The following is a 55,035-nucleotide window of genomic DNA, read 5'->3' as shown; positions in this document are numbered from 1 at the left end:
GGTGGCGGCGCCAATCAATACGGCCGCAAGGAAGGGTGAGAGTCGGTTCTTCATCGTGTTTGTTGTTTTTCCTGGTCCGGCACGCGGTCTTGCGTGCGTTGCTGCGTGCCCCCGGGCGCTCGGAATCGCCCGTTGCAACGGGGCACGGCCGGATTTTGGCCGATTTCCGGCGCGGCGGGCACCCGGATGTGGATTCCCTTTGACCGCGCCTCGGCATTTCCTTTATAATTCAGGGCTTTTCCGCATTCATGCCCACGGAAAAAGAACAGGGAGAGCCTGCACTGCGCCTCGAAGCGCACCTAGACAAGCAGGAAAGAACACATCGGGCAAAGCATTTTTTTTGGATCGATCATGAAGACGTTTTCCGCAAAAGCCCATGAGGTGACGCGCGAATGGTACGTGATTGACGCGACGGATAAGGTTCTCGGCCGTGTTGCCAGCGAAGTGGCACGCCGTCTGCGCGGCAAGCACAAGCCTGAGTTCACCCCGCACGTCGACACTGGTGATTTCATCATCATCATCAACGCGAGCAAGCTGAAGGTCACGGGCAACAAGACGCTGGACAAGAAGTACTACCGTCACTCGGGCTACCCGGGCGGCATCTATGAAACGACGTTCGGCAAGATGCAAGAACGCTTCCCGGGCCGTGCGCTCGAGAAGGCGGTCAAGGGCATGCTGCCGAAGGGCCCGCTCGGCTACGCGATGATCAAGAAGCTGAAGGTCTACGCTGAAGCGACGCATCCGCACTCGGCTCAACAGCCGAAAGCGCTCGAGATCTAACGGGAGCCCACATGATCGGTAACTGGAACTACGGTACGGGCCGCCGCAAGAGCGCAGTCGCTCGTGTCTTCATCAAGGCTGGCAAGGGCGACATCATCGTCAACGGCAAGCCTATCGCTGACTACTTCTCGCGCGAAACGTCGCTGATGATCGTGCGTCAGCCGCTGGAACTCACGAACCACGCTCAAACGTTCGACATCAAGGTCAACGTGACGGGCGGCGGCGAAACGGGTCAGGCAGGCGCAGTGCGCCACGGCATCACCCGCGCGCTGATCGACTACGACGCGACGCTGAAGCCGTCGCTGTCGACCGCAGGCTTCGTTACGCGCGATGCGCGTGAAGTCGAGCGTAAGAAGGTCGGTCTGCGCAAGGCACGCCGCGCGAAGCAGTTCTCGAAGCGTTAAGCGCTTCACGGTTGGCCGCCGCGCCTGCGCGGTGTCCGCCCGAAAAAACCGCCAGCTTTCATGCTGGCGGTTTTTTTATGCGCGCGCGATTCCGCGCCGCGCGGGCGTGCGCGCCGCCCGGTTTGACGAAATCGACAAGAACCTGTTGATTTCATGGACATCAGCACGATCTTGAGATCGGCCCTACAATAGCGGCTAAAGCTTTTTGGAGAGTTCGCATGAACGCTGTTACCGAATCCGCAGCCACGACTGAAGAAATGCCGGCACCGTTCGTCTTCACCGACGCGGCGGCCGAGAAGGTCAAGCAACTGATCGACGAAGAGGGCAACCCCGACCTGAAGCTGCGCGTGTTCGTGCAGGGCGGCGGCTGCTCGGGCTTCCAGTATGGCTTCACGTTCGACGAGGAAGTCAACGAGGACGATACCGTGATGAACAAGAACGGTGTCCAGCTGCTGATCGACTCGATGAGCTATCAGTATCTGGTCGGCGCCGAGATCGACTACAAGGACGATCTGAACGGCGCGCAGTTCGTGATCAAGAACCCGAACGCCACGACCACCTGCGGTTGCGGCTCGTCGTTCTCGGTCTGACGAACGGCCGTACCGGTCCGAATAAAAAACGGGGCTTCATGCCCCGTTTTTTGTGCCCGCCTGCCGCTCGCGCGGCGCGTCAGCGCGGATAGAGTGCGCCGAGCACGCGGTCGCCGGCCGCACCGGTGACCGTGGCCAGGTTGCCCGGCTCGCGTGCGGTGAAGCGATACGCGAGCCACGCGAACGCGAGCGCCTCGACCTGCTGCGGCGGCACGCCGAGCGCGGAGGTGGTGTCGACGGTCGCACTGACGCCGCAGTCGTGCAGCGCGGTTGCGAGCGCATCGAGCAGCACCGGGTTACGGGCGCCGCCGCCGCATACGTACACGGCCTTGCAACCCGGCGCGTGCCGTGCGATCTCGCGGGCGACCGTGACCGCGGTGAGCGCCGTGAGCGTCGCCTGCACGTCTTCCGCCGCGACCTGCGCGAACGCGGCGAGCTTTGCGTCGAGCCAGGCCGGATTGAACAGGTCGCGCCCCGTGCTCTTCGGCGGCGGCGCGGAGAAATACGCTTCGTCGAGCAGCGCGTCGAGCAGCGGCGCATGCACGGCGCCGCGCGCGGCAAAGCGGCCGCCGTCGTCGTAGGGTTTGCCGAGGTGGCGGCCCGCCCACGCGTCGATCAGCGCGTTGGCCGGGCCGCAGTCGAAGCCGCGCACCCGGTCGCTGCCGTCGCCGGGCAGGATCGTGATGTTGCTGATACCGCCAAGATTGCAGACGACCCGCATCTCGCCCGGCGCGCCGAACACGGTTGCGTGGAACGCCGGCACGAGCGGCGCGCCCTGGCCGCCCGCGGCAACGTCGCGGCTGCGGAAATCCGCGATCACGTCGATGTGCGTCAGCTCGGCGAGCAGTGCCGGATTGTTGATCTGCCGCGTGTAGCCGCGTTCGGGACGATGGCGCACCGTCTGGCCGTGCACCCCGATCGCGCGCACCTGGTCGGGCGGGAGGCCCGCCGAGCGCTGCAGTTCGTGGCAGCACACCGCGTAGCGGGCCGCGAGCGCGTTGGCGGCCAGCGATTCACGCTCGATCTCGTTGTCGCCCGGTTGCTGCAGCGAGAACAGCGCGTCGCGCAGCGTCTGCGCGAACCCGACGCAGGCTTCGGCGAGCACGGCCGGCGCCTTGCCTGCCTCGAAGCGCACGGCGACGCCGTCGACGCCGTCCATGCTCGTTCCCGACATCAACCCGAAATAGATACCGTCGGCCGGATGGCCGGATGGCGGACGTCTTAGCGGCACGTGAGCCCTCCCGAATCGTGCGGCGGCGGCCGGTGCCGCGCGCTTCGCGACCGATTATCCGCGCAAGCGGCGCCGCCGTTAAGCGATGCGCGCGCAAGTTATGGGAAAATCCCTGTTTTTGCGACATTCTTCCTGGCACCGATGAGCACCGAACCCAGTTCCAAGCCCGTTTTCCCGATCACCGACGAAGTCCGGCATGCGCTTGCTGTCACGAAGCGCGGCGTCGACGAGCTGCTGATCGAGGAGGAGTTCGCGCAGAAGCTCGCGCGCAGCGCCGCCACCGGCACGCCGCTTCGCATCAAGCTCGGCCTCGACCCGACCGCGCCCGACATCCACATCGGCCACACGGTCGTGCTGAACAAGATGCGCCAGCTGCAGGACCTCGGCCACACGGTGATCTTCCTGATCGGCGATTTCACGTCGCTGATCGGCGACCCGTCCGGCCGCAATGCGACGCGCCCGCCGCTCACGCGCGAGCAGATCGAGGCGAACGCGAAGACCTATTTCGAGCAGGCCGCGCTGGTGCTCGACCGCGACAAGACCGAGATCCGCTACAACAGCGAATGGTCGATGCCGCTCGGCGCCGACGGGATGATCAAGCTCGCGTCGCGCTACACGGTCGCGCGCATTCTCGAGCGCGAGGATTTCACGAAGCGCTTCCAGGGCGGCGTGCCGATCTCGATCCACGAATTCCTCTACCCGCTGATGCAGGGCTACGACTCGGTCGCGCTGAACGCCGACCTCGAGCTCGGCGGCACCGACCAGAAGTTCAACCTGCTGGTCGGCCGCGAACTGCAGAAGCAGTACGGGCAGGAACAGCAGTGCATCTTGACGATGCCGCTGCTCGAGGGCCTCGACGGCGTCGAGAAGATGTCGAAGTCGAAGGGCAACTACGTCGGCATCAGCGAGAAGCCGACCGACATGTTCGGCAAGCTGATGAGCATCTCGGACACGCTGATGTGGCGTTACTTCGAGCTGCTGTCGTTCCGCAGCATGGACGAGATCGTCGGCTTCCGCCGCGAGGCCGAAGCGGGCCGCAACCCGCGCGATTTCAAGGTGCTGCTCGCGCAGGAAATCGTCGCGCGCTTCCATTCGCAGGCCGACGCCGAGCGCGCGCTCGAGGATTTCAACCATCGCGCGAAGGGCGGCGTGCCGGACGACATCCCGTCGGTGACGCTCGCGGGCGCGCCGCTCGCGATCGGCCAGTTGCTGAAGCAGGCCGGGCTCGTGCCGTCGACGAGCGAAGCGCTGCGCAACATCGAGCAGGGCGGCGTGAAGATCGACGGCGCCACGGTGTCGGACAAGGGCCTCAAGATCGAGGCCGGCGAATTCGTCGTGCAGGTCGGCAAGCGCCGCTTCGCGCGCGTGACGCTCACCGCATGATCGCGCTGATCCAGCGCGTGAAGCGCGCCGACGTGCGCGTCGGCGACCGTGTGACGGGCGAGATCGGCGCGGGCCTGCTCGCGCTCGTCTGCGCGGAGCGCGGCGACACCGAGGCGGCGGCCGACAAGCTGCTCGCGAAGGTGCTCGGCTATCGCGTGTTCAGCGACGCGGCCGGCAAGATGAACCTGCCCGTGTCGAATATCGACGGCGAAGGGCGTGCGGGCGGCTTGCTGCTCGTGTCGCAGTTCACGCTCGCCGCCGACACCAACAGCGGCCTGCGCCCGAGCTTCACGCCCGCGGCGCCGCCCGACGAGGGCGCGCGCCTGTTCGACTATTTCGTCGACGCGGCGCGGGGGCGCCATCCGCACGTCGCGACGGGCGAATTCGGCGCCGACATGCAGGTCTCGCTCGTCAACGACGGGCCGGTGACGTTCTGGCTGCAAGTGCGGCCCTGATTCTTTCCCCTGAGGCGCCGCCGCAATGGCCACCACGCAGATCCTCTTCATTCGCCACGGCGAGACCGCCTGGAACCGCATCAAGCGCATCCAGGGCCATATCGACATTCCGCTGGCCGACACGGGCCTCGCGCAGGCGCAGCGGCTCGCCGCGCGTCTGGCGCGCGAGGCGCGCGACGGCGCAGGGATCGACGCGATCTATTCGAGCGACCTGATGCGCGCGCAGCAGACCGCGCAGCCGGCCGCCGACGCGCTGGGCCTGCCGCTCGTGCTGCGCGAAGGCTTGCGCGAGCGGGCGTATGGCGTGTTCCAGGGGCATGACAGCACGGAGATCGAGGCGCGCTTCCCGGACGCCTATGCGGCGTGGCAGACGCGCGACCCGGGCTTCGAGCCGGAAGGCGGCGAGTCGCAGCGCGCGTTCTATCACCGCGTGCTGCATGCGCTCGAGCCGATCGTTGCCGCCCATCCGGGCGGCCGGATCGCATGTGTCGCGCATGGCGGCGTGCTCGATTGCGTGTACCGCTTCGCGAACGGGCTCGAACTCGCCGCGCCGCGCAACTATCAACTGCTCAATACGAGCATCAACGTCGTCGATTACGCAGGCGGCCGCGCGCAAGTCGTGCAGTGGGCCGACATCTCGCACCTGAGCGAGGCAAGCGACGACGAGGACGGTTACAGCAAGGTGCTGTAGGCGCAGGCCGCGAGCCGCAACGGCGTCGTGGATACAGCTCGCGCGCAGCATGCGCGCGAGCTCGCCGGCCGGGCTGCGCGTATGCGAGCCGTCGCTTCACCCAACGGCGACCGCTGCGGGCAGCGCACCGGGCGTCAGCTTCCTTTCGCTTTCGATTGCGTCTCGTTGTGTGCCGTTGCCCGCCGACGCGCGCGCTTCGACGCGCCGTTGACGAGCGCCCAGCGCAGCACTGGCGCGACGGCGCGCACGCCGGGCCGGACGAACGCGCGCCGCAGCGGCGCGAGCGTCGAGACCCCGAGCATGTCCTGCGCCCAGGGCGGCAGCAGGTCGATACCGGCGTGCATGACGAGGGTCGCGGCGGGCCGCATGACCGGTCTCGCGACCGGCGCGTTGAGCAGGATCCGCATCACCTCGAACGTGCGCGGCCCGGCCTCGAGCTCGGGCCGCATGCGCGTCAGATATGCGGCGATCTCGGCGCGCGAGCGGGGCACGCCCTGCGCGCCGAGCATTTCGGCGATGCGTGCCGTTTCCGCGTAATAGCGATCCTGCAGTTCGCCCGGCAGCGCCGGGTTCACGTAGCGCAGATGCGCGGCGAGGAAGCTCGACACCTCCGCGACGTGCACCCAGGTCAGCAGCGCCGGATCGTCGGCGCGGTACGGCCGCCCGTCCGGCGCAACGCCGGACACCTTCGCATGGATCGCCTTCACGCGCTCGATCAGCGCGAGCGCGTCCGCACTGTTGCCGAAGGTGGTGCCGGAAATGAACGTCGCGGTGCGCCGCAGCCGCCCGAGGATGTCGGTGCGAAACGACGAGTGATCCCATACGCCGGCGAGCGCGAGCGGATGCAATGCCTGAAGCAGCAGCGCGGAAATGCCGCCTGTCATCATCGACGCGAAATCCGCGTGTACGCGCCAGCAGACGGCGTCGGGGCCGAACAGGCCCGGATCGCCGGGCGGCGACGAGAAGTCGAGCGACGGGCCGCCGCCGCCCGTCGTCAGGTGCGTGACGCCGGCCACGAGCCGCTTGCGGAACGGTTCGAGCCAGCGCGGGTGCGACGCGGGTGTGCCGGGGTGCGGGTTGGAGGGCGTCGTCATCGCGTGCGTGGCGTCGGGCGGGCGGTCATTGCCCGTCGGACGCCTCCCATGCGCCGCGCGCCGGGTTGGCCGCGTCGGGCGCGGCGAGCCCGAAGTGGCGGTAGGTGAGCAACGTCGCGACGCGCCCGCGCGGCGTGCGTTGCAGGAAGCCTTGCTGGATCAGGTACGGCTCGAGGACGTCCTCGATCGTGTCGCGTTCCTCGCCGATGGCCGCGGCGAGGTTGTCGATGCCGACCGGGCCGCCGTCGAACTTGTGCAGGATTGCTTCGAGCAGCTTGCGGTCCATCAGGTCGAAACCGACCGGATCGACGTCGAGCATCGCGAGCGCCGCATCGGCGACGGCCGCGGTGATGTTGCCGTCGGCTTTCACTTCCGCATAATCGCGCACGCGGCGCAGCAGCCGGTTCGCGATCCGCGGCGTGCCGCGCGAGCGCTTCGCGATTTCGAGCGCGCCGTTCGGATCGATCTGCGCGTTGAGCAGCGACGCCGAGCGGCGCACGATGCGCGACAGTTGCTCGGCGTCGTAGAACTCGAGGCGCGCGACGATCCCGAAGCGGTCGCGCAGCGGGTTGGTCAGCATCCCGGCGCGGGTGGTCGCGCCGACGAGGGTGAATGGCTGCAGGTCGAGCTTCACGCTGCGCGCGGCCGGGCCTTCGCCGATCATGATGTCGATCTGGTAATCCTCGAGCGCCGGATACAGGATTTCCTCGACGACCGGCGACAGCCGGTGGATCTCGTCGATGAACAGCACGTCGTTCGCCTCGAGATTCGTCAGCAGCGCCGCGAGGTCGCCCGCGCGTTCGAGCACCGGGCCCGACGTCTGGCGCAGGTTGACGCCCATTTCGCGCGCGATGATGTGCGCGAGCGTCGTCTTGCCGAGGCCGGGCGGCCCGAACAGCAGCACGTGGTCGAGCGGCTCGGCGCGGCGCTTCGCGGCCTCGATGAAGATCTCGAGCTGGCCGCGCACCTTTTCCTGGCCGACGTATTCGTCGAGCTGGCGCGGCCGCAGCGCGCGTTCGAACACCTCCTCGTGCGACGAGGCGGGCGTGGCGGCGATGATCCGCTCGGTGGCGAGTTTGTCGGTTTCAATCATGCGGCCATTGTACCGCGCACCGGTGCACGGCAAACCTGGCCGAACGGCCGACTGGCGCGCCGCGCGCGGCGGCGCGACACTGCGTCGGACGCGTGGCCGTTACGCCTTCGACAGCGCCTTCAGCGCGAGCTTGATGCCTTCGGACACGCCGGTGCCGGCCGGCACGTTCTTGATCGCGGCGAGGCCTTCCTTTTCCGAGTAGCCGAGCGCGAGCAGTGCGTTGAGGATGTCGGTCGCATGGTCGGACGGCGATGCGGCGCCGGCGAGCGCGCCGAGGTCGGCGCCGAGCTTGCCTTTCAGTTCCAGCAGCAGGCGCTCGGCCGTCTTCTTGCCGATGCCGGGCAGGCGGGTCAGGCGGGCGGCGTCCTGCATCGTCACGGCCTGCGCGAGCTCCTGCACGCTCATGCCGGACAGCACGGCAAGCGCCATGCGCGCGCCGATGCCGCTGATCTTCAGCAGTTCGCGGAAGGTCGTGCGTTCCTGCTGGGTCAGGAAGCCGTACAGCAGGTGCGCGTCCTCGCGCACGATCTGCTGCGTGAGCAGCACGACCCGTTCGCCGGTTTGCGGCAGGTTGTAGAACGTGCTCATCGGCACGTCGATTTCGTAGCCGACGCCGTTGCAGTCGACGAGCAGGTGAGGCGGGTTCTTTTCGAGGAGGATGCCGGCGATGCGACCGATCATGGAGTGAGCGAGGCGAGGAAGAAAGCGCGAGTGTAGCGTACGCACGGCGGAATGCCGATGGGTCGGCCGTCAGGCCGAACCGACGCGCGGCGCGCCGGGCGATTGCGCGCCCGTGCGCCCGGCGTCAGCCGACGAGCCGGCCGCGCCGCACGCGCAGCCCCTTCTTCGCGAGCGCCGGCGCGAGGCCGCCGAGCGTGCTGAGCGTGTTGCCGCCGTGCGCGTGGCAGATCGCCATGCCGAGCGCGTCGGCGGCGTCGCTGCCGGGCTGTCCGGACAGGTTCAGCAGGCGCGTGACCATTTCCTGCATCTGCGCCTTGGTCGCGCGGCCGTAGCCGACCACGGCCTGCTTGAGCTGCAGCGCCGTGTACTCGGCCACCGGCAGCCCGCCCGCGACGAGGCCGCAGATCGCGGCGCCGCGCGCCTGGCCGAGCAGCAGCGTCGACTGCGGGTTGACGTTGACGAACACCTTCTCGATCGCGGCCTGGTCGGGCGCGTGTTCGCGCACGAGCGTCGAGACGCCCTGGAAGATCGTGCCGAGCCGGGTGGCGAGGTCGGCAGTGGGCGTGCGGATCACGCCGCTCGCCACGTACGCGAGGTGGTGGCCGCTGACGTCGATGACGCCGAAGCCGGTGACGCGCAGGCCAGGGTCGATGCCGAGAATTCGCATGTCGGGAGGAGTTGCGTGATGCAGCAGCGATACTACAACGAAAGACGCGGCACGCCGTCGTGTCGCGCCGGCCCGCGCCGTGCAATAAAAAACCCGGCGGGTGCGATGCCGCCGGGCCCGGGTGTCGCGGCCGTGGCGGCCGCGCGCGGTCGATCAGTGACGGAAGTGGCGCACGCCCGTCAGGATCATCGCGATGTTGTGCTCGTCGGCGGCCGCGATCACTTCGTCGTCGCGCACCGAACCGCCCGGCTGGATCACGCAGGTCGCGCCGGCCGCCACGACGACGTCGAGGCCGTCACGGAACGGGAAGAACGCATCCGACGCGACGGCCGAACCCGCGAGCGTCAGGCCCGCGTTCTGCGCCTTGATGCTGGCGATGCGAGCCGAATCGACGCGGCTCATCTGGCCCGCGCCGACGCCGAGCGTCATGCCGTTGCCGCAGAACACGATCGCGTTCGACTTCACGTATTTCGCGACGCGCCACGCGAACAGCAGGTCGTCCATTTCCTTCGGCGTCGGGTGGCGCTTCGTGACGACGCGCAGCTCGTGCGGCTGCACGTTCTTCGCATCGAGCGACTGCACCAGCAGGCCGCCGCCCACGCGCTTCAGGTCGAACGCGTTGTGGCCTTCGCCCAGCGCGATCTCGAGCAGGCGCACGTTCTGCTTCGCGGCGAATACCTGCTTCGCGGCATCGGTGAACGACGGCGCGATCAGCACTTCGACGAACTGCTTCGCGACCGCTTGCGCGGCGGCTTCGTCGACTTCGCGGTTGAACGCGATGATGCCGCCGAATGCCGACGTCGGATCGGTCTGGAACGCCTTCGCATACGCGTCGGCCGAATCGTTGCCGACCGCGACGCCGCACGGGTTCGCATGCTTGATGATCACGCAGGCGGGCGCGTCGAACGTCTTCACGCATTCCCATGCCGCGTCCGAATCGGCGATGTTGTTGTACGACAGTTCCTTGCCCTGCAGCTGGCGGTAGTTCGCGAGCGCGCCGGCCGGCGTCGCGATGTCGCGGTAGAACGCGGCGCTCTGGTGCGGGTTTTCGCCGTAGCGCAGGTCCTGCACCTTGTCGAACGCCATGTTCAGCGTCGCCGGGTAGGCGTTGCGCGACGCGTGCTTCAGTTCGTCGGTGAGGCTCGTCAGGTAGTTCGTGATCGCGCCGTCGTACTGCGCGGTGTGCGCGAACACCTTCGTCGCGAGGCGGAAGTTGGTCGGGTAGCCGACCGTGTTGCCGTTCGCCTTCATTTCATCGAGCACGACCGCGTAGTCGGCCGGATCGACGATGACCGTCACGTCGCGGTGGTTCTTCGCGGCCGAGCGCAGCATCGTCGGGCCGCCGATGTCGATGTTCTCGATCGCGTCGGCCAGCGTGCAGTCGTCCTTCGCGATCGTCGCGACGAACGGGTACAGGTTCACGACGAGCAGGTCGATCGTCGGGATGTCGTGCGCTTCGAGCGCCTGCATGTGTTCCGGCAGGTCGCGGCGCGCCAGGATGCCGCCGTGAACCTTCGGATGCAGCGTCTTCACGCGCCCATCGAGCATTTCCGGGAAGCCGGTGTAGTCGGCCACTTCGGTGACGGGCAGGCCCGCGTCGGCGAGCAGTTTCGCGGTGCCGCCCGTCGACAGCAGCTTGACGCCGAGGTCGGACAGCGACTTCGCGAAGTCGACGATGCCGGTCTTGTCGGAAACGGAAATGAGCGCTTGCTTGATCATGATGGAACCACCAATAGCCAGGAAAACGGGGACGGGGCGGCCGGCTACAGCAGGCCGTGCTGCTGCAGCTTCTTGCGCAGCGTGTTGCGGTTGATGCCGAGGTACTCCGCGGCGAGCGACTGATTGCCGCCGGCCTGGTCGAGCACGACCTCGAGCATCGGCTTTTCGACGCAGGACATCACCATTTCATAGACGTCGTGCGGATTGGAGCCGTCTAGATCCCGGAAATACACGTCCAGGCTCTCGCGGACACATTGTTCGATGTTGTGCTTGCTCATGCTGCTAACTGGTTATGGTCGTCCGACTCGCCGTGGCCGCGCTCGTCCTCATCCTCGTCGACGTAGACGAGATGGTCGGACAGCGCCTTCTGTGCCTCGAAGAATGCATTGACGGCGGCGAGCTGCTCGCGGGTGGAATCGAGCGTGTTCATCCGGTGCCGGAACCCGTTGGCGCCGGAAAGGCCGCGAGTGTACCAGCCGATGTGCTTGCGCGCAGTACGGACTCCCGTGAATTCCCCGTAGAACGCGTAGTGATCTTCCAGATGCTCGTTCATCACCTGCTGGATCTCGTCGATCAGCGGCGGCGGCAGCAGCTCGCCGGTTTGCAGGAAATGATCGATTTCGCGGAACAGCCACGGCCGGCCTTGCGCGGCGCGACCGATCATCAGCGCGTCGGCGCCCGTCGCGTCGAGCACGGCCTTCGCCTTCTGCGGCGACGTGATGTCGCCGTTCGCGACGACCGGAATGCCGACGGCGGCCTTCACGGCCGCGATGGTCTCGTATTCGGCGTCGCCGCGGTACAGGTCGGCGCGCGTGCGGCCGTGCACGGTGAGCATCGAGATGCCGGCGGCCTCGGCGAGGCGCGCGACGGTGATCGCGTTCTTGTGCTCGCGATCCCAGCCGGTGCGGATCTTCAGCGTGACGGGCACGGCGTCCGGCCCGATGCCGACCGCGCCGACCACCGCCTCGACGATCTGCTTCACGAGCGGCTCGTTCTGCAGCAGCGCGGACCCGGCCGCGACGTTGCAGACCTTTTTCGCCGGGCAGCCCATGTTGATGTCGATGATCTGCGCGCCGTTGTCGACGTTGTAGCGGGCCGCTTCGGCCATCATCGCCGGATCGGCGCCGGCGATCTGCACGGCGATCGGCTCGACTTCGCCCTCGTGGTTCGCACGCCGCATCGTCTTCGCGCTTTTCCACAGCTGGGCATTGGACGCGACCATCTCGGACACGGCGTAGCCGGCCCCCAGCCGCTTGCACAGCTGGCGGAACGGCCGGTCCGTCACGCCGGCCATCGGGGCGACGAACAGGTTGTTACGCAATACGTGAGAGCCGATAACGGGCATCGCAATGGCACCGCCCGCGGCGGGCGCGGGCATCAAAAGGGCGGAGGGAAAACGCGCATTTTACCGTATTCCCCCGCCTCGCCGATTTGACCCGGTTTGTCGGGCGTGCGTCAGCCGCGCTGGCCGAACATCATCTGGCGGGCGATCGCGGTCTTGAGCGGCGGCACGAACTCGAGCGCGGTGAGCGCCGCGCCGCGCAGCAGCGCGAGCGGGCCCGATTCGATCGTGAACAGCCGCGCGAGCGTGTCGGTCGCGCCGATCGTGAAGCGCCGGTCGAGCGCGCGCCGCGCGTTGAAGGCCGCGAGCGCGGCCGGCACGGCGCCGTGCGTGGACAGCGCATCGACGAGCGTATGCACGTCGCGCAGGCCGAGGTTCAGCCCCTGGCCCGCGACCGGGTGCAGCGTCTGCGCGGCATTGCCGACGATCGCGATGCGGCGGTCGACGAGGGTGGGCGCAGCGTTCAGGCCGAGCGAGAACGACGCGCGCCCGGCGATCGCGACGAAGCGGCCCATGCGCTCGCCGAAGGCGGTGCCGAGCTCGCGCAGGAACGCGTCGTCCGGCAGTGCGGCGCGGCGCGCGGCTTCGCCCGGTTCGCAGCACCACACGAGCGCGTAGTCGGCCTGTTGCGGGCCGCCGAGCGGCAGCAGCGCGAGCGGCCCTTCATGGGTGAAGCGTTCCCATGCGACGTTCGGGCGCGGCGCGGACACGGTCACCGTGCCGACGAGCGCGGTCTGGCCGTAGTCGCGGTGGTGCTTGCCGTCGTCGGCGCGCTGGTCCTGGAACAGCCCGCCTTCGGCGTTGACGACGATCCGCGCGCGCAGCGTGCGCTCGCCCTGCGGCGTGTCGAGCGTCAGCGCGACGCCGTCGGCATCCTGCTGCGGCGCGCGCGCGGACGTCGACGTGAGCCAGTCGACGCGCGTGCCGCGCACCGCGCCCGCGAGCGCCTGCACGATCGAGCCGTAGCGTACGACGTAGCCGAGCGCCGCGACGTCATGCTCGTCGCGGTCGATCAGCGTGCGGCCGAAATGGCCGCGCTGCGACACGTGGATGTGTTCGATCGGCGTCGCGTCGGCGGGCCACGCGAGCGAGTCGAGCAGCACGTGGCTGCCGTGCGACACGGCGATCGCGCGCGGGTCGTTCGCGCTCGCGGCGGGCTCGCGCGCGTCGATCAGCGCGATCGACCAGTGCTGCGTTGCGCTGCGCCGCGCCAGCCAGCCGGCCAGCGCGAGCCCGACGGGGCCCGCGCCGACGATGGCGATGTCGTAGTCCGGCGTGGCCGGGGAGGAATCGGTCGTCATCGGGAATCGTGAAACGAAGGAAACGGTCGGCGCCGCATGCTCATGCGCCGTGCGCCGCGCCCGCGCGCATCAGCGCCTCGATCTCGGCGGCTGCCACCGGCACGTCGCGCGTGATCAGCTCGCAGCCGTGCTCGCGCACGATCGCGTCGTCCTCGATGCGGATGCCGATGTTCCAGTATTCGGGCGGCACGTCGTCGGCGGCGCGCACGTACAGGCCCGGCTCGACGGTCAGCGTCATGCCGGCCTTCAGCGTGCGCCACGGCAGCGCGCCGTTGGCGTCGCGCGCGGCGAGCCGCTCGCGGTAGTCGCCGCAATCGTGCACGTCCATGCCGATCCAGTGGCCGGTGCGGTGCATGTAGAAGCGCGCGTACGCCCGTTCGGCGATCACGTCGTCGACGTTCGTGAAGTGCGTCTTCGGGATGATGCCGGTGTCGAGCAGGCCCTGCGCGAGCACGCGCACCGCCGCGTCGTGCGGCGCCTCGAACGGCACGCCGGCGCGCGTCGCGTCGATCGCGGCCTGCTGCGCGGCGAGCACGATGTCGTACAGCGTGCGCTGCGCGGGCGAGAAGCGGCCGTTGGCCGGGAACGTGCGGGTGATGTCGGACGCATAGCCGTCGAGCTCGCACGCCGCGTCGATCAGGATCAGGTCGCCGTCCCGCGCGGCCGCGTTGCCGGCCGGGTAGTGCAGCACGCATGCGTTCGCGCCTGCCGCGACGATCGAGCCGTACGCGGGCGCCTGCGCGCCGTGCTTGCGGAACGTGTAGAGCAGCTCGGCCTCGAGCTCGTATTCGCGGATGCCGGGGCGGCATGCCTGCATCGCGCGGCGATGCGCGAGCGCCGAGATGTGCGCGGCGCGCATCATGATCGCGAGCTCGTGCTCGTCCTTGACGAGCCGCATGTCGTCCAGCAGCGGCGTGAGATCGAGCAGCGCGTCCGGCGCGGCGACGCCGGTGCGCGCCTGGGCGCGCACCGCGTCGATCCAGCGCTCGAGCTGGCGGTCGAACTCGGCCGACGCGCCGAACCGGTAATGCACGGTGCCCGCGTCGGCGAGCAGGCGCGGCATTTCCGCGTCGAGCACGTCGGCGGCGAACGCCGCATCGAAGCCGAACGCGTCGCGCGCGGCGTCGGGGCCGTAATGGAAGCCTTCCCAGGTTTCGCGCTCGGCATTCTTCGCACGGCAGAACAGGATCGATTGCGGCGCGCCGTGCGGCGCGGACGCGTTCAGCACGAGCACGGCGTCCGGCTCGGCGAATCCCGTCAGGTAGTAGAAATAGCTGTCGTGGCGGTACGGGTAGCCCGTGTCGCGGTTGCGCAGCATTTCCGGCGCGGTGGGGACGATGGCGACGCCGCCGCCCGCCGCGCGCAGTGCGGCAAGCACGCGCTCGCGGCGCTGGCGGTAGACGTCGACGGCGATGGCGGTATCGAGGGGCGCATTCATCGTGCGATTGTAGCGCCGCCGGACGCGGCGCGTGAGGGGGCGGGGCGCGGCGCAGGCGCGCCGCCGCGGCTGTTGCAAACCATCCACAGGCCGGATGGGCGATTTTCTACCGGCTGTCGCCGCCCGGTTATGATCGGCGACAACGTATACTCTCGGCGGTTCCCCAACAAAGGCAGATGATGAAATTAATCGGTTCGCTCAGCAGCCCGTTCGTGCGAAAGGCGCGCATCGTGCTTGCTGAAAAGAAGATCGACTACAAGCTGGAGCTCGAAAACGTCTGGGCGCCGGACACGAACATTCATGCCTCGAACCCGCTCGGCAAGGTTCCGTGTCTCGTGATGGAAGATGGCGCCGCGGTGTTCGATTCCCGCGTGATCTGCGAATACGTCGATACGCTGTCCCCGGTCGGCAAGCTGATTCCGCCGTCCGGCCGCGAGCGCGTCGAAGTGCGTTGCTGGGAAGCGCTGTGCGACGGTGCGCTCGACGCGTCGGTCATGATCCGCATCGAGAACGTGCAGCGCGAAGCGCATCAGCGCAGCGAAAGCTGGATCGCCCGTCAGCAGCGCAAGATCGACGATGCGCTCGTCGCGATGTCGCAGGGCCTCGGCGGCAAGATGTGGTGCGTCGGTAATCATTACACGCTCGCCGACATCTCCCTCGGCTGCGCACTCGGCTATCTCGATTTCCGGATGCCCGAGCTGAACTGGCGCGACCGCCACCCGAACCTCGACAAGCATTTCGCGAAGCTGATGCAGCGGCCGTCGTTCGTCGACACCGTGCCGCAGGGGTGACGCGGCCGGCGGCGTCGCCGGCTGGGCATTCCGCAGACGAAAAAACGCGCCCCGAAGGGCGCGTTTTTCATGGCCGCGACGACGAGCGGGCGCGTCACCCGAGCGGCGCGTAGGCGGCGTCGCCGAGCGTGAACGCATCGCTGCGCGCGATCGGCCACCACTGGTCGTACAGCGAATAGCCGCAGTGGCCGCCGTCGAGCAGCGCGCCGGGCTTCAGGTATTTCAGCAGCTGCGACATCAGCCGGACTTCGTGCGGCGAAATGCGCTGCACGATGTGATGCGCGCGCAGCTCCGACGGATGCGCCAGCCCGGCCGCCTGCACGAGCTCCTGCAGCGCATGCAGCGTGTTGCGGTGGAAGTTGTAGACGCGATCCGACTTGTCCGGCACGACCACCGCGCGCTGGCGCACCGGGTCCTGGGTCGCGACGCCGGTCGGGCAGCGGCCCGTGTGGCAGGTCTGCGCCTGGATGCAGCCGACCGCGAACATGAAGCCGCGCGCCGAGTTCACCCAGTCCGCGCCGATCGCGAGCGTGCGCGCGACGTCGAACGCGGTGATGATCTTGCCGCTCGCGCCGATCTTCACGCGCTCGCGCACGCCGATGCCGACGAGCGTGTTGTGCACGAGCAGCAGCCCTTCCTGCAGCGGCACGCCGACGTGGTCGGTGAATTCGAGCGGCGCCGCGCCCGTGCCGCCTTCCGCGCCGTCGACGACGATGAAGTCCGGCACGATGCCGGTCTCGAGCATCGCCTTCGCGATGCCGAAGAATTCCCACGGATGGCCGACGCACAGCTTGAAGCCGGTCGGCTTGCCGCCGGACAGCGTGCGCAGCCGCTCGACGAATTCGAGCAGGCCGCGCGGCGTCGAGAATTCCGAGTGCGTGGCGGGCGAGATGCAGTCCTTGCCCATCGGCACGCCGCGCGTCTCGGCGATTTCCGGCGTGATCTTCGCGGCCGGCAGCACGCCGCCGTGGCCCGGCTTCGCGCCCTGCGACAGCTTGACCTCGATCATCTTCACCTGCGGATCGGCCGCCTGCTTCGCGAACTTGTCCGGGTTGAAGGTGCCGTCGTCGTTGCGGCAGCCGAAGTAGCCGGACGCGATTTCCCAGATGATGTCGCCGCCGTGTTCACGGTGATATTTCGACAGCGAACCCTCGCCGGTATCGTGCGCGAAGCCGCCTTTCTTCGCGCCGAGGTTCAGCGAGCGGATCGCGTTCGCGGACAGCGAGCCGAAGCTCATCGCCGAGATGTTGAAGATCGAGATGTCGTACGGCTGCGCGCGGTTCGCGCCGACGCGGATGCGGAAATCGTGGTTCGGCAGCTTGGTCGGCGCGAGCGAATGGCTGATCCATTCGTGCGCGACGGCCTTCACGTTCAGCTCGGTGCCGTACGGGCGGTTGTCGCCGACGTTCTTCGCGCGCTGGTACACGAGGCTGCGCTGCGCGCGCGAAAACGGTTTCTCGTCGGTGTCGTCCTCGACGAAATACTGGCGGATTTCCGGCCGGATGAATTCGAACAGGAAGCGCAGGTGGCCCCAGAGCGGGTAATTGCGCAGGATTGCGTGACGATCCTGGTTCAGGTCGTACAGGCCGAGCGCGACGAGGGCGGCGGGGATGGCGAGCCAGAGCCACGAGAGTACGTGACATGACGCGAGCGCGGCCGTCGCGACGAGCAACAGGACGGCACACCACATCGCCAGATAGCGTCGTGAAAGCATGGGGACTCCGTAAGGAATTTGGAATGCCGCCATGCGTACGCCGCGCGGCGGCGCGCCGGCCGGGGTGGAATCGTGTTCCGCCGGGCGCGGCGTGCCGCAAGTCTAAACCGAATGCGCGTCAGCGTGCCTCGACGAGCGCCGGCGCGCCGGCCGCGGCGTGGCCCGGGCGGCCGGTCGCCGCGAACTCGATGATGCCGCCGCCGAGGCAGATCTCGCCGTCGTACAGCACGGCCGACTGGCCGGGCGTGACGGCCCATTGCGCGTCGTCGAAGGCGAGCGAGAAGCGTTCGCCGCCGTCCCGCGCGAACGTGCACGCGGCATCGGCCTGCCGGTAGCGGGTCTTCGCGCCGCACGCGAAGCCTTCGGCCGGCGGCTCGCCCGCGGTCCAGCTCACGTTGCCGGCGACGAGCCGCTGCGACAGCAGCCACGGGTGATCGTGGCCCTGCACGACGTACAGCGTGTTCGACGGGATGTCCTTCGCGGCGACGAACCACGGATCGCCGCTGCCGTCCTTGCTGCCGCCGAGCCCGATGCCCTTGCGCTGGCCGAACGTGTAGAACGCGAGGCCGATGTGCTGGCCGACCGTCTTGCCGTCGGGCGTCTTCATCGGGCCGGGCTGGGTCGGCAGATAGCGGTTCAGGAAATCGCGGAACGGCCGCTCGCCGATGAAGCAGATGCCGGTCGAATCCTTTTTCTTCGCATTCGGCAGGCCGATCTGCTCGGCGATCTCGCGCACCTTCGTCTTCGGGATCTCGCCGAGCGGGAACATCGTCTTCGACAGCTGCGCCTGGTTCAGCCGGTGCAGGAAGTACGACTGGTCTTTCGTATGATCGAATGCCTTCAGCAGTTCGAAGCGCCCGTCGCGTTCGCGCACGCGCGCGTAGTGGCCGGTCGCGATCGTTTCCGCGCCGAGCGACATCGCATGGTCGAGGAATGCCTTGAACTTGATCTCCGCGTTGCACAGCACGTCCGGGTTCGGCGTGCGGCCGGCCGAGTATTCGCGCAGGAACTCGGCGAACACGCGATCCTTGTATTCGGCGGCGAAGTTGACGGCCTCGACGTCGATGCCGATCAGGTCGGCCACCGACACGACGTCGATCCAGTCCTGGCGCGTCGAGCAGTATTCGCCGTCGTCGTCGTCTTCCCAGTTCTTCATGAACAGGCCGACGACGTCGTAGCCCTGTTGCTTCAGCAGCCACGCGGTCACCGACGAATCGACGCCGCCCGACATGCCCACCACGATACGGCGCTTGCTCATTTGTTCACCGCCTGACGATCGAATGCGTCCGGCCGCGGCGCGACCGAATGCGTATGCACGAAATCGAGCGGAATGCGCCGCCCGGCGAGATAGTCGTCGACGCAGCGCATCACCGCGGGCGAGCGGTGACGCTCGCTGCAGGCGCGCAGCTCGTCGGCCGTCATCCACAGCGTGCGGACGATGCCGTCGTCGAGCCGGTGGCCGGCGATCGCGTCGCGCGCGGTGCCGCAGAACGTGAAGCGCAGGTAGGTGGCGCCGGCCGTGCCGGGGCGGTCGTAGTGCGCGAGATACACGCCGACGAGCGCTTCGGGCTCGAACGGATGCGCGGTTTCCTCGAGCGTTTCGCGGATCACGGCGTCGGCGAGCGATTCGCCGGCTTCGAGATGGCCGGCGGGCTGGTTGATGCGCAGGCCCGTCGAGGTTTCTTCCTCGATCACGAGAAAGCGGCCGTCGCGCTCGACGAGCGCCGCGACGGTCACATGCGGGGTCCAGATTTCGGGTTTCATGGGTCGGCATTTTACCGGTTGCGCCCGGACGCTGCCGGAGCACGGCTAGGGTGGTTCCGACCCCGCACGGATCGGCGCGTCAGGCGGCGCACGCTTGTCCAGTGCTGCAACTCAACAGGCTCGCACGATCGTGCGTAAAGCGCTGGCGCGGCTGCGGCTTTCGGTTAAAGTGCAGCGTGATCGCCGTTGCCCGTGAGCCGGTATGTCAGCCTGTCCGGCTTGCAGTCGCAGTAAGAATTGAAAGCAAGAATCAATTACTGACGATGACTGGAGGATTGGACAATGCATATCGGAGTGCCTGCTGAAACGCGGGCGAACGAGACGCGCGTGGCTGCGACGCCGGAGACCGTCAAGAAATACGCGGCCGCCGGCCACCGCGTGAGCGTGGCGAAGGGGGCGGGTGTCGCGGCCAGCTATCCCGACGAAGCCTATGCCGCCGCCGGCGCCGAATTGACCGATCAGTCGGGCGCATTCGATGCGGACATCGTGCTGAAGGTCCAGGCGCCCACCGACATCGAAATTCCGTCGCTCAAGCGCGGCTCCGTGCTGATCGGCATGCTCGACCCGTTCGACGGCGAGCAGGCCGCGCGGCTCGCGGCGGCCGGCGTGACCGGCTTCGCGCTCGAGGCCGCGCCGCGCACGACCCGCGCGCAGAGCCTCGACGTGCTGTCGTCGCAGGCGAACATCGCGGGCTACAAGGCCGTGCTGGTCGGCGCCGCGCTGTATCCGCGCTTCTTCCCGATGCTGATGACGGCCGCCGGCACCGTGAAGGCGGCCCGCGTGCTGATCCTCGGCGCGGGGGTGGCGGGGCTGCAGGCGATCGCGACCGCGAAGCGGCTCGGCGCGGTGATCGAGGCATCCGACGTGCGCCCGGCCGTGAAGGAGCAGATCGAATCGCTCGGCGCGAAGTTCCTCGACGTGCCGTACGAAACCGACGAGGAGCGCGACGCCGCGCAGGGCGTTGGCGGCTACGCGCGGCCGATGCCCGCGTCGTGGCTCGGCCGCCAGGCCGCGCTCGTGCACGAGCGCGCGAAACAGGCCGACATCATCATCACCACCGCGCTGATCCCGGGCCGCCCCGCGCCGACGCTGATCTCGGTCGAGACCGTGCAGTCGATGAAGCCGGGCTCGGTGCTGGTCGACCTCGCGGCCGGCCGCGGGCCGGAGTTCGACGGCCGCAAGAGCGGCAACTGCCCGCTGACCGTCGCCGACGAAGTGATCGTGCACGACGGCGTGACGATCGCCGGCTACACCAACCTCGCGTCGATGGTCGCGTCGGATGCGTCCGCGCTGTATGCGCGCAACCTGCTCGACTTCATGAAGCTGATCGTCACGAAGGAAGGCACGCTCAACATCGACCTGACCGACGACATCGTCGCCGCGACGCTGCTCTGCCGCGACGGCGAAGTCGCGCGCAAATAACCGGGGAAGACCATGGAAGTCATCAATCATACGGTGATCAACGTGATCATCTTCGTGCTGGCGGTGTACGTCGGCTATCACGTGGTGTGGAACGTGACGCCGGCGCTGCACACGCCGCTGATGGCGGTGACCAACGCGATCTCGGCGATCGTGATCGTCGGCGCGATGCTCGCCGCCGCGCTGACGGTCGGCGGGGTCGGCAAGTTCTTCGGCACGCTCGCGGTCGCGCTCGCGGCGGTCAACGTGTTCGGCGGGTTCCTCGTCACGAGACGGATGCTCGAGATGTTCCGCAAGAAGGAACCCAAGCGCATCGAGGGCGGCAAGGAGGGCGCGCGATGAGCATGAACGTGGTTACGCTCCTTTACCTGATCGCGTCGGTCTGCTTCATCCAGGCGCTCAAGGGGCTGTCGAACCCGAAGAGCGCCCGGCGCGGCAACCTGTTCGGGATGGTCGGGATGGCCATCGCGATCCTCACCACGATCGCGCTGATCGTCAAGCAGGCCGCGCTGCTCGATGCGAACCTGCCGCTCGGCCTCGGGCTCCTGCTCGGCGCGCTGGTGGTGGGCGGCGGGGTCGGCGCATTCGTCGCCGCGCGCGTCGAGATGACCAAGATGCCGGAGCTCGTCGCGGCGATGCACTCGCTGATCGGTCTCGCGGCGGTCTGCATCGCGTATGCGGTCGTGGCCGAGCCGGAAGCGTTCGGGCTCGTGCCGCAGGACGCGGTGGCGTCGAACTTCATCCCGTACGGCAACCGCGTCGAGCTGTTCATCGGCACGTTCGTCGGCGCGATCACGTTCTCGGGCTCGGTGATCGCGTTCGGCAAGCTGTCGGGCAAGTACAAGTTCCGGCTGTTCCAGGGCGCGCCGGTCGTGTACGCGGGGCAGCACCTGATCAACCTGATGCTCGCCGTCGCGATGCTCGGCTTCGGCGTGCTGTTCGTGCTGACGCAGTCGTGGCTGCCGTTCATCATCATGACGGCGATCGCGTTCGTGCTCGGCGTGCTGATCATCATCCCGATCGGCGGCGCGGACATGCCGGTGGTCGTGTCGATGCTGAATTCCTACTCGGGCTGGGCGGCGGCGGGCATCGGCTTCTCGCTGAACAACGCGATGCTGATCATCGCCGGGTCGCTGGTGGGCTCGTCGGGCGCGATCCTGTCGTACATCATGTGCCACGCGATGAACCGCTCGTTCTTCAATGTGATCCTCGGCGGTTTCGGCGGGGAGGCCGGCGCGGCGGCGGCGGGCGGCGCGCAGGAGCAGCGCCCGGTGAAGTCGGGCTCGGCGGAGGACGCGTCGTTCATGCTCGGCAACGCCGAAACGGTCGTGATCGTGCCGGGCTACGGCCTCGCGGTCGCGCGCGCGCAGCATGCGCTGAAGGAGTTGACCGACAAGCTGGTCGAGAAGGGGATCGACGTGAAGTACGCGATCCACCCGGTGGCCGGGCGGATGCCGGGGCACATGAACGTGCTGCTCGCGGAAGCCGAGGTGCCGTACGAGATCGTGCACGAGATGGAGGACATTAACGGCGAGTTCGGCCAGGTCGACGTGGTGCTGGTGCTCGGCGCGAACGACGTGGTGAACCCGGCCGCGAAGAACGATCCGAAGTCGCCGATCGCGGGGATGCCGATCATCGAGGCGTACAAGGCGCGCACGGTGATCGTCAACAAGCGCTCGATGGCGGCCGGCTATGCGGGGCTCGACAACGACCTGTTCTACATGGACAAGACGATGATGGTCTTCGGCGATGCGAAGAAGGTCATCGAGGACATGGTGAAGGCGGTCGACTGACGCGTGCGCGTTCAGTGCGGGCGGCGGGGCGTCCGTCCACCCGCCCGAGCGGGACAGCCCGATTCGGCCTATGCCGATCGGGCTTTTTTCATCCGGTTTGCTCCGAGAAACCCTGTCTTTCAGGGCGGGGAGTGAAAGCGGCGCGGCCGAGTGGTCGCCCGCCGCCCGCGCATGTCAGCGCATCGGCGCTTCCGCGATCCGCATGTAATCGGCGATCCGGCGCCCTTCCATGTCCGGAAACTGCTCGTGCACGGTGATGTCGCCCATCCGCGCGATGTCGAAGGTGCGAAAGTCGCCGCGCAGCTCGCACCACGCGCCGATCGTCCAGCGCCCGCCCCAATAGACGAGCCCCAGCGGCCACACGCGGCGCTGCGTGTGCGCGCCGAGCCGGTCGCGGTAAGCGAAGCCGACGACGTGGCGCGTGTCGACGGCCTGGTGGATCGCATCGACCTTCAGCGAGAACGTGGCGTCGATGTGGAACGACGGCGCGTACACCGGCAGCCGGTCGAGCGTGGTGCGCTTGTCGGCCGGCATCGCCGACGCGATCTTCGCGAGCGCCGAGCGTGCGCCGCCCGCGAGCCGCGCGCCGCCCCAGGTCTCGAGCATCCGCGCGCCCGCGGCGAGCGCCGCGAGCTCCTCCGCGGTGAAGGTGAGCGGCGGCAGGCTCGCGTTGCGGTTCAGCCGGTAGCCGATGCCGGCCTCGCCTTCGATCGGCACGCCTGACAATTGCAGGTCGCGCACGTCGCGGTACACGGTGCGCGGCGACACCGACAGCCAGTCGGCCAGCTGCTGCGCGGTCGTGAGGCGCCGGCCGCGCAGCAGCTCGGCGATCTGGAACAGGCGGTCGGCGCGACGCGTCATGGATGCACCTCGATTCCGTCGAAGCAGGAGACCCCGCGATGATAGCGCCGCGCCTGCCGCGTGAACGCGCCGCTCAGTGGCATTTCGGCGCGTGCAGGCCGACGCGGTTGCCTTCGGTATCGATCAGGTACCCGATGTAACCGTAGTTGTTCGGCAGCTCGACGACCGAGCCCTGCACGATGCCGCCCGCGCGCTTGGCGCGTTCGAGCGCCGCGACGACCGAGTCGCCCGCGTTCAGGTAGACGAGCACGCCGGTGGCGCTCGGCTTCATCTGCTGCGGATCGTAGACGATGCTGCCGCCGGTGCTCGCCTCCTCGTGGCCGAACACCGCCATCGGCACGCCGCCGATCACCTCGCGCTGCAGCGTCGTCTGCAGCACGGTTTCGTAAAAGCGGATCGCCCGGTCGAAATCGAGGGACGGAATGTCGAACCATGCGATGGCGCGTTCCTGGGCCTGGGTGGCGGACGTCATGACCTGCTCCTTTTTCATTCGATTCATGTGGAAACCAGCGTTGCAATGCGCCGGGATTGCAGTGTGAGCGGGGGCTGCTGACAGCGTGCTGTCAGTAGATGCGTCGGTGCTGACATGTCGCGCGGCGGGGTGGGCATTGCGGCGTGCGCGTGCCGTGCGTCGGCGTGTCGCCGGGAGGGGCTGAGCGTCAGGAAAGGGCGGCGGGAGGCGCGCGGTGTTGCCGGTCTGGCGGGATGAGGGGGCGGGGCTGGCGGCCGTCGGGCATGACGGCCGCGTGCAGAATGCGATGGGCGCGCGCGATGCGCGCCGGCGGGCGGCACCGGTGCGGCGCCGCCCGAAGCGGGGTGCGATCGCTTATGCGTCGCCGTCCGGTGCGGCCGGGCGCGCCTTCACGCTGCCCGCGATCAGGTCGAAGCGGAACAGCCGGCATTCGAGCGCGCCGTTGAACAGCGGCGTCTTCGCCGATTCGCGCAGCCGGAGCTGGCCGGGCAGCGCGCGGTCGGACGTCAGCAGGAACGCCTGCCAGCCGGCGAAGCGCTGCTTCAGTGCATCGCCGAGCGCGTTGAAGAACTCGCTGTCGGGGGTGTCGGCGTGCGTGCGGCGGAACGCGTCGTCGTTGCCGCGGTTGCGGCCGGTCTCGCGCACCTCGCCGCGCGCGCTGCGGCCGCGCACCTCGATTCGCTCGCCGTACGGCGGGTTCGCGACGATGATCCCCGGCGCGCTGCTCGGCGGCGTCATGCCGCGCGCGTCGACCTGCTTGAGCCACACCGACGGCACACCCGCACGTTCGAGGTTCGCGCGCGCCTTCTCGAGCATGTCGCCGGAAATGTCGCTGCCGTAGACGCCGAGATCGTCGCGCTTGCCGCGCGCCGCGCGTTTCGCGTCGATCGCCGCGACCTTCAGGCCCTGCCACGCGGTGATGTCGTACTGCTTGAGCTTTTCGAAGCCGAACCGGCGCTCGACGCCGGGCGCCACGCCGAGCGCGATCTGCGCGGCTTCCGCGAGGAACGTGCCGCTGCCGCACATCGGGTCGTACAGCGCCGTGCCGGGCGTCCAGCCGGTCAGGCGCAGGATGCCGGCCGCGAGGTTTTCGCGCAGCGGCGCCGCGCCCTTGTCGAGGCGCCAGCCGCGCTTGAACAGCGGCTCGCCGGACGTGTCGAGGTACAGCGTGCAGTCGGTGGCGGTCAGGAACGCGAACACGCGCACGTCGGGTGCGCCGGTGTCGATGCTCGGGCGCGCGCCGGTCTTGTCGCGCATCCGGTCGCAGATCGCGTCCTTCACGCGCAGCGTCGCGAACTCGAGGCTCTTCAGCGGCGACTTGATCGCGGTGATGTCGACGCGCAGCGTCTGCGTCGCCGCGAACCAGCGCTCCCAGGGCTGCTCGAGCGCGAGCGCGTACACGTCCTGCTCGTTGCGGTACGGGCGGTGCGCGATCTTCAGCAGCACGCGGCTCGCGATCCGCGAATGCAGGTTCGCGGCCATGCCGGCGGCCCAGCCGCCCCGGAAATGGACGCCGCCCGGCACCTGCGCGCCCGCGGTGAACGGCGCGCCGTCCAGATGGCGGCCGGCGATCTCGGCCAGCTCGGCGGCGAGCGCCGCTTCGAGGCCGCGCGGGCAGGGGGCGAAGAATTCGTACAGGGTGGGCGAGGACATAAGGCGGGTGAAGACGGACAAAAGTCCAGTATTGTACGCGGCGCGGGCGGCAGGGCCGGCGTGTCGGCGCGAATTGGGGGGCGCCGGGCGGCGCATGGGCGGGTGCGGCGGCGCCGCCCCGCTCATGCGGCCCTTCCGCGGCGGCCTGCCGCGGACGCCGCGACGGCGGTCAGTGCGACCCGGACGGGCCCGGGCGGGCCGCCTGGTCGCGCGCCGGCCAGACCAGCACGAGCGGATTCGCGGCCACCGCGCGGCCGATTGCGGCGACCAGCGCGCGCACCTTGGTCGGCCGCAGGCTGCGCGAGCGCACGGCCATCGTGAACGCGAGCGCGAAGCTCACCAGCACGTTGAGGATCGCCATGCTGAGCACGCCGGCCGTTGCCCACCACAGCTCGGGCGTGCGCAGCGTCTGCTCGCCGAGCACGCCGAGCGCGATGCCGATCGAGCCCGCCGACAGCGTCACGTGCCGCACCTCGAACGAGAACAGGATCCCGGAGACGATCGCCGGCACGAGGCCGAGCATCAGGCCGAGGCCGACGTTCGCGACCACGCCGGCGACGTTCGACCGGCAGAAGTGCGCGAGCTTCGCCGCGCCGGCCGCGCCGAGCGTGAGGCGCAGCCGGCGGTTGTAGGTGAGGGCGTCGCCGACGCGATGCAGCACGAACCAGTTGTCGGCCCAGCCGGCGATCAGGCTCGACGCCCACAGCAGCACGCCCGTGAGCGCCGCGTACAGCGGCGTCGGGCCGAGCAGCGAGAACGACTGCAGCGTCGCATGCGCCTTCTGCGGCGAGATCAGGTTCGCATGCAGCACGCCGCCGGCGAACAGCTGCACGAGCAGGCACACCGGCAGCACGACGAGCACGTTGCCGCAGATCGCGGCCGCCTGCGTGCGGATCAGCGCGATCACCGATGCGACGAACTGCTTCACGCCTTCGTCGTGGGTGGTGCCGTCGAGTTCGCGCGCGAGCGTCGGCGCGGTCATCGCGGGCTGCTTGGTGGCGAGCGTGAAGTGCAGGAAGTGCATCAGCATGAAGCTCGCCGCGTAGTTGATGCCGGCGAGCAGCCCTTCGAGCATCGACTGCAGGTGCGCGCCGGTGATCGCGAACTTCATGCACACCGTCACGACGGTGACGAGCCCGCCGCCGGCCGCCATCCGCAGCATCTTCAGGTACTCGGCGCGGCCGCGCGAGATGTAGTGCTCGCCGGTATCCGCGTTGGTCTCGACGAGCTTGCGCGCGAACAGCGAGAAATTGCTGCGGATCAGGTGCGACACGCTCTGGCTGTTCTGGTTCGCGTCGACGAGCTCGGCGGTGAGGTGCGCCATCCCGCGCAGGTCGTCGCGCGCCATCCACGCGTTCAGCAGCGTTTCCGCGCGCAGGATTCGCATGCGCATCCGCTCGACCTGGAACACGATGTCGACCGACACGCCGTTGCGGTACAGGTGCGAGAACACGTCGTCGACCGCGATGCGGCATTCGTCGAGCAGCATGCGCAGGTAGTTCACTTCATGCAGCAGCTTGCTCGGGTCGCCGCCGTCCTCGACGGCTGCGTGCGCGCTCTCGACCGCGAGCATCGCGCGGGTGAGCCGGTAGAACGGCTGCGTCTCGAGCGGCGTGCGCGCGTCGTCGTCGGACAGCCGGCTGCGCACCGTTTGCGACAGGCCGGTCGAGCTGATCTGGCAGGTCAGGTTGTGCAGCGCCGCCAGCAGGTCGCGCGACAGCGAGCCGGGCTCGTGGCGCTCCGCTTCGGTGACGTCGAACGCGATCAGTTCGGCGACGCGCGCGAGCAGGTCGTCGGGCAGCGCGTCGATCCATTGCACGTCCTCCGGCGCCGGGAACATCAGCGTGAACAGCGCCGTCAGCTCGCGGCGGTTCGGCGCGGGCGGGATCATCGACGAATCGAGCCGCTCGAACAGCGCGCCGAAGAAGCCCGAATGCACGGGCATGCCCGCGTCGCACAACAGCGAGATGCCGTCGCATTCGCGCAGGATGCCGCGCAGGATCCGCGCGGCGTGCGACTTCCAGGCCGGGTTGCGGTCGAGCACGTGGAACAGGTAGCGCAGCCGCGCGTGCGCGGGATAGGCGCGCGCGTCGTCGTCGCGCTCGGCCGCGGCGTCCTGCGCGGCCTGCATCGAGCCGCTGCGGCGCAGCCAGTGCGCGAGCTCGATCAGCCATTCGCTGCGCTCGGCATAGGACGCGTCGGCGTCGGCGTGCGCGAGCAGCGCGTCGAGCTGGTGGCTCGCGCTGCGCGACGCGCGCCACTTCTTGATCAGGGTCGTCAGGGAACGAAACATAAACGGAATGGCAAATGCCCTGGACGGGCGGGTTGCGGATACGGCGACTGGATGACCGGTGTGACGGGCCGGGCCTCAGGGCGGGCACGATGGCCCGGGAACGGCCCGTTCGATGCGGCCCGCGCGGCATCGTGCGCGGGCGAATTGCGATGCGCCTGCGTGCGGCTTCGTGCTGCCTCGTGCGGGTGAGCGGCGCAGTCGACGGCCGGTCAAGGCGCAAACGTGCGTAGGATCGTCAATCGGACGTAAAAACGCAAGTCGACCGGATGGCCGGGCACCGGTTCCGGTGGATTTTGACAAACAATGCAAGATCGCGGACTGGCGGACTGGCGGACTGGCGGACTGGCGGACCAGCGGACCAGCGGACCAGCGGACCAGCGGACCAGCGGCCCGGCGGCCCGGCGGCCCGGCGGCCCGTGCGGCCCGTGCGGCCCGTGCGTCGCGGACGTCGCGGACGTCGCGGACGTCGCGGACGTCGCGCGCACGGGCGGCCGCGGCCGCTTACGTCCCGTTCTTCCCGGTCGCGCCGGCGGCGTCGCCGGACGCCGTGTTGGCCGGGCAGGGCACGGGCGGCGCGGCGTTCTTGCCGCCGGACGTCGCCGCCGGCGTGGCGGCGCGGCGCGCGGCCATCGCGCGCACGCCGCTGGCCGCCTGCGTCGCGATCGCGTCGAGCGCGCGCCGGTGGCCGGCGACGAGCGCGTCGTAGCCGCTGCCGACCGGCTCGGCGACGCTCGTGCGGCAGGTCATCACCGTCTGCGTGCCGACCGCGCGCACGCTCCACACCGCGTCGATCGCCGCGCGCTTGCCGGGCCACGACTCGAAGCGCTGCACGTTGACGCTCACCCGGTACACGGGCGTGCCGGGCGGATACGCGGAATTCACGACGTCGATCGTGTCGAGCTGCGCGGCGAGATCGTCGGACAGCGCACGGCGGATCTCGTCGGCGGGCGGCGACGCCCAGCGCTCCAGTTCGAGCACGTCGACCTGTGTGCTGTCCTTCTGCACGACGAGCTGGCTCTTCGCGACCTGATCGGGCACGCCGACGGCCGGCACCTCGATCAGGAACGGCGGATTGGCGGGCGTCGTGCGCACCGCACGCGCCGCGTCGGCGGGGCTCAGCGTATAGAACCGCGCGGGCGGCGAGCTGCACGCGGCGAGCGCCAGCGTGGCGAGCACCGCCGCCGCGCCGCTCGCGAAACCGTTCACGCGTGTCGTCATTTTTGATCTCCTGGCTTGCCCTTGAGCAGCGATTCGGGGTGGCGCTCCAGATAGTCGGAGAGCGCATTCAGCGATTGCAGCGTGCGCGTGAGTTCCTTCAGCGCGCCGCGCACGTCGGATTGCATCGGCGAATCCTGCTGCAGCGTCGCTTCGGCGGCCGAGAAGGTCTGCTTCGCGGCCGACAGCGTGTCGCGGGCCTCGGGCATGACCTGCGAGTCGAGCTGCTTGAACAGCCGGTCGGCGTTCGCGAGCGTGCTGTTCAGGTTCTTGCCGATCTGCTCGAACGGCACCTTGTCGAGCTTCTTCGCGATGTCGGCGACCTGCACCTGCAACTCCTCGAGCTCGTTCGCCACGGTCGGCAGCTCGAGCGGCACGCGCGCCGCGTCGATCTTCACTGCCGGCGCCTTCGGGAAGAAGTCGAGCGCGACGTACAGCTGGCTCGTCAGCAGGTTGCCGGTGCGCAGCTGGCCGCGCAGCCCGCGTGCGACGAGCCGCTCGACGATCTCGCGGCGGGCCGGTTCGCCCTTGCTCTCGATCGACTCGCGGAAGCGCCGGCCGAGCCGTTCCGGGAAGATGCTCATCGTCACCGGCATCGTGAAGTTCTTCGTCTTCGGGTCGTAGTCGATGCCGATGTTGGTCACTTCGCCGAGCACGATGCCGCGGAAGTCGACCGGCGCGCCCACCGCCAGCCCGCGCAGCGACTGGTTGAAGTCCATCACGACCTGAAGCGGCGGGCCATCCGGGTCGCGCATCGCGTCGGCCTGGTCGGCGGCGAGGCGGAACGTCGTGTTGCCCGGCGCCGTCGCGCCCGTGGTCTGGTTCGGCGGCGTCTGGAACGCGATGCCGCCGAGGATCACCGTCGCGAGCGACTGCGTGTTCAGCTTCAGCCCGCTCGAATCGAGCCGCAGGTCGACGCCGCTTGCCTGCCACCAGCGCGAGTTCTCGCCGACGTACTGGTCGTACGGCGCGTTCACGAACACGTTGAAGGTCACGCCCGTGCCGTCCTTGTCGAGCGAGAAGCCCACCACCTGGCCGACCTGCACGCGCCGGTAGTAGACCGGCGAGCCGATGTCGACCGAACCGAGCGAATCGCCGCGCAGCACGTACTGCGCGCCCTTCTGGTCGCCGGTGACGGCCGGCGGCGTCTCGAGCCCGGCGAACTCGGTCTGGGACTCCGACGAACGGCCCGCGTCGACGCCGATGTACGCGCCCGACAGCAGCGTGCCGAGCCCCGACACGCCGGTCGCGCCCACGCGCGGCCGCACGATCCAGAAGCGCGAGCCCTTGACCGCGAAGTTCTCCGATTCCTTCTTGAGCTGCACGCCGACCAGCACGCGCGTCAGGTCCTTCGACAGCGTGATCGCCTTGACCATGCCGATCTCGACGTCCTTGTACTTGACCTGGGTCTTGCCGGGCTCGAGGCCTTCGGCGCTGTGGAAGGTGAGGGTGATTTCCGGGCCGCGCTCGCGCACGGACTTGATCACGAGGCCGATGCCGATCAGCGCGGCGATCAGCGGCACGAGCCAGACCAGCGACGGCAGCCAGCCGCTTTTCGTCGAGATCGCGGGATCCTGCGGCGGGGGCTGATCGGGGGCCGGACGGCCGTCTTGCTGCGGGCCTTGCGGACTATTCATGGTTTTTCCCTGAGGTTTCTACCGGATCCCAGATCAGGCGGGGATCGAACTGCATCGACGCGAGCATCGTCAGGATCACGACCGAACCGAACGCGAGCGCGCCGGGGCCGGCCGTGATGACGGCGAGCGAACGGAAATGGACGAGCGCGACGGTGAGCGTCACGACGAAGATGTCGAGCATCGACCAGCGGCCGATGCGCTCGACGATCCGGAACAGCCGCGTGCGCTGCATCGGCCGCCACGGCGAGCGGCGCTGCGCGCTGATCACGAGGATCACCAGCACGCCGAGCTTGAGCATCGGCACGAGGATGCTCGCGACGAACACGACGACCGCGAGCGGCCAGTCGCCCGAGGCCCAGAACAGCACGACGCCGCTCATGATCGTGTCCTGCTGCGCGCCGACCAGCGACGCGGTGCGCATGATCGGCAGCAGGTTCGCCGGGATGTAGAGGATCGCGGCGGCGATCAGCAGCGCCCAGGTGCGCGCGATGCTGTTCGGCGTGCGGAAATGGAGCGCGGCGTGGCAGCGCGCGCAGCGGGCATGCGGATGGTCGAGCGTCTGCACGAGGCCGCAGGTATGGCAGCTCGCGAGGCCCGCGCGGGCGGCGGTGGGCGTGGTCATCGGCGCGCCTCCGGGCGAGGTGCGGCACTGGGCGCGCGGCCGGCGCGCAGGTCGTCGACGAGATCCCACAGCAGCATCGGATCGAACATCAGCACGACGGCGATCATCAGCGTGAGCGCGGCGAACGCGAACAGCGCGGCTTCCGGCACGACGCGCGCGAGTGTGACCATCTTCACGATGGTCACGACGATGCCGAGCATGAAGACTTCGATCATCCCCCACGGCCGCACCAGCTGGATCGCGCGCAGCACGAGGTTGAAGCCGGGCGGCACGAGGCCGCGCCGCAGCGGGAACAGCAGGTACAGGAGCGCGGACATCTCGACGAGCGGAAACAGCACGGTCGAGCAGAACACCATCGCGGCGACGGGCGCCATGTCCTGGCGCCACAGCGATTCGATCGCGCCGAACAGCGTGGTCTGCACGCGGTTGCCGTTCACGTCCATCTCGAGGATCGGGAACGCCTGCGCGATCATGAACGTGATCAGCGCCGCGAGCGTGAGGGCGCAGATCCGGTCGAGCTGCGCCGAGCTGCTGCGGTAGAGCACCGCGTCGCAGCGCGGGCAGTGCGCGACGTCACGGCCGCCAAGGCGCGGTTTGTGCAACAGTGCGTCGCACTCGTGACAGGCAATCAGGTCGTGTCGTTGCATGAGGAAAGCAGTTGCGCGACGGCGGGAAATCGCGTCGGCGGGGCCGGAACCCGCGCCAATCTTACCAAAACGCCATTTTGGCCGTGTCAATCCCCCGGCCGGGTGTGACCGGCCGGTAACGTCATGCACGGGGCCATCCCGGCGGCGGCGTCCGTGCTCGGAGTCCGCGCGCGACAAAAGGTTGCGGTAGCATGGCGCCCTTGGCTTTCGTCGGACGCATGCCGGCGCGGCCTTTCGCTGAACTGAGGAACCCATGGGATCGAATTCGCTGCGGGCCGCGCCGTCCCGCTACACGCATACGGCGATCGCGCTGCACTGGCTGATCGCGCTCCTGATCGTCGGCGGCTTCGCGCTCGGCTGGGTGATGACCGACATCCCGGGCTTCACGCCGACGAAGCTCAAGTATTTCTCGTGGCACAAGTGGATCGGCGTGACCGTGTTCGCGCTTGCGATCCTGCGCGTGCTGTGGCGCGCGACCCACATGCCGCCGCCGCCGCCCGCGATGCCGGTGCTGCAGCGGCTCGGCGCGCATGGCGTGCACTTCCTGCTGTACGTGCTGATGCTGGTGATTCCGGTGACGGGCTACCTGTACAGCTCGGCGGCGAACATTCCGGTGGTGTACCTCGGCATCGTGCCGCTGCCGACCCTGATCGGCCCCGATCCGGTGCTCAAGGAAACCTTCAAGACGATCCACGTCTATTTGAATTACATTCTGCTTGCACTCGTCGCGCTGCACGTGCTCGCGGTGGTCAAGCACCAGCTGTTCGACCGTGACGGCCTGCTGTCGCGGATGCTCCCTTTTGCCAAATGAAGGATCCCATGAAAGTGTCTTTCTCCCGCTCCATGCTGGCCGCGCTCGCCGCGGTGTCGTTTGCCGCGTCGGGCGCGGCGCATGCCGACGTCGACCTGGCGAAAAGCAAGGTATCCGCCGTGTCGAAGCAGATGAACGTGCCGACCGAAGGCGTGTTCAAGAAGTTCGCGGCGCAGGTGAAGTTCGATCCGGCCAAGGCCGCGCAGGGCAGCGCGCAGGTGACCATCGACATCGCCAGCTACGATCTCGGCGACAAGATGTACAACGACCAGGTCGCCGGCAAGGACTGGTTCGACGCGAAGGCGTATCCGCAGGCGACCTTCGTGTCGTCGGCGATCGCGCCCGCGGGCGGCAACAAGTACAACGTGACGGGCAAGCTGACGATCAAGGGCAAGGCCGAGACGATCACGGTGCCGGTCACGGTCACGCAGAGCGGCGCGACGCAGACCTTCGACGGCGTGCTGCCGATCAAGCGTTCCGCGTACAACATCGGCACCGGCGAATGGAAGGACACGTCGGTCGTCGCTGATGAGGTGCAAATCAAGTTTCACATCGTATCCGCGAAGTAAGCGGGAGAGTGTCGTGCAAACCGATGCCGCGCTCCTGCGCGGCGACGTTCCAAGGAGATTGAATTGAACAAGCATCTGATGATCGCGGCGGGTGCGCTCGCCGCTTCGCTGTCGTTTTCCGCGTTCGCCGATGTGGCGACCTACCAGTTCGACCCGTCCCACACGTATCCGAGCTTCGAGGCCGACCACTTCGGCGGCCTGTCGGTCTGGCGCGGCAAGTTCGACAAGTCGAAGGGCTCGGTCACGCTCGATCGCGCGGCGAAGACCGGCACGGTCGACGTGACGACCGACGTCGGCTCGATCAGCACGGGCAGCACGAAGCTCGACGAGCACCTGCAGACGGCCGAGTTCTTCGACGCGGCGAAGTTCCCGCAAGCGAGCTACAAGGGCAAGATCAAGTTCGACGGCGACAAGCCGGTCGAAGTGGTCGGCAACCTGACGCTGCACGGCGTCACCAAGCCGCTGACGCTGAAGATCGACTCGTTCAAGTGCATGCCGCACCCGATGCTCAAGCGTGAAGTGTGCGGCGTCGATGCGGTCGGCGAATTCAGCCGCGACGATTTCGGCCTCGACTACGGCAAGCAGTACGGCTTCAAGATGACGACCAAGCTGCTGATCACGGCCGAAGCGGTCAAGCAGTAAGGCCTCGGTCGCGCAGGGCGGGCAGCATGCCCGCCCGCCGCATGAACCGCCGCGTTCCCACTGGGGGCGTGGCGGTTTTTTGTTGCCCGCGGCGCGCCTATAATCGCCCGAGCGTCGACGGTGGCGCAGGCCGCGCGGCCGTGCGAACGCGAACGAACAACAACCGGGAGATTGCCCATGCATGCCGTCACGTCGCCTCGTTCCATCGTTTCGTCGCCGCGCGTGTGGCGCGCGGTCGTTGCCGCGTCGATCGGCAATGCGCTCGAGTGGTTCGACCTCGTCGTCTACGGCTTCTTCGCGGTGACGATCTCGAAGCTGTTCTTCCCGGCCGGCAACGACACGGTGTCGCTGCTGCTCACGCTCGGCACGTTCGGCGTGTCGTTCTTCATGCGCCCGCTCGGCGCGATCGTGCTCGGCGCCTATGCGGACCGCGCGGGCCGCAAGGCGGCGCTGACGCTGTCGATCCTGCTGATGATGGCCGGCACGCTCGTGATCGCGGTGCTGCCGACCTACGCGACGATCGGCATCGCCGCGCCGCTGATCCTCGTCGCGGCCCGGCTGGTGCAGGGCTTCTCGGCGGGCGGCGAATTCGGCAGCGCGACCGCGTTCCTCGCCGAGCACGTGCCGGGCCGGCGCGGTTTCTTCGCGAGCTGGCAGATCGCGAGCCAGGGGCTGACGACGCTGCTCGCCGCGGCGTTCGGCACCGTGCTGAACGCGCAGCTCACGGCCGCGCAGATGGCCGCGTGGGGCTGGCGAATCCCGTTCTTCTTCGGCCTGCTGCTCGGCCCCGTCGCGTACTACATCCGCGCGAAGGTCGACGAGACGCCCGAGTTCCTCGCCGCGCGCACCACCGACAGCCCGCTGCGCGACACGTTCGCATCGCACAAGGCGCGCCTCGTCGCATCGATCGGTGTGGTCGTGCTCGGCACCGTCACGACCTACCTCGTGCTGTTCATGCCGACCTATGGCGTGAAGGAGCTGGGCCTGTCGCCGTCGGCCGCGTTCGCGGCGATTCTCGTGGTGGGCGTGATCCAGATGGGGTTCGCGCCGCTCGTCGGCCACTGGTCGGACCGTTATGGGCGCGTGCGCGTGATGGTCGCGCCGGCGCTCGGCATCCTCGTGCTGATCTATCCGGCGTTCGCGTACCTGGTCGCGCACCCGGGCTTCGGCACGCTGATCGCGATGCAGGTGGTGTTCGCGTTCCTGATGACCGGCTATTTCGCGGCGCTGCCGGGGCTGCTGTCCGAGATGTTTCCGGTGCAGACGCGCACGACGGGGATGTCGCTTGCCTATAACGTCGGGGTGACGATCTTCGGCGGCTTCGGGCCGTTCATCATCGCGTGGCTGATCCGCGCGACCGGCATGAAGACCGCGCCGAGCTTCTACCTGATGTTCGCGGCGGTGCTGAGCCTTGCCGCGCTGGCGGTGCTGCGCAAGCGGTTCGGGGTCCGCTGACGCGGGGGAGGGCGCACATAAACAAAAAGGCCGGTTCGAGCGAACCGGCCTTTTCCGTTTGCCGAAGCGGCGACGCGCTTACACCTGCGCGCCGGCGTTCGGATCGTCCGGATCGTGCGCGAGCTTCTTGTCCTTGATCAGGTCTTCGCGCTTGATGCCGAGCCACATCGCGAGCGAGCCGGCGACGAACACCGACGAATAGATGCCGAACAAGATGCCGACCGTCAGCGCGAGCGCGAAGTAGTGCAGCGTCGGGCCGCCGAAGAAGAACATCGACAGCACCATCATTTCGGTCGATGTGTGCGTGATGATCGTGCGCGACATCGTGGTCGTGATCGCGTGGTTGATCACTTCCTGCACGGTCATCTTGCGTTCGCGGCGGAACGTCTCGCGGATCCGGTCGAAGACGACGACCGACTCGTTCACCGAGTAGCCGAGCACCGCGAGGATCGCCGCGAGCACCGCGAGCGAGAACTCCCACTGGAAGAACGCGAAGAAGCCGAGAATGATCACGACGTCGTGCAGGTTCGCGATGATGCCGGCGACCGCGTACTTCCATTCGAAGCGGAACGACAGGTAGATCACGATGCCGATCACCACGCACGCGAGCGCGAGCAGGCCGTCGGTCGCGAGCTCCCGGCCGACCTGCGGGCCGACGAACTCGACGCGCTGCAGCGTCACGTCCGGGCTCTGCGCCTTCAGCGCGGCCATCACCTGGTCGCTCTGCTGCGCGGACGTGAGCCCTTCCTTGAGCTGCAGGCGGATCAGCACGTTGCGCGACGTGCCGAAGTTCTGCACCTGCGCGTCGGCATAGCCGAGCTTGCCGAGCGTCGCGCGCACGGGCTCGAGCTGCGCGGCCTGCTGATACTGCACCTCGACCACCGTGCCGCCCGTGAACTCGACGGACAGATGCAGCCCGCGATGGAGCAGGAAGAACACGGCAGCGACGAACGTCACCAGCGAGATCACGTTGAAAATCAACGCGTGCCGCATGAACGGGATGTCTTTACGGATGCGGAAAAATTCCATGGTCGTCTCCGGGGCTTATTGGGGCGAGCCCGGTTTTTTCGGCGACGGCGACACCCGCTGCTGCGCGCGGTTGCGCAGTTGCGGCTTGCCGGCGCGCGGCGCGTTGCTCTTCGCGGGCGCGGCGAGCTTCGCGGCGCGCGCGGTGTCGGTCGATTCGTCCGCGGCGGCGAACGATGCCGCGCCGGCCGCGGCGGCGCCTTCCGGACGCCACACCTGGCCGATCGCGAGCGACTTCAGCTTCTTGCGGCCGCCGTACCAGAGGTTGACGAGCCCGCGCGAGAAGAACACCGCGGAGAACATCGACGTCAGGATGCCGATACAGTGCACGATCGCGAACGCGCGCACCGGGCCCGAGCCGAACGCGAGCAGCGCGAGGCCGGCGATCAGCGTCGTGACGTTCGAATCGAGAATCGTCGCCCACGCATGCGCGTAGCCGGCCTGGATCGCGACCTGCGGCGGCTGGCCCGCGCGCAGTTCCTCGCGCACGCGTTCGTTGATCAGCACGTTCGAGTCGATCGCCATGCCGAGCGCGAGCGCGATGGCGGCGATGCCGGGCAGCGTCAGCGTCGCCTGCATCAGCGACAGCACGGCGACGAGCAGCAGCAGGTTCACCGACAGGCCGATCACCGAGATCATGCCGAACAGCATGTAGTACGCGATCATGAACACGGCGATCGCGCAGAAGCCCCAGATCACCGAGTGGATGCCCATCTTGATGTTGTCGGCGCCGAGGCTCGGGCCGATCGTGCGCTCCTCGATGATGTCCATCGGCGCCGCGAGCGAGCCGGCGCGCAGCAGCAGCGCGAGGTCGGCCGCGGCCTGCGGGGTCGGCTGGCCGGTGATCTGGAAGCGGTCGCCGAGCTCCGACTGGATCGTCGCGACCGTCAGCACCTCGCCCTTGCCCTTCTCGAACAGCACCATCGCCATCGGCTTGCCGATGTTCTCGCGCGACACCGCGCGCACCGAACGGCCGCCGGCCGAGTCGAGACGGATGTTGACCGACGGGCGCTGGTGCTCGTCGAAGCCGGCCGACGCGTCGATGATGCGGTCGCCGGTGAAGATCACGTCCTTCTTCAGCAGCACGGGCGCCTGGTTGCCCTGCGTGAACAGTTCCTCGCCCGGCGGCACCGGATCGTTCGGATTCGGGTGCGTGTTGAGCGGATCGGCGAGGCGCGCCTCGAGCGTTGCGGTGCGGCCGATGATGTCCTTCGCCTTCGCGGTGTCCTGTACGCCCGGCAGCTCGACGACGATGCGGTCGCTGCCCTGCTGCTGCAGGATCGGCTCCGACACGCCGAGTTCGTTGACCCGGTTGTGGAGCGTCGTCAGGTTCTGCTTGAGCGCGGCATCTTCGACGGCCTTCTGCACGGCCGGGGTGAACGTGCCGACCACCTGCACGCCGCCGCCGCCGGGCTGGGTCGCCCATTGCAGTTCGGTGATCGACGTGGCGAGCAGCTTGCGCGCGTCGTCGGCGACTTGCGGATCGCTGAAGTTGACGACGACGGACTGGTCGACGCGGCTCACGCCGCCGTCGCGGATGTTCTTGTCACGCAGCAGCGTGCGGGCGTCGGACGCGTCGGAATCGAGCTTCTTCGTCAGCGCGCCGGTCATGTCGACCTGCAGCAGGAAGTGGACACCGCCGCGCAGGTCGAGGCCGAGATACATCGGCAGCGCGTGCAGCGCGGTCAGCCAGCGCGGCGACGCGCTCTGCAGGTTCAGCGCGACGACGTACTGCGGATCGTTCGGATCGGCGTTCAGCGCCTTCTGCAGGAGGTCCTTGACGCGCAGCTGCGTATCGGTGTCCTTCAGGCGCACGCGGATGTTCGCGTTGGCGGCCGTGTTCTCGAAGGTGACATCGTCCGGCTTGACCTGGGCGGTCGCGAGCGCGGCTTCGACCTGGCTCAGCGTCGCCGAGTCGAGCTTGACCGTGGCCTTGCCGCTCGACACCTGCACCGCCGGCGCTTCGCCGAAGAAATTGGGCAATGTGTACAGAAAGCCGATGGCGAGCGCCACGACCATCACGACATATTTCCAGAGTGGGTAACGATTCATGAGGGGGGCCGAACGGGGTAGTTGGCTTGAAAGCGTCGCGTCCGGCGCCGCGCGGGGGCCCGCAACTCGGGCGGGCGCGGCGCGGGGAGCCGGACGCTCGGGGAAGGGCTTACAGCGACTTGATCGTGCCCTTCGGCAGAATGGTCGTGACGGCGGCCTTCTGCACGGTGATTTCGGTGCCTTCGGCGATCTCGACGCCGATGTAGGCCTCCGACACCTTCGTCACCTTGCCGACGAGCCCGCCGCTGGTGACCACTTCGTCGCCCTTGGCCATCGCCGAGAGCATGTTGCGGTGCTCCTTCTGCCGCTTCATCTGCGGACGGATCATGATGAAGTAGAGCACGGCAAACATCAGGATGAGCGGCAGGAAGCTCATCAGGCTCGATTCGGCGCCACCCGCGGCACCTTGCGCGAAGGCATTGGAAATGAACGGCACGTTGGTCTCTCCGTAAGGGAAGATCGAAAATTAAGCCGGTTATTCTACCACCGGCCCCAAGCCGCGACGGCGTGGCAAATGCGCTTTGGGATCAAGCTGTTAAAGCGGAATTCGGCGCCATTGCGGCTTGCGAAGAAAGGCAATTGTAATGTTTGGTGGTCGGGATCGATAGCTTTCCGGGCCTTTTTAGTACTTGTCTCAGCCCGTGGACCGTGCGGGCCCGTCAGTCGACCCCTCTCGCGCGATCCTCCGCGAAGCGCTGGCGGAACGCGTCGAACGTATGGGTTTCGATCGCGTCGCGGATCTCGCTCATCAGCTGCAGGTAGTAGTGCAGGTTGTGGATCGTGTTGAGCTGCGCGCCGAGGATCTCGCCGACGCGGTGCAGGTGGTGCAGGTAGCCGCGCGAGAAGTTCTGGCACGTGTAGCACGTGCAGCTCGGGTCGAGCGGCTTCAGCGAATTCTTGTGCGTCGCGTTGCGGATCTTCACGTCGCCGAAGCGGGTGAACAGCCAGCCGTTGCGCGCGTTGCGGGTCGGCATCACGCAGTCGAACATGTCGATGCCGTTGGCGACGCCCGCGACGAGATCCTCCGGCGTGCCGACGCCCATCAGGTAGTGCGGCTTGTGCGCCGGCAGCTTCGGGCCGACGTGCTGCAGCACGCGCATCATGTCTTCCTTCGGCTCGCCCACCGACAGCCCGCCGATCGCGAGGCCGTGGAAGTCGAGTTCCGCGAGGCCCGCGAGCGATTCGTCGCGCAGGTCCTCGAACATCCCCCCCTGGACGATCCCGAACAGCGCGTTCGGGTTGCCGAGCCGGTCGAACTCGTCGAGCGAGCGCTTCGCCCAGCGCAGCGACATCCGCATCGAGTCGGCCGCTTCCTTGTGCGTGGTCGGCACGCCGTTGGTCGCGTAGGGCGTGCATTCGTCGAACTGCATCACGATGTCCGAGTTCAGCACCTTCTGGATCTGCATCGACACTTCCGGCGACAGGAACAGCTTGTCGCCGTTGATCGGTGACGCGAACGTGACGCCGTCCTCGGTGATCTTGCGCAGGTCGCCGAGCGAGAACACCTGGAAGCCGCCCGAATCGGTCAGGATCGGCTTGTTCCAGCCCATGAAGCCGTGCAGGCCGCCGTGCGCGTCGATCGTGTCGAGGCCCGGGCGCAGCCACAGGTGGAACGTGTTGCCGAGGATGATCTGGGCCTTGATCTCGTGCAGCTCGCGCGGCTGGATCGCCTTCACGGTGCCGTAGGTGCCGACCGGCATGAAGATCGGCGTCTCGACCACGCCGTGGTTGAGCGTCACGCGGCCGCGGCGCGCGTGGCCGTCGGTCGTCAGCAGGTCGAATTTCAGGCCGTTGTGCGGCCGGAGGTGGGCGTGCGTATCGTGGGATGAACCTTCGGTCATCGCGTTGTTCTCCTTGCCACCGGAAATGCTTTGCATGGGACCAGAGTAGTCGCTAAAGCGCCAACTCTGGATCGCAAGTCCGGCGCATGTTGAAGACGCCGCCGGCGGGCCGGCGGCGGGGAAGATCGGGTGAGCGCTATCGTAGCCTGCGGCGGGCGTGCGCGGCGTTTATGCGCCGGGCGCCTGCGGCGCGTCGCGCCGCGTGAGCAGCATCGCGTCGCCGTAGCTGAAGAAGCGGTAGCGCTGCTCGATCGCGTGCCGGTACGCGGCGCGGATCGTGTCGACGCCCGCGAACGCGGACACCAGCATCAGCAGCGTCGACTTCGGCAGGTGGAAGTTCGTCACGAGCCGGTCGACCACGCGAAACGCGTAGCCGGGCGTGATGAAGATGTCGGTCTCGGCCTGCGTCGCGGCGAGCGGGCGGCCCGCGGCGGCGGCGTCGCGCGCCGCGGCCTCGAGCGCGCGCATCGACGTCGTGCCGACCGCGATCACGTTGCCGCCGCGCGCGCGGGTCGCGGCGATCTTGTCGACGAGCGACTGCGGCAGTTCGTACCACTCGCTGTGCATCTTGTGTTCGGCGATGTTCTCGACGCGCACCGGCTGGAACGTGCCCGCGCCGACGTGCAGCGTCAGCGTCGCGCGCTCGACGCCCATCGCGTCGAGCTGCGCGAGCAGCGGCGCGTCGAAGTGCAGGCCGGCCGTCGGCGCGGCGACCGCGCCCGGGTTGCGCGCGTAGACGGTCTGGTAGCGGGTTTCGTCGGTCGCGTCCGGATCGTGCTCGATGTAGGGCGGCAGCGGCAGGCGGCCGTACTGCTCGATCAGGTTCAGGCACGGCGCCGGGAAATGCAGCGTGAAGAACGGCTCGACGCGCTCGCCGACCGTCACGTCGAAAGCGTCGGCGAGCGTCAGCGTCGTGCCGGGCCCCGGCGACTTGCTCGCGCGGATCTGCGCGAGCGCGGTGTGGGTGCCCGTCACGCGCTCGATCAGCACCTCGATCCTGCCGCCGCTCGCCTTGTGGCCGAAGAAGCGCGCCTTCAGCACCTTGGTGTCGTTGAACACGAGCAGGTCGCCGGCCGAGATGCACGACGGCAGCTCGGCGAAACGGCGGTCGACGAGGCGCGCCGGCGCGGCCGTGTTGTCGACCTCGAGCAGGCGGCTCGCGGTGCGGTCGGGCAGCGCGGTTTGCGCGATCAGCTCGGGCGGCAGATTGAAATCGAAATCGGAAAGCGTGAACATGCGGGCTGGTTCGAAACGGCCGGCGGGCGCCGCCAGCAAGGCGGAAACGCATAAATGGGGCGCGCGAGCCGCTATGATGGCGGGATGCGCGGCCTGGCCGGCGTCGTTCGTTGGACGACGTGAAAGCCGCTATTGTACTTGCCTTGCGAAGCACCCAGACGATCCGATGCCTGTGTCCCCACGCCGTTCCGCCACCGCCGTTGCCGATTCCGCCGACCCGTTCGACGCGGAGGACGCCGCACCGCCCGCGCCACCTGCGCAATCCGCGGGGCAGCGGCGGGCCGGCCCGCGGCGCGGCGCCGACGGGCGGCTCGCGCAGCCGGCCGCCGCCGCGCCCGGCGTGACGGACGGCGCCACGGATGAGGCGTCCGACGCAGCCGGCACCACCGCCGCGAAGCGCAAGAAAAAGGCCGCCGCCGACAAGCCCGTGAAGACCGCCGACAAGCTCGCGAAGCTCGGCCTCACGCGCTCGATCGATCTCGTGCTGCACCTGCCGATGCGCTACGAGGACGAAACCACGCTCACGCCGATCGGCGAGCTGCTGCCCGGCGGCGTCTCGCAGGCGGAAGGCGTCGTGTTCGACAACGAAGTCGCGTACCGGCCGCGCCGCCAGCTCGTCGTGAAGATCCAGGACGACGACGGCGAGCAGCTGGTGCTGCGCTTCCTGAATTTCTACGGCTCGCAGGTCAAGCAGATGGCCGTCGGCCAGCGGCTGCGCGTGCGCGGCGACGTGCGCGGCGGCTTCTTCGGGATGGAGATGGTGCATCCCGCGGTGCGCGTCGTCGAAGCCGATGCGCCGCTGCCGCAGGTGCTCACGCCCGTCTACCCGAGCACGGCCGGCGTATCGCAGGCATACCTGCGCAAGGCGATCGAGAACGCGGTCGAGCGCACGCCGCTGCCCGAGCTGCTGCCGCCCGAGATCGACCGCGCGTACCTGCGCCCGCTCGGCGTGCCGTCGCTGGCCGACGCGGTGCGCATCCTGCACCACCCGGGCGTCGATTCCGACGAAGCCGCGCTGATGGACGGCTCGCACCCCGCGTGGACCCGCATCAAGTTCGACGAGCTGCTCGCGCAGCAGCTGTCGCTGAAGCGCGCGCACGAGGAGCGCCGCACGCGCTCGGCGCCCGCGATGCCGCGCCGCGCCGCGAACGACGCCGGCGCGCTGACGACGCGCCTGTACGCGGCGCTGCCGTTCACGCTGACCGGCGCGCAGGCGCGCGTCGTCGACGAGATCGCGCACGACCTGACGCTGCCGCACCCGATGCAGCGGTTGCTGCAGGGCGACGTCGGCAGCGGCAAGACTGTCGTCGCGGCGCTCGCGGCCGCGCAGGCGATCGACGCCGGCTACCAGGCCGCGCTGATGGCGCCGACCGAGATCCTCGCCGAACAGCACGCGCGCAAGCTGCGCGGCTGGCTCGAGCCGCTCGGCGTGTCGGTTGCGTGGCTGGCCGGCAGCCTGAAGGCGAAGGAGAAGCGCGCGGCGATCGAGGCGGCCGCGCTCGGCACCGCGCAGCTCGTGATCGGTACGCACGCGATCATCCAGGATGCGGTCGAGTTCGCGCGGCTCGGCCTCGTGATCGTCGACGAACAGCACCGCTTCGGCGTCGAGCAGCGCCTCGCGCTGCGCGCGAAGGCCGCCAACGCGGCGGACGGCGCGCAGGGCTTCCAGCCGCATCAGCTGATGATGTCGGCCACGCCGATCCCGCGCACGCTCGCGATGACCTACTACGCAGATCTCGAGGTATCGACGATCGACGAGCTGCCGCCCGGCCGCACGCCGATCATGACGCGCCTCGTCGGCGACGCGCGGCGCGACGAGGTGATCGGGCGGGTGCGCGAGGCCGCGCTGACGGGCCGCCAGGTGTACTGGGTGTGCCCGCTGATCGAGGAGAGCGAGACGCTGCAGCTGCAGACGGCCGTCGAGACCTACGAGACGCTCGTCGCCGCGCTGCCCGAGCTGAAGGTCGGGCTCGTGCACGGGCGGCTGTCGCCGGCCGACAAGGCGGCGGTGATGGACGCGTTCACGCGCAACGAAGTGCAGCTGCTCGTCGCGACGACCGTGATCGAGGTCGGCGTCGACGTGCCGAACGCGTCGCTGATGGTGATCGACCACGCGGAGCGCTTCGGCCTCGCGCAGCTGCACCAGCTGCGCGGGCGGGTGGGGCGCGGCACCGCGGCGTCGGTGTGCGTGCTGCTGTACAGCGGGCCGCTGTCGATCGCCGGCCGCGCGCGGCTGAAGACGATGCGCGAGACCACCGACGGCTTCGAGATCGCGCGGCGCGATCTCGAAATCCGCGGCCCCGGCGAATTCCTCGGCGCGCGCCAGTCGGGCGCGGCGATGCTGCGCTTCGCGAACCTCGAGACGGACGGCTGGCTGATCGATCCGGCGCGCGAGGCGGCGGCGCGGCTGATCGCCGGGTATCCGGACGTCGTCACGCAGCATCTCGCGCGCTGGCTCGGCGCGCGTGAGCAGTACCTGAAAGCATGAGATCCACTGATTAGGGGTCGGATTTAAAAGCGCGAAATCGTGCGTCAGGATGCGGAGAAACTTGGCGAACCGGTGTCATAGGGTGTATAAATTAAACCTATCGCATGTATCCATTTGATTGACCTGCAATGACACTGACTGAACTGAAATACATCGTCGCAGTCGCGCGCGAGCGGCATTTCGGCCGCGCGGCCGAAGCGTGCTTCGTGAGCCAGCCGACGCTGTCGGTGGCGATCAAGAAGCTCGAAGACGAGCTCAACGTGCAGATCTTCGAGCGCGGCGCGAGCGAGGTGAGCGTCACGCCGATCGGCGACCAGATCGTCACGCAGGCCCAGCGCGTGCTCGAGCAGACCTTCGCGATCAAGGAGATCGCGAAGCAGGGCAAGGACCCGCTGGTCGGCCCGTTCCGCCTTGGCGTGATCTACACGATCGGGCCGTACCTGCTGCCGACGCTCGTGAAGCAGATGATCCAGCGCGTTCCGCAGATGCCGCTGATGCTGCAGGAGAACTACACGCTGAAGCTGCTCGAACTGCTGAAGCAGGGCGAGATCGACGCGGCGATCATGGCGCTGCCGTTCCCGGAAACCGGCCTGATGGTGCGGCCCCTGTACGACGAGCCGTTCGTCGTCGCGCTGCCGGCCGGCCATCCGTGGGAAAAGCGTCACCAGATCGACGCGGAGGACCTGAAGCAGGAAACCATGCTGCTGCTCGGCAACGGCCATTGCTTCCGCGACCACGTGCTCGGCGTGTGCCCGGAGCTGATGCGCTTCTCGCAGACGGCCGACGGCATCCAGAAAACCTTCGAGGGCTCGTCGCTCGAGACGATCCGCCACATGGTCGCGAGCGGCGTCGGCATCACCGTGCTGCCGCGCATGTCGGTGGCCGAGGTCGGCCCGCGCGCGAACGGCCCGGACGCCGAGCTGCTGTCGTACGTGCCGTTCAACGACCCGGTGCCCGACCGCCGCGTCGTGCTCGTCTGGCGCAAGAGCTTCACGCGGATGCCCGCGATCGACGCGATCAGCGAGGCGATCACCGCGTGCGAGTTGCCGGGCGTCGCGAAGCTCGACATGCCGGCGACGATGAACTGACCGGGCGCGACCGGTCGTCGCAGTGAACGGGCGGGGCCTTGCAGCCCCGCTTATTTTTGCCTATCGTATAGATAAATTTTATTAAATTAAATAAATCGATAGATTTGCATAGAATCCCCTGCATGGATCGTGCGGGGCCGCACGCTGGCCTGCACGATCAATGCAAGCGTCAAAGGAGGATGTCATGATGCGTTCAGCCATGCAGCATGCGCAGCGGAACATCGCGCCGCGCGCAAGAGCGGCGATCCGGAGCCTGCGCCCGATTGTGTTCGCGTACCTGGCGGACCGGGTGTACGGCGGCTGAGCCGACATCACGCAGTACGACGGGAGCAGGTTTCCCGTTTTTACCCCCGCAGTGCCCATCCGCGGCGATGCACGGCTTCCGGGCCGGGCTGGTGGATGCAATCGATCATAGGAGAAAACGCATGTCGACCGAAACGAAGTGCCCGTTCCATCAAGCCGCGGCTGGCGGCGGCACGACGAACAAGGACTGGTGGCCGAATCAGCTGAACCTGAACATCCTGCACCGGCACTCGTCGCTGTCCGATCCGATGGATCCGGATTTCAACTATGCCGAGGCGTTCAAGAAGCTCGACCTGGCGGCGGTGAAGCGGGATCTCCACGCGCTGATGACCACGTCGCAGGACTGGTGGCCGGCCGACTTCGGCCACTACGGCGGCCTGTTCATCCGCATGGCCTGGCACAGCGCCGGCACGTACCGCACGGCCGACGGCCGCGGCGGCGCGGGCGGCGGGCAGCAGCGCTTCGCGCCGCTCAACAGCTGGCCCGACAACGGCAACCTCGACAAGGCGCGCCGCCTGCTGTGGCCGATCAAGCAGAAATACGGCCGCAACATCTCGTGGGCCGACCTGATGATCCTGACCGGCAACGTCGCGCTCGAATCGATGGGCTTCAAGACCTTCGGCTTCGCCGGCGGCCGCCCCGACACCTGGGAACCGGACGACGTCTACTGGGGTTCGGAAAAGATCTGGCTGGAACTGAGCGGCGGCCCGAACAGCCGCTACTCGGGCGACCGCAAGCTCGACAACCCGCTCGCCGCCGTGCAGATGGGCCTGATCTACGTGAACCCGGAAGGCCCGGACGGCAACCCCGACCCGCTCGCCGCGGCGCGCGACATTCGCGACACGTTTGCGCGGATGGCGATGAACGACGAAGAGACGGTCGCGCTGATCGCCGGCGGCCACACGTTCGGCAAGACCCACGGCGCGGGCCCCGCGTCGAGCGTCGGCGCCGAGCCGGAAGCCGCGGGCATCGAGGAGCAGGGCCTCGGCTGGAAGAGCAGCTTCGGCACGGGCAAGGGCCGCGACGCGATCACGAGCGGCCTGGAAGTCACGTGGACCAGCACGCCGACGCAATGGAGCAACAACTTCTTCGAGAACCTGTTCGGCTATGAATGGGAGCTGACGAAGAGCCCGGCCGGCGCGCACCAGTGGGTCGCGAAGGGCGCGGACGCGGTGATTCCGGATGCCTACGACCCGTCGAAGAAGCACCTGCCGTCGATGCTGACCACGGACCTGTCGCTGCGCTTCGATCCCGCGTATGAAAAGATTTCGCGGCGCTTCTACGAGAACCCGGACCAGTTCGCCGACGCGTTCGCCCGTGCATGGTTCAAGCTCACGCACCGCGACATGGGCCCGCGCGCCCGCTATCTCGGCCCGGACGTGCCGAACGAGGAATTGCTGTGGCAGGACCCGGTTCCGGCCGTCGACCACAAGCTGATCGACGAAGCCGACGTGGCCGCGCTGAAGGCGAAGATCCTCGCGACGGGGCTGTCGGTGTCGCAGCTCGTGTCGACCGCGTGGGCGTCGGCGTCCACCTTCCGGGGCTCCGACAAGCGCGGCGGCGCGAACGGTGCGCGCATTCGCCTCGCGCCGCAGAAGGACTGGGACGTGAACCAGCCGGCGCAGCTCGCGACGGTGCTGGAAACGCTCGAGGGTGTCCAGAAGGCGTTCAATGACGCGCAGTCGGGCGGCAAGAAGGTGTCGCTCGCCGACCTGATCGTGCTGGCCGGCGCCGCGGGCGTCGAGCAGGCCGCGAAGCAGGCCGGCGTGACGGTGACGGTGCCGTTCGCACCGGGCCGCACGGACGCGTCGCAGGCGCAGACCGACGTCGAGGCGATGGCCGTGCTCGAGCCGGTGGCGGACGGCTTCCGCAATTACCTGAAGGGCCAGTACACGGTGCCGGCCGAGGCGCTGCTGGTCGACAAGGCGCAGCTGCTGACGCTGAGCGCGCCGGAGCTGACGGCGCTGGTGGGCGGCCTGCGGGTGCTGGGCGCGAACGTCGGCGACAGCCGGCACGGTGTGTTCACGGATCGTCCGGGCACGCTGACCAACGACTTCTTCGTGAACCTGCTGGACATGGGCACGGAGTGGAAGCCGGTGTCGGCCGGGAACGACGTGTTCGAGGGGCGCGACCGCGCGACGGGCAAGGTGAAGTGGACCGGCACGCGCGTCGACCTGGTGTTCGGCTCGCACGCGCAGCTGCGCGCGCTGGCCGAGGTCTACGGCAGCACGGATGCGCAGGAGAAGTTTGTGCGCGACTTCGTCGCGGTGTGGAACAAGGTGATGAACCTCGACCGCTTCGACCTCGCGTGATCGCCGCACGCCGCCGCTGATGCGGCGGCCACGCACGGAACGGCCGGTCGCGCGACCGGCCGTTCCTGTCTGGCAGGCAGGTTTTGCTTGAAGGAGAGACGATCATGACGCAGATGATCCTGGACATGCGCGACGCGTTCGCGGCGCCCGTGAAGCGCGCACCGGCCGCGGTGCTGCGGCGGTTCGCCGGATTCGCGATCGTGGGCAGCGGCGCGGCCGTGCTGGTCGCGCAGGCGCTGCATGGCCTGGCCGCCGGCGCGGGCGGCTGAACGCGCGGGCCCGTCCGCGAAGCGGCGCCCGGCGCAAACCGCCTCGACATGACGCGAAGCGCTGCCCGGCTCTAAAATGCCGGGGTTATCCTCCCGGTGCTTTCCATGTTCGCCCGCTTTCCCCTGTACCTGCGGCTCGTCCGGATGGACAAGCCGATCGGCAGCCTGCTGCTGCTCTGGCCGACGCTCAACGCGCTGTGGATCGCGTCGGACGGCCGCCCGCGCTGGTCGCTGGTGGCGATCTTCGCGCTCGGCACGCTGCTGATGCGCTCGGCCGGCTGCGCGATGAACGATTATGCGGACCGCGACTTCGACCGCCACGTGAAGCGCACGGCCGACCGTCCGCTGACCTCCGGCAAGATCCAGGCGTGGGAAGCGATCGCGATCGCGCTCGGGCTGACGCTCGTCGCGTTCCTGCTGATCCTGCCGCTCAATACGCTGACGAAAGAGCTGTCGGTGGTCGCGGTGATCGTCGCGGGCACCTATCCGTTCATGAAGCGCTTCTTCGCGATTCCGCAGGCGTACCTGGGCATCGCGTTCGGCTTCGGCATCCCGATGGCGTTCGCGGCCGTGCAGGACACGGTGCCGATGCTCGCATGGATCATGCTGGTCGCGAACGTGTTCTGGTCGGTCGCCTATGACACCGAATACGCGATGGTCGACCGCGACGACGACATCAAGATCGGCATCCGCACGTCGGCGCTGACGTTCGGCCGCTTCGACGTCGCGGCGGTGATGGCCTGCTACGCGGCGACGCTCGGCATCTACGCGTGGATCGGCGCGACGCTCGGCTTCGGCCTCGTGTACTGGGCAGGGTGGGCGGCCGCGGCCGGCTGCGCGGTGTATCACTACACGCTGATCAAGGATCGCGAACGGATGCCGTGCTTTGCCGCGTTCCGGCACAACAACTGGCTCGGCGGCGTGCTGTTCGCCGGGATCGCCGCGCATTACGCGGTGGCCGGATTGTGAGGGCCGGCATCGCGGTGAGGGCGGTTTGCCCTTGCCGGAAATAGAAAAGCGGCCGGCTGGCCGCTTTTTTGTTGCGCGAACGGTTGGCGATCGCTTACGCGCGCCCGAGTTCGTCGCCCATTTCCTTCGCGCGCGCATCGGCCGCGAGCACGCCGCGCACGATCGCCTCCTTCACGCCCTGCGCATCGAACGACGCGAGCGCGGCGGCCGTCGTGCCGCCCTTCGACGTCACCCGCTCGCGCAGCACGCCGGCCGGCTCGCCGGATTGCGCGGCGAGCTGCGCGGCGCCCGTGAACGTCGCGACCGCGAGCGCGCGGCCCTGCTCGTCGTTCAGCCCGAGGCGGCGCGCCGCTTCCTGCAGCGCCTCGATGAAATAGAACACGTACGCGGGGCCGCTGCCCGAGATCGCGGTGACCGCGTCGAGCTGCGATTCGTCGTCGAACCAGACGATCTCGCCGACCGCGCCGAGCACGCCCGCTGCGAGTTCGCGGCCTGCCGCATCGACGCCCGGCAGCGCGGCGAGGCCCGTCACGCCCATGCCGACCAGCGCCGGCGTGTTCGGCATCGTGCGCACGACGCGCGCGTAATCGCCGAGCCAGCGCGCGAGGTCCGTGCCGCGGATGCCCGCCGCGATGCTGATCACGAGCTGGGTCTTCAGGTGCGGCGCGAGTGCCTGCGCGACGTCCTTCAGCACCTGCGGCTTGACCGCGAGCACGATCGCGTCGTATTCCGCGAGCGTCGCGTCGATTGCCGCGCCGGTGCGGATGCCGAATTGCTGCGCGGTGCGCGCGCGGGCGTCTTCGTTGACGTCGATCGCGTACAGGCCGCTCGCGGCGACGCCGCGCTTGACGAGGCCGCCGATCAGTGCCGCGGCCATGTTGCCGCCGCCGATGAATGCAATCTTCATGATGTCGGAAATGAGAAGTGGATCAATGGGAATAGTCGCGCGCGCCGAAGATCGCGGTGCCGACCCGCACGATCGTCGCGCCTTCGAGCACGGCCGCGTCGAGATCGGCGGACATGCCCATCGACAACGTGTCGAGCGGCAGCCCGCCAGCGCGCAGCGTATCGAACAGCGCGCGCAGCGCGCGATGCGGCGCGCGTTGCGCGTCGGCGTCGTCGGCCGGTTCGGGAATCGCCATCAGGCCGCGCAGCCGCAGCGACGGCAACGCGGCCACCGCGCGCGCGACGTCGGCCACGTCGGCCGGCGCGACGCCGCTCTTGGACGCCTCGCCGCTGATGTTGACCTGCACGCACACGTTCAGCGGCGGCAGGTGCGCGGGGCGCTGCTCGGCGAGCCGCTGCGCGATCTTCAGCCGGTCGACCGAATGGACCCAGTCGAAGCGCTCGGCGACGGCGCGCGTCTTGTTCGATTGCAGCGGCCCGATGAAATGCCATTCGAGTTCGGCGCGCAGGTCGGCGAGCGTATCGATCTTGTCGATCGACTCCTGCACGTAGTTTTCGCCGAATGCGCGCTGGCCGGCCGCATGCGCGGCGCGCACCGCATCGGCGGGGAACGTCTTCGACACGGCGAGCAGCGTGACGGAAGCGGGGTCGCGGCCGGCCGCGCGGGCGGCGTCGGCGATGCGGTGGTGGACGGAATCGAGGCGGGCGGCGAGATCGGACATGACGGGCACGAAAGCAGGCACGGGAGCGGTGGCGCCGCCGGCACGCGGCGCTTCGTTGCGCTCCATTATACGGACGCGATGCGCCCGGCCGTGCGGCGGGTTCAACCGTACAGCAGGTGCTCGACGAGCTGGACCCAGTGCGCGACCGGTATCTGGGTGCCGCTCTGCAGGTGCGCGATGCAGCCGACGTTCGCGGAGACGATCATCTGCGGCTCGAGCGCCTGCAGCTTCGCGAGCTTCTGCTTGCGCAGCTTGTACGACAGCGACGGCTGCGTCAGCGAGTAGGTGCCGGCCGAGCCGCAGCACAGGTGGCTGTCGGCGGGCAGGCGCACGTCGATGCCGAGCGTCTCGAGCAGCCGCTCGACCTTGCCGCGCGACTGCTGGCCGTGCTGCAGCGTGCACGGCGGATGGTAGGCGACCGTGTGAATCGCACGGCGCCGCGCGAGCGTCGCGAGCTCGGCCTCGAACGCGAGCAGCACGTCGGACACGTCGCGCGTCAGCGTGACGATGCGCTGCGCTTTCTCCGCGTAGGCCGGGTCGTCGCGCAGCAGGTGCGCGTATTCGAGCACCGTCGCGCCGCAGCCGGACGCGTTCATCACGATCGCCTCGATGCCCTGCTCGACGTACGGCCACCACGCGTCGATGTTGCGGCGCGCGTCGTCGAGTGCTTCGTCGTGATAGTTCAGGTGCAGCCGGATCGCGCCGCAGCAGCCGGCCTCGGGCGCGACGACGGTCTCGACGCCGAGCGCGTCGAGCACGCGCGCGGTGGCGATGTTGATGTTCGGCAGCATCGACGGCTGCACGCAGCCGGCCAGCATCAGCATCTTGCGGGGATGGGTGCGGTGCGGCCATTCGAGCAGCCGGGTGCGCGGCGGCACCTTGTCGCGCAGGCGCTTCGGCAGCAGCGCCCGCACGTGCTGGCCGAGCCGCATCACCGGCGAGAACAGCGCGCTGTTCGGCACGAAGCTCGCGAGCGCGCGGCGCACGAGCCGCTGCGACACGGGGCGCCGCACCTGCGCCTCGACGTGCTTGCGGCCGATCTCGACGAGCCGGCCGTACTCGACGCCCGACGGGCAGGTGGTCTCGCAGCTGCGGCACGTGAGGCAGCGGTCGAGATGCTGCTGCGTGCTGCGCGTCACCGGCGCGCCTTCGACCATCTGCTTGATCAGGTAGATGCGGCCGCGCGGGCCGTCGAGCTCGTCGCCGAGCAGCTGGTAGGTCGGGCACGTCGCGGTGCAAAACCCGCAGTGCACGCACTTGCGCAGGATCGCGTCGGCTTCGTCGCCGTCGGGCGTATTGCGGATGAAATCGGCGAGGTTCGTCTGCATTTAGAGATCGGGGTAGAGCCGGCCGCGGTTGAAGATGCGCGCCGGGTCGAACGCCGTCTTCAGCCCGCGGTGGATTTTCATCAGCGGCGCGGGGAGCGGCGTGAATACGCCGGCGCTGCGGTCGTACGATTCGCCCGCGCGAAACAGCGTCGCATGGCCGCCCGCCTGTTTCGCGCTCATGCGCACGGTTTGCGCATCGGCGTCGGTGATCCACCAGCGCTGCGCGCCGCCCCATTCCATCAGCTGGGTGCCCGGCAGGTGCATCGGCTCGGTGATGCTCGGCAGCGACAGGCGCCACAGCGCAAAGCCCGGCGGAATGCCGTTGAAGAACGGATCGGTGTGCTCGCGCAGGCCGGCCCAGAAGCGCTCCGCCTCGACCGCGTCGACGACTTCGCCGCCGAGCAGCGTCTTCGCGGCCTTGACCGCGGCCTCCGCGCCCGACAGGCGCAGCACGAGCGTGCCGTTGCGCCACGCGCTCGCGCTGACGGGCAGCGGGTGGCCGCCCCATTCGTTGAGCTTGCGCACGGCGTCGGTCGCGCTCATCTCGAACTTCAGCGTGATCTCGGCGACCGGCACCGGCAGCACCTTGATCGACAGCTCGAGCATCAGCCCGAGCGTGCCGAGCGAGCCGGCCATCAGCCGCGACACGTCGTAGCCGGCCACGTTCTTCACGACCTGCCCGCCGAAGCGCAGCACCTCGCCGCGGCCGTTCATCAGCGCGACGCCCAGCACGAAATCGCGCGGCGCGCCGCACGTCGCGCGGCGCGGGCCCGCGAGGCCGGCGCCGATGCAGCCGCCGACGGTGGCCGCGCGGCCGAAGTGGGGGGGCTCGAACGGCAGCATCTGGCCGCGTTCGCCGAGGACGGTTTCGAGTTGCGTGAGCGGCGTGCCCGCGCGGACCGTGACGACGAGCTCGGCCGGGTCGTACGACACGATGCCGTGATACGCGCGCGTGTCGAGTACCTCGCCCTCGAGCGCCTGGCCGTACCAGTCCTTGGTGCCGCCGCCGCGAATCCGCAGCGGGCGGCCGTCGGCACTGGCGGCGCGAATGCGCTCGGCCCATCCGGCAACGATGTCGTCCTCTTCCATGATCGGTTGTTGTCCCGTGTCGTTGTCCGATCGATTGTACCGGGGCGGCGCGAATCCACATCGCGACTATCCCTAGGGTCTGTTTACCCCGGTTCACGGATGAAACGCGCCGCGTCCGCCGGGCGCGGCGGTCAGAAGCGCGGCAGATCGGGGTGCGGCAGCAGCGCGCCGCGCACGTGCTGGCGGCCGTATTCGGCGCAGCGCGCCCGCGTCGGAATGCCCTTGTCCGGATTGAGCAGCCCGGGCGGATCGAACGCGCGCTTGACCGCGAAGAACGCATCGCGCTCCTGCGGCGAAAACTGCACGCACATCGAATTGAGCTTCTCGACGCCCACGCCGTGCTCGCCCGTCACCGTGCCGCCGAATTCCACGCAGCATTCGAGGATTTCCGCGCCGAACAGCTCGGCGCGGTGCAGCTCGTCCGGGTTGTTCGCGTTGTAGAGGATCAGCGGATGCATGTTGCCGTCGCCCGCATGGAACACGTTGATGCAGCGCATCCCGTAGCGCAGCTCGAGCTGCTCGATGCGCGCGAGCAGCGGGCCGATCGCGCGGCGCGGCACGGTGCCGTCCATGCAGTAATAGTCGGGCGAAATCCGCCCGGCGGCCGGGAACGCGTTCTTGCGGCCGGACCAGAAGCGCAGCCGCTCGCTCTCGTTGCGCGACACCTGGATGCGCGTCGCGCCGTGCTCGCGCAGCACCGCGGTCATCCGCACGATTTCCTCGGCGACTTCCTCGGGCGTGCCGTCCGATTCGCACAGCAGGATCGCCTTCGCGTCGACGTCGTAGCCCGCATGCGTGAACGCCTCGACCGCCTGCGTCGCCGGCTTGTCCATCATCTCGAGGCCGGCGGGGATGATGCCCGACGCGATGATCGCCGCGACCGCCTCGCCGCCCTTGACCACGTCGTCGAAGCTCGCCATCACGAGCTGTGCCGTCTGCGGCTTCGGGATCAGCTTCACCGTGACCTCGGTGACGATCACGAACATCCCCTCGCTGCCGATCGTCACCGCGAGCAGGTCGAGGCCCGGCGTGTCGAGCGAGAGCGAGCCGAATTCGACGATCTCGCCGTCGATCGTCACCGCGCGCACGCGCATCACGTTGTGCACGGTCAGCCCGTACTTGAGGCAATGCACGCCGCCCGAGTTTTCGGCGACGTTGCCGCCGATCGTGCAGGCGATCTGCGACGAAGGGTCCGGCGCGTAGTACAGGCCATACGGCGCGGCGGCCTCGGAAATCGCGAGATTGCGCACGCCGGGCTGCACGGTCGCCGTGCGCGCGTACGGGTCGACTTCGACGACGCGCGTGAAGCGCGCGAGCGACAGCACGACGCCGAGCGAGATCGGCAGCGCGCCGCCCGACAGGCTCGTGCCCGCGCCGCGCGGCACGATCGGCACCTCCATCCGGCGGCAGATCTGCACGATGCGCTGCACCTGCGATTCCGTCTCGGGCAGCGCGACCGCGAGCGGCAGGCGCCGGTACGCGGACAGGCCGTCGCACTCGTACGGCGCGGTGTCCTCCTCGCGATACAGCAGGCAATGCGTCGGCAGCACGGCCATCAGCGCCTGCACCACTTCGCGCTGGCGCTGCGCGCGCATCTCCGCCGACAGTTCGGGGGCGTTCATGAAGTCTCCTGCGTGGTCAGCACGTGAAGATCTTGCCGGGATTCATCAGGTTGCGCGGGTCGAGCGCGAGCTTGATCGCACGCATCGTGTCGATCGCGTCGTCGCCATGTTCCTGCGGCAGGAAGCGCATCTTGTGCAGGCCGACGCCGTGCTCGCCCGTGCAGGTGCCGCCCATCCGCAGCGCGCGCTCGACGATCCGTTCGTTGATGCGTTCCGCCTCGTCGAGTTCCTCCGGCTTGTCGGGATCGATCAGGATCGCGACGTGGAAATTGCCGTCGCCGACATGGCCGACGATCGGGCACGGCAGCGACGACGCGCGCAGGTCGGTTTCGGTTTCCTCGACGCACGCGGCGAGCTGCGAGATCGGCACGCAGACGTCGGTCGTCACCGCGCGGCAGCCCGGCTTCAGCTGCAGCATCGCGAAGAACGCGTTGTGGCGCGCGGCCCAAAGCCGGCTGCGATCCTCGGGCCGGGTCGCCCATTCGAAGCCCTGGCCGTGGTTTTCGCCGGCCAGCGCCTCGACCAGCTCCGCCTGCTCCTTCACGCCGGCTTCGGTG

General features: G+C 68.6%; 52 protein-coding genes (2 of these 52 only partly in view). 19 read left to right on the top strand and 33 right to left on the bottom strand.

All coding sequences use genetic code 11. The features are described 5' to 3' along the window. On the bottom strand, positions 1-54 hold the 5' end (the start) of the coding sequence (locus tag ABFO07_RS16300) for a DUF1090 family protein (protein ID WP_347467928.1). 249 nt of this gene lie to the left of the window's left edge; 54 of the gene's 303 nt are visible here — the first part of the coding sequence; it begins with the start codon at positions 52-54; the stop codon falls past the left edge of the window. Positions 55-351: 297 nt separating this feature from the next. Here ABFO07_RS16300 and rplM point away from each other — a divergent pair, with 297 nt between their 5' ends. The 3 genes from rplM (at position 352) to erpA (ending at position 1,774) form a co-directional block, all read left to right on the top strand. Beyond that, positions 352-780 carry a 50S ribosomal protein L13 gene (gene rplM, locus ABFO07_RS16295; RefSeq protein ID WP_009687896.1) on the top strand — a complete coding sequence of 143 codons (429 nt, stop codon included), beginning with the start codon at positions 352-354 and terminating at the stop codon, positions 778-780. Positions 781-791: 11 nt separating this feature from the next. Next, positions 792-1,184: a 30S ribosomal protein S9 gene (rpsI, locus tag ABFO07_RS16290; protein WP_059565192.1), complete on the top strand. Its 393-nt coding sequence runs from the start codon at positions 792-794 to the stop codon at positions 1,182-1,184. Between the two features lie 218 nt (positions 1,185-1,402). Further along, positions 1,403-1,774 (top strand): iron-sulfur cluster insertion protein ErpA, encoded by a 372-nt coding sequence (gene erpA / locus ABFO07_RS16285; protein WP_059565193.1) that lies wholly within the window; start codon positions 1,403-1,405, stop codon positions 1,772-1,774. Between the two features lie 79 nt (positions 1,775-1,853). Here the strand turns inward: erpA and ABFO07_RS16280 are convergent, their stop codons facing one another. After that, a complete protein-coding gene (locus ABFO07_RS16280; protein WP_230942064.1) occupies positions 1,854-2,948 on the bottom strand; it encodes an anhydro-N-acetylmuramic acid kinase in 1,095 nt (364 codons plus the stop codon). 198 nt (positions 2,949-3,146) lie between these two features. Here ABFO07_RS16280 and tyrS point away from each other — a divergent pair, with 198 nt between their 5' ends. The 3 genes from tyrS to ABFO07_RS16265 are packed head-to-tail and all read left to right on the top strand — an operon-like array spanning position 3,147 to position 5,534. Continuing rightward, entirely contained in the window at positions 3,147-4,388 is a 1,242-nt protein-coding gene (gene tyrS / locus ABFO07_RS16275; RefSeq protein WP_059565195.1) for a tyrosine--tRNA ligase, read from the top strand. Continuing rightward, positions 4,385-4,843, top strand: a complete 459-nt coding sequence (gene dtd / locus ABFO07_RS16270) for a D-aminoacyl-tRNA deacylase (RefSeq protein ID WP_059880740.1) — start codon at positions 4,385-4,387, stop codon at positions 4,841-4,843. The genes tyrS and dtd overlap by 4 nt, the downstream gene beginning before the upstream one ends. A 25-nt stretch (positions 4,844-4,868) precedes the next feature. Further along, a complete protein-coding gene (locus ABFO07_RS16265) occupies positions 4,869-5,534 on the top strand; it encodes a histidine phosphatase family protein (protein WP_059565197.1) in 666 nt (221 codons plus the stop codon). A 134-nt stretch (positions 5,535-5,668) separates the two neighbouring features. Here ABFO07_RS16265 and ABFO07_RS16260 read toward each other — a convergent pair whose 3' ends face one another. The 9 genes from ABFO07_RS16260 to ABFO07_RS16220 form a co-directional block, all read right to left on the bottom strand. Then, positions 5,669-6,628, bottom strand: coding sequence for an oxygenase MpaB family protein (locus ABFO07_RS16260; RefSeq protein ID WP_059889734.1), 960 nt, complete (start codon positions 6,626-6,628; stop codon positions 5,669-5,671). A gap of 25 nt (positions 6,629-6,653) precedes the next feature. Continuing rightward, complete coding sequence (ruvB, locus tag ABFO07_RS16255; RefSeq protein WP_059565199.1) at positions 6,654-7,721, bottom strand: Holliday junction branch migration DNA helicase RuvB; 1,068 nt, start codon at positions 7,719-7,721, stop codon at positions 6,654-6,656. Positions 7,722-7,820: 99 nt separating this feature from the next. After that, a complete protein-coding gene (ruvA, locus tag ABFO07_RS16250) occupies positions 7,821-8,402 on the bottom strand; it encodes a Holliday junction branch migration protein RuvA (RefSeq protein ID WP_059565200.1) in 582 nt (193 codons plus the stop codon). Positions 8,403-8,526: 124 nt separating this feature from the next. Further along, positions 8,527-9,069: a crossover junction endodeoxyribonuclease RuvC gene (gene ruvC / locus ABFO07_RS16245; protein ID WP_059565201.1), complete on the bottom strand. Its 543-nt coding sequence runs from the start codon at positions 9,067-9,069 to the stop codon at positions 8,527-8,529. A gap of 153 nt (positions 9,070-9,222) precedes the next feature. Next, positions 9,223-10,788: a bifunctional phosphoribosylaminoimidazolecarboxamide formyltransferase/IMP cyclohydrolase gene (gene purH, locus ABFO07_RS16240; RefSeq protein ID WP_059565202.1), complete on the bottom strand. Its 1,566-nt coding sequence runs from the start codon at positions 10,786-10,788 to the stop codon at positions 9,223-9,225. 44 nt (positions 10,789-10,832) lie between these two features. Then, entirely contained in the window at positions 10,833-11,066 is a 234-nt protein-coding gene (locus ABFO07_RS16235; protein ID WP_017333386.1) for a Fis family transcriptional regulator, read from the bottom strand. Then, positions 11,063-12,133, bottom strand: coding sequence for a tRNA dihydrouridine synthase DusB (dusB, locus tag ABFO07_RS16230; RefSeq protein WP_059565466.1), 1,071 nt, complete (start codon positions 12,131-12,133; stop codon positions 11,063-11,065). The genes ABFO07_RS16235 and dusB overlap by 4 nt, the downstream gene beginning before the upstream one ends. A gap of 110 nt (positions 12,134-12,243) precedes the next feature. Next, on the bottom strand, positions 12,244-13,431 hold the full coding sequence (locus ABFO07_RS16225) for a UbiH/UbiF/VisC/COQ6 family ubiquinone biosynthesis hydroxylase (RefSeq protein WP_347467921.1): 1,188 nt from the start codon (positions 13,429-13,431) through the stop codon (positions 12,244-12,246). A gap of 40 nt (positions 13,432-13,471) precedes the next feature. Further along, complete coding sequence (locus tag ABFO07_RS16220) at positions 13,472-14,869, bottom strand: aminopeptidase P N-terminal domain-containing protein (RefSeq protein WP_059565468.1); 1,398 nt, start codon at positions 14,867-14,869, stop codon at positions 13,472-13,474. 176 nt (positions 14,870-15,045) lie between these two features. Here ABFO07_RS16220 and ABFO07_RS16215 point away from each other — a divergent pair, with 176 nt between their 5' ends. After that, entirely contained in the window at positions 15,046-15,660 is a 615-nt protein-coding gene (locus tag ABFO07_RS16215; RefSeq protein ID WP_059565204.1) for a glutathione S-transferase family protein, read from the top strand. 94 nt (positions 15,661-15,754) lie between these two features. Here ABFO07_RS16215 and ABFO07_RS16210 read toward each other — a convergent pair whose 3' ends face one another. From ABFO07_RS16210 to ABFO07_RS16200, 3 genes are all read right to left on the bottom strand, one after another. Next, positions 15,755-17,374, bottom strand: a complete 1,620-nt coding sequence (locus ABFO07_RS16210) for an FMN-binding glutamate synthase family protein (RefSeq protein WP_059565205.1) — start codon at positions 17,372-17,374, stop codon at positions 15,755-15,757. Between the two features lie 118 nt (positions 17,375-17,492). Next, positions 17,493-18,632, bottom strand: coding sequence for a tRNA 2-thiouridine(34) synthase MnmA (gene mnmA / locus ABFO07_RS16205; protein WP_059565206.1), 1,140 nt, complete (start codon positions 18,630-18,632; stop codon positions 17,493-17,495). After that, positions 18,629-19,138, bottom strand: a complete 510-nt coding sequence (locus ABFO07_RS16200; protein WP_059811072.1) for an NUDIX hydrolase — start codon at positions 19,136-19,138, stop codon at positions 18,629-18,631. Before ABFO07_RS16200 ends, mnmA begins: the two co-directional genes overlap by 4 nt. 282 nt (positions 19,139-19,420) lie before the next feature. Between ABFO07_RS16200 and ABFO07_RS16195 the strand changes: the two genes are divergently transcribed. The 3 genes from ABFO07_RS16195 to ABFO07_RS16185 are packed head-to-tail and all read left to right on the top strand — an operon-like array spanning position 19,421 to position 22,350. Then, the gene (locus tag ABFO07_RS16195; protein WP_059880746.1) at positions 19,421-20,560 is read left to right on the top strand and encodes a Re/Si-specific NAD(P)(+) transhydrogenase subunit alpha; all 1,140 of its coding nucleotides are present in this window, start codon (positions 19,421-19,423) and stop codon (positions 20,558-20,560) included. Between the two features lie 12 nt (positions 20,561-20,572). Further along, complete coding sequence (locus ABFO07_RS16190) at positions 20,573-20,899, top strand: NAD(P) transhydrogenase subunit alpha (protein ID WP_059880749.1); 327 nt, start codon at positions 20,573-20,575, stop codon at positions 20,897-20,899. After that, a complete protein-coding gene (locus ABFO07_RS16185) occupies positions 20,896-22,350 on the top strand; it encodes an NAD(P)(+) transhydrogenase (Re/Si-specific) subunit beta (protein ID WP_059811074.1) in 1,455 nt (484 codons plus the stop codon). Before ABFO07_RS16190 ends, ABFO07_RS16185 begins: the two co-directional genes overlap by 4 nt. 174 nt (positions 22,351-22,524) lie before the next feature. Here the strand turns inward: ABFO07_RS16185 and ABFO07_RS16180 are convergent, their stop codons facing one another. From ABFO07_RS16180 to ABFO07_RS16145, 8 genes are all read right to left on the bottom strand, one after another. Further along, a complete protein-coding gene (locus tag ABFO07_RS16180; protein WP_059565211.1) occupies positions 22,525-23,211 on the bottom strand; it encodes a helix-turn-helix transcriptional regulator in 687 nt (228 codons plus the stop codon). 73 nt (positions 23,212-23,284) lie between these two features. Beyond that, positions 23,285-23,683, bottom strand: coding sequence for a VOC family protein (locus tag ABFO07_RS16175; protein WP_059565470.1), 399 nt, complete (start codon positions 23,681-23,683; stop codon positions 23,285-23,287). 354 nt (positions 23,684-24,037) lie between these two features. After that, positions 24,038-25,336 (bottom strand): THUMP domain-containing class I SAM-dependent RNA methyltransferase, encoded by a 1,299-nt coding sequence (locus ABFO07_RS16170; protein WP_059565212.1) that lies wholly within the window; start codon positions 25,334-25,336, stop codon positions 24,038-24,040. Positions 25,337-25,505: 169 nt separating this feature from the next. Then, entirely contained in the window at positions 25,506-27,629 is a 2,124-nt protein-coding gene (locus tag ABFO07_RS16165) for a site-specific recombinase (RefSeq protein ID WP_347467916.1), read from the bottom strand. A gap of 501 nt (positions 27,630-28,130) precedes the next feature. Beyond that, complete coding sequence (locus ABFO07_RS16160; protein WP_347467914.1) at positions 28,131-28,847, bottom strand: PqiC family protein; 717 nt, start codon at positions 28,845-28,847, stop codon at positions 28,131-28,133. After that, the gene (locus tag ABFO07_RS16155; RefSeq protein WP_060014152.1) at positions 28,844-30,481 is read right to left on the bottom strand and encodes an intermembrane transport protein PqiB; all 1,638 of its coding nucleotides are present in this window, start codon (positions 30,479-30,481) and stop codon (positions 28,844-28,846) included. The genes ABFO07_RS16160 and ABFO07_RS16155 overlap by 4 nt, the downstream gene beginning before the upstream one ends. Further along, positions 30,474-31,103 (bottom strand): paraquat-inducible protein A, encoded by a 630-nt coding sequence (locus tag ABFO07_RS16150; protein ID WP_059993265.1) that lies wholly within the window; start codon positions 31,101-31,103, stop codon positions 30,474-30,476. The genes ABFO07_RS16155 and ABFO07_RS16150 overlap by 8 nt, the downstream gene beginning before the upstream one ends. Continuing rightward, complete coding sequence (locus ABFO07_RS16145) at positions 31,100-31,750, bottom strand: paraquat-inducible protein A (RefSeq protein WP_060362672.1); 651 nt, start codon at positions 31,748-31,750, stop codon at positions 31,100-31,102. Before ABFO07_RS16145 ends, ABFO07_RS16150 begins: the two co-directional genes overlap by 4 nt. Before the next feature lie 253 nt (positions 31,751-32,003). Between ABFO07_RS16145 and ABFO07_RS16140 the strand changes: the two genes are divergently transcribed. The 4 genes from ABFO07_RS16140 to ABFO07_RS16125 all read left to right on the top strand — a co-directional run bounded on the left by ABFO07_RS16140 (position 32,004) and on the right by ABFO07_RS16125 (position 35,227). Next, positions 32,004-32,561, top strand: a complete 558-nt coding sequence (locus ABFO07_RS16140; protein WP_059565218.1) for a cytochrome b — start codon at positions 32,004-32,006, stop codon at positions 32,559-32,561. A gap of 8 nt (positions 32,562-32,569) precedes the next feature. Next, on the top strand, positions 32,570-33,130 hold the full coding sequence (locus tag ABFO07_RS16135; RefSeq protein ID WP_059882672.1) for a YceI family protein: 561 nt from the start codon (positions 32,570-32,572) through the stop codon (positions 33,128-33,130). Between the two features lie 63 nt (positions 33,131-33,193). Continuing rightward, complete coding sequence (locus ABFO07_RS16130) at positions 33,194-33,772, top strand: YceI family protein (protein ID WP_059802555.1); 579 nt, start codon at positions 33,194-33,196, stop codon at positions 33,770-33,772. 177 nt (positions 33,773-33,949) lie between these two features. Further along, complete coding sequence (locus ABFO07_RS16125; RefSeq protein ID WP_060014148.1) at positions 33,950-35,227, top strand: MFS transporter; 1,278 nt, start codon at positions 33,950-33,952, stop codon at positions 35,225-35,227. Between the two features lie 78 nt (positions 35,228-35,305). Here ABFO07_RS16125 and secF read toward each other — a convergent pair whose 3' ends face one another. From secF to queA, 5 genes are all read right to left on the bottom strand, one after another. After that, a complete protein-coding gene (gene secF, locus ABFO07_RS16120) occupies positions 35,306-36,256 on the bottom strand; it encodes a protein translocase subunit SecF (protein ID WP_059889752.1) in 951 nt (316 codons plus the stop codon). A gap of 15 nt (positions 36,257-36,271) precedes the next feature. Further along, positions 36,272-38,305: a protein translocase subunit SecD gene (secD, locus tag ABFO07_RS16115; RefSeq protein WP_059565222.1), complete on the bottom strand. Its 2,034-nt coding sequence runs from the start codon at positions 38,303-38,305 to the stop codon at positions 36,272-36,274. A 109-nt stretch (positions 38,306-38,414) separates the two neighbouring features. Further along, a complete protein-coding gene (gene yajC, locus ABFO07_RS16110) occupies positions 38,415-38,741 on the bottom strand; it encodes a preprotein translocase subunit YajC (protein ID WP_010091397.1) in 327 nt (108 codons plus the stop codon). Between the two features lie 223 nt (positions 38,742-38,964). Next, positions 38,965-40,146 (bottom strand): tRNA guanosine(34) transglycosylase Tgt, encoded by a 1,182-nt coding sequence (gene tgt, locus ABFO07_RS16105; RefSeq protein ID WP_059802597.1) that lies wholly within the window; start codon positions 40,144-40,146, stop codon positions 38,965-38,967. Between the two features lie 168 nt (positions 40,147-40,314). Further along, entirely contained in the window at positions 40,315-41,382 is a 1,068-nt protein-coding gene (gene queA / locus ABFO07_RS16100; RefSeq protein WP_060014141.1) for a tRNA preQ1(34) S-adenosylmethionine ribosyltransferase-isomerase QueA, read from the bottom strand. Between the two features lie 166 nt (positions 41,383-41,548). Between queA and recG the strand changes: the two genes are divergently transcribed. From recG to ubiA, 5 genes are all read left to right on the top strand, one after another. Beyond that, positions 41,549-43,870: an ATP-dependent DNA helicase RecG gene (gene recG, locus ABFO07_RS16095; protein ID WP_059909533.1), complete on the top strand. Its 2,322-nt coding sequence runs from the start codon at positions 41,549-41,551 to the stop codon at positions 43,868-43,870. Between the two features lie 128 nt (positions 43,871-43,998). Continuing rightward, complete coding sequence (locus ABFO07_RS16090; RefSeq protein WP_059565225.1) at positions 43,999-44,958, top strand: LysR substrate-binding domain-containing protein; 960 nt, start codon at positions 43,999-44,001, stop codon at positions 44,956-44,958. 425 nt (positions 44,959-45,383) lie between these two features. Then, on the top strand, positions 45,384-47,573 hold the full coding sequence (katG, locus tag ABFO07_RS16085; protein WP_059987446.1) for a catalase/peroxidase HPI: 2,190 nt from the start codon (positions 45,384-45,386) through the stop codon (positions 47,571-47,573). Positions 47,574-47,677: 104 nt separating this feature from the next. Beyond that, entirely contained in the window at positions 47,678-47,842 is a 165-nt protein-coding gene (locus ABFO07_RS16080) for a hypothetical protein (protein WP_167361361.1), read from the top strand. Between the two features lie 105 nt (positions 47,843-47,947). Next, the gene (ubiA, locus tag ABFO07_RS16075; RefSeq protein ID WP_059987448.1) at positions 47,948-48,811 is read left to right on the top strand and encodes a 4-hydroxybenzoate octaprenyltransferase; all 864 of its coding nucleotides are present in this window, start codon (positions 47,948-47,950) and stop codon (positions 48,809-48,811) included. Positions 48,812-48,905: 94 nt separating this feature from the next. Here ubiA and proC read toward each other — a convergent pair whose 3' ends face one another. The 6 genes from proC to ABFO07_RS16045 form a co-directional block, all read right to left on the bottom strand. Further along, positions 48,906-49,718 carry a pyrroline-5-carboxylate reductase gene (gene proC, locus ABFO07_RS16070; RefSeq protein WP_059882584.1) on the bottom strand — a complete coding sequence of 271 codons (813 nt, stop codon included), beginning with the start codon at positions 49,716-49,718 and terminating at the stop codon, positions 48,906-48,908. Between the two features lie 22 nt (positions 49,719-49,740). Further along, on the bottom strand, positions 49,741-50,439 hold the full coding sequence (locus ABFO07_RS16065) for a YggS family pyridoxal phosphate-dependent enzyme (RefSeq protein WP_059565474.1): 699 nt from the start codon (positions 50,437-50,439) through the stop codon (positions 49,741-49,743). A 101-nt stretch (positions 50,440-50,540) separates the two neighbouring features. Continuing rightward, on the bottom strand, positions 50,541-51,767 hold the full coding sequence (glcF, locus tag ABFO07_RS16060; protein ID WP_347467904.1) for a glycolate oxidase subunit GlcF: 1,227 nt from the start codon (positions 51,765-51,767) through the stop codon (positions 50,541-50,543). Further along, positions 51,768-52,856 (bottom strand): glycolate oxidase subunit GlcE, encoded by a 1,089-nt coding sequence (glcE, locus tag ABFO07_RS16055; protein ID WP_059565230.1) that lies wholly within the window; start codon positions 52,854-52,856, stop codon positions 51,768-51,770. 131 nt (positions 52,857-52,987) lie between these two features. Beyond that, positions 52,988-54,478, bottom strand: coding sequence for an FAD-linked oxidase C-terminal domain-containing protein (locus ABFO07_RS16050; RefSeq protein ID WP_060014137.1), 1,491 nt, complete (start codon positions 54,476-54,478; stop codon positions 52,988-52,990). 16 nt (positions 54,479-54,494) lie between these two features. After that, positions 54,495-55,035, bottom strand: the final stretch of a protein-coding gene (locus ABFO07_RS16045; protein ID WP_059565232.1) for an FAD-binding oxidoreductase. 869 nt of this gene lie beyond the right edge of the window; 541 of the gene's 1,410 nt are visible here — the last part of the coding sequence; its start codon lies beyond the right edge, outside the window — the gene reads right to left on this strand; its stop codon occupies positions 54,495-54,497.

The sequence above is a fragment of the Burkholderia stagnalis genome (genome assembly GCF_039848545.1).
Lineage (GTDB): Bacteria > Pseudomonadota > Gammaproteobacteria > Burkholderiales > Burkholderiaceae > Burkholderia > Burkholderia stagnalis.
This window is presented reverse-complemented; position numbering and strand designations above follow the sequence as displayed.

What these genes read in the sequence shown, in the direction of transcription:
- rplM (WP_009687896.1), top strand. Translation starts at nt 352, where the DNA reads ATGAAGACGTTTTCCGCAAAAGCCCATGAGGTGACGCGCGAATGGTAC.
- rpsI (WP_059565192.1), top strand. Translation starts at nt 792, where the DNA reads ATGATCGGTAACTGGAACTACGGTACGGGCCGCCGCAAGAGCGCAGTC.
- erpA (WP_059565193.1), top strand. Translation starts at nt 1,403, where the DNA reads ATGAACGCTGTTACCGAATCCGCAGCCACGACTGAAGAAATGCCGGCA.
- ABFO07_RS16280 (WP_230942064.1), bottom strand. Translation starts at nt 2,948, where the DNA reads ATGTCGGGAACGAGCATGGACGGCGTCGACGGCGTCGCCGTGCGCTTC.
- tyrS (WP_059565195.1), top strand. Translation starts at nt 3,147, where the DNA reads ATGAGCACCGAACCCAGTTCCAAGCCCGTTTTCCCGATCACCGACGAA.
- dtd (WP_059880740.1), top strand. Translation starts at nt 4,385, where the DNA reads ATGATCGCGCTGATCCAGCGCGTGAAGCGCGCCGACGTGCGCGTCGGC.
- ABFO07_RS16265 (WP_059565197.1), top strand. Translation starts at nt 4,869, where the DNA reads ATGGCCACCACGCAGATCCTCTTCATTCGCCACGGCGAGACCGCCTGG.
- ABFO07_RS16260 (WP_059889734.1), bottom strand. Translation starts at nt 6,628, where the DNA reads ATGACGACGCCCTCCAACCCGCACCCCGGCACACCCGCGTCGCACCCG.
- ruvB (WP_059565199.1), bottom strand. Translation starts at nt 7,721, where the DNA reads ATGATTGAAACCGACAAACTCGCCACCGAGCGGATCATCGCCGCCACG.
- ruvA (WP_059565200.1), bottom strand. Translation starts at nt 8,402, where the DNA reads ATGATCGGTCGCATCGCCGGCATCCTCCTCGAAAAGAACCCGCCTCAC.
- ruvC (WP_059565201.1), bottom strand. Translation starts at nt 9,069, where the DNA reads ATGCGAATTCTCGGCATCGACCCTGGCCTGCGCGTCACCGGCTTCGGC.
- purH (WP_059565202.1), bottom strand. Translation starts at nt 10,788, where the DNA reads ATGATCAAGCAAGCGCTCATTTCCGTTTCCGACAAGACCGGCATCGTC.
- ABFO07_RS16235 (WP_017333386.1), bottom strand. Translation starts at nt 11,066, where the DNA reads ATGAGCAAGCACAACATCGAACAATGTGTCCGCGAGAGCCTGGACGTG.
- dusB (WP_059565466.1), bottom strand. Translation starts at nt 12,133, where the DNA reads ATGCCCGTTATCGGCTCTCACGTATTGCGTAACAACCTGTTCGTCGCC.
- ABFO07_RS16225 (WP_347467921.1), bottom strand. Translation starts at nt 13,431, where the DNA reads ATGACGACCGATTCCTCCCCGGCCACGCCGGACTACGACATCGCCATC.
- ABFO07_RS16220 (WP_059565468.1), bottom strand. Translation starts at nt 14,869, where the DNA reads ATGAATGCGCCCCTCGATACCGCCATCGCCGTCGACGTCTACCGCCAG.
- ABFO07_RS16215 (WP_059565204.1), top strand. Translation starts at nt 15,046, where the DNA reads ATGATGAAATTAATCGGTTCGCTCAGCAGCCCGTTCGTGCGAAAGGCG.
- ABFO07_RS16210 (WP_059565205.1), bottom strand. Translation starts at nt 17,374, where the DNA reads ATGCTTTCACGACGCTATCTGGCGATGTGGTGTGCCGTCCTGTTGCTC.
- mnmA (WP_059565206.1), bottom strand. Translation starts at nt 18,632, where the DNA reads ATGAGCAAGCGCCGTATCGTGGTGGGCATGTCGGGCGGCGTCGATTCG.
- ABFO07_RS16200 (WP_059811072.1), bottom strand. Translation starts at nt 19,138, where the DNA reads ATGAAACCCGAAATCTGGACCCCGCATGTGACCGTCGCGGCGCTCGTC.
- ABFO07_RS16195 (WP_059880746.1), top strand. Translation starts at nt 19,421, where the DNA reads ATGCATATCGGAGTGCCTGCTGAAACGCGGGCGAACGAGACGCGCGTG.
- ABFO07_RS16190 (WP_059880749.1), top strand. Translation starts at nt 20,573, where the DNA reads ATGGAAGTCATCAATCATACGGTGATCAACGTGATCATCTTCGTGCTG.
- ABFO07_RS16185 (WP_059811074.1), top strand. Translation starts at nt 20,896, where the DNA reads ATGAGCATGAACGTGGTTACGCTCCTTTACCTGATCGCGTCGGTCTGC.
- ABFO07_RS16180 (WP_059565211.1), bottom strand. Translation starts at nt 23,211, where the DNA reads ATGACGCGTCGCGCCGACCGCCTGTTCCAGATCGCCGAGCTGCTGCGC.
- ABFO07_RS16175 (WP_059565470.1), bottom strand. Translation starts at nt 23,683, where the DNA reads ATGACGTCCGCCACCCAGGCCCAGGAACGCGCCATCGCATGGTTCGAC.
- ABFO07_RS16170 (WP_059565212.1), bottom strand. Translation starts at nt 25,336, where the DNA reads ATGTCCTCGCCCACCCTGTACGAATTCTTCGCCCCCTGCCCGCGCGGC.
- ABFO07_RS16165 (WP_347467916.1), bottom strand. Translation starts at nt 27,629, where the DNA reads ATGTTTCGTTCCCTGACGACCCTGATCAAGAAGTGGCGCGCGTCGCGC.
- ABFO07_RS16160 (WP_347467914.1), bottom strand. Translation starts at nt 28,847, where the DNA reads ATGACGACACGCGTGAACGGTTTCGCGAGCGGCGCGGCGGCGGTGCTC.
- ABFO07_RS16155 (WP_060014152.1), bottom strand. Translation starts at nt 30,481, where the DNA reads ATGAATAGTCCGCAAGGCCCGCAGCAAGACGGCCGTCCGGCCCCCGAT.
- ABFO07_RS16150 (WP_059993265.1), bottom strand. Translation starts at nt 31,103, where the DNA reads ATGACCACGCCCACCGCCGCCCGCGCGGGCCTCGCGAGCTGCCATACC.
- ABFO07_RS16145 (WP_060362672.1), bottom strand. Translation starts at nt 31,750, where the DNA reads ATGCAACGACACGACCTGATTGCCTGTCACGAGTGCGACGCACTGTTG.
- ABFO07_RS16140 (WP_059565218.1), top strand. Translation starts at nt 32,004, where the DNA reads ATGGGATCGAATTCGCTGCGGGCCGCGCCGTCCCGCTACACGCATACG.
- ABFO07_RS16135 (WP_059882672.1), top strand. Translation starts at nt 32,570, where the DNA reads ATGAAAGTGTCTTTCTCCCGCTCCATGCTGGCCGCGCTCGCCGCGGTG.
- ABFO07_RS16125 (WP_060014148.1), top strand. Translation starts at nt 33,950, where the DNA reads ATGCATGCCGTCACGTCGCCTCGTTCCATCGTTTCGTCGCCGCGCGTG.
- secF (WP_059889752.1), bottom strand. Translation starts at nt 36,256, where the DNA reads ATGGAATTTTTCCGCATCCGTAAAGACATCCCGTTCATGCGGCACGCG.
- secD (WP_059565222.1), bottom strand. Translation starts at nt 38,305, where the DNA reads ATGAATCGTTACCCACTCTGGAAATATGTCGTGATGGTCGTGGCGCTC.
- tgt (WP_059802597.1), bottom strand. Translation starts at nt 40,146, where the DNA reads ATGACCGAAGGTTCATCCCACGATACGCACGCCCACCTCCGGCCGCAC.
- queA (WP_060014141.1), bottom strand. Translation starts at nt 41,382, where the DNA reads ATGTTCACGCTTTCCGATTTCGATTTCAATCTGCCGCCCGAGCTGATC.
- recG (WP_059909533.1), top strand. Translation starts at nt 41,549, where the DNA reads ATGCCTGTGTCCCCACGCCGTTCCGCCACCGCCGTTGCCGATTCCGCC.
- ABFO07_RS16090 (WP_059565225.1), top strand. Translation starts at nt 43,999, where the DNA reads ATGACACTGACTGAACTGAAATACATCGTCGCAGTCGCGCGCGAGCGG.
- katG (WP_059987446.1), top strand. Translation starts at nt 45,384, where the DNA reads ATGTCGACCGAAACGAAGTGCCCGTTCCATCAAGCCGCGGCTGGCGGC.
- ABFO07_RS16080 (WP_167361361.1), top strand. Translation starts at nt 47,678, where the DNA reads ATGACGCAGATGATCCTGGACATGCGCGACGCGTTCGCGGCGCCCGTG.
- ubiA (WP_059987448.1), top strand. Translation starts at nt 47,948, where the DNA reads ATGTTCGCCCGCTTTCCCCTGTACCTGCGGCTCGTCCGGATGGACAAG.
- proC (WP_059882584.1), bottom strand. Translation starts at nt 49,718, where the DNA reads ATGAAGATTGCATTCATCGGCGGCGGCAACATGGCCGCGGCACTGATC.
- ABFO07_RS16065 (WP_059565474.1), bottom strand. Translation starts at nt 50,439, where the DNA reads ATGTCCGATCTCGCCGCCCGCCTCGATTCCGTCCACCACCGCATCGCC.
- glcF (WP_347467904.1), bottom strand. Translation starts at nt 51,767, where the DNA reads ATGCAGACGAACCTCGCCGATTTCATCCGCAATACGCCCGACGGCGAC.
- glcE (WP_059565230.1), bottom strand. Translation starts at nt 52,856, where the DNA reads ATGGAAGAGGACGACATCGTTGCCGGATGGGCCGAGCGCATTCGCGCC.
- ABFO07_RS16050 (WP_060014137.1), bottom strand. Translation starts at nt 54,478, where the DNA reads ATGAACGCCCCCGAACTGTCGGCGGAGATGCGCGCGCAGCGCCAGCGC.